Source organism: Collinsella sp. SGI.180, from assembly GCF_050313455.1.
Taxonomy (GTDB): domain Bacteria; phylum Actinomycetota; class Coriobacteriia; order Coriobacteriales; family Coriobacteriaceae; genus Collinsella.
The window spans coordinates 1-57,671 of sequence record NZ_JBNPLL010000011.1; the positions used below are offsets into that span (position 1 = coordinate 1).

General features: G+C 59.5%; 46 protein-coding genes and 1 tRNA gene (1 of these 47 running past the window's edge). 12 read left to right on the forward strand and 35 right to left on the reverse strand.

Translation table 11 applies throughout. The annotated features are described in order from the left end of the window. Positions 1 to 38: 38 nt before the first annotated feature. The 8 genes from ACQRAP_RS05605 to bilR all read right to left on the reverse strand — a co-directional run bounded on the left by ACQRAP_RS05605 (position 39) and on the right by bilR (position 15,901). Positions 39 to 6,374 carry a Spy0128 family protein gene (locus ACQRAP_RS05605; RefSeq protein WP_427795102.1) on the reverse strand — a complete coding sequence of 2,112 codons (6,336 nt, stop codon included), beginning with the start codon at positions 6,372 to 6,374 and terminating at the stop codon, positions 39 to 41. Positions 6,375 to 7,093: 719 nt separating this feature from the next. Beyond that, on the reverse strand, positions 7,094 to 7,435 hold the full coding sequence (locus ACQRAP_RS05610) for a 4Fe-4S dicluster domain-containing protein (protein ID WP_427795103.1): 342 nt from the start codon (positions 7,433 to 7,435) through the stop codon (positions 7,094 to 7,096). Positions 7,436 to 7,442: 7 nt separating this feature from the next. Then, complete coding sequence (locus ACQRAP_RS05615; protein ID WP_154516627.1) at positions 7,443 to 8,531, reverse strand: nickel-dependent hydrogenase large subunit; 1,089 nt, start codon at positions 8,529 to 8,531, stop codon at positions 7,443 to 7,445. A gap of 5 nt (positions 8,532 to 8,536) precedes the next feature. After that, positions 8,537 to 9,247 carry an NADH-quinone oxidoreductase subunit C gene (locus ACQRAP_RS05620; protein WP_427795104.1) on the reverse strand — a complete coding sequence of 237 codons (711 nt, stop codon included), beginning with the start codon at positions 9,245 to 9,247 and terminating at the stop codon, positions 8,537 to 8,539. Continuing rightward, on the reverse strand, positions 9,247 to 9,840 hold the full coding sequence (locus tag ACQRAP_RS05625) for an NADH-quinone oxidoreductase subunit B family protein (protein WP_154516632.1): 594 nt from the start codon (positions 9,838 to 9,840) through the stop codon (positions 9,247 to 9,249). The genes ACQRAP_RS05620 and ACQRAP_RS05625 overlap by 1 nt, the downstream gene beginning before the upstream one ends. A 12-nt stretch (positions 9,841 to 9,852) precedes the next feature. After that, positions 9,853 to 12,735, reverse strand: coding sequence for a proton-conducting transporter membrane subunit (locus ACQRAP_RS05630; RefSeq protein ID WP_427795105.1), 2,883 nt, complete (start codon positions 12,733 to 12,735; stop codon positions 9,853 to 9,855). Positions 12,736 to 13,020: 285 nt separating this feature from the next. After that, complete coding sequence (locus tag ACQRAP_RS05635; protein WP_427795129.1) at positions 13,021 to 13,416, reverse strand: helix-turn-helix domain-containing protein; 396 nt, start codon at positions 13,414 to 13,416, stop codon at positions 13,021 to 13,023. Positions 13,417 to 13,870: 454 nt separating this feature from the next. After that, on the reverse strand, positions 13,871 to 15,901 hold the full coding sequence (gene bilR, locus ACQRAP_RS05640; RefSeq protein ID WP_427795106.1) for a bilirubin reductase, long form: 2,031 nt from the start codon (positions 15,899 to 15,901) through the stop codon (positions 13,871 to 13,873). Between the two features lie 738 nt (positions 15,902 to 16,639). Between bilR and ACQRAP_RS05645 the strand changes: the two genes are divergently transcribed. The 3 genes from ACQRAP_RS05645 (at position 16,640) to ACQRAP_RS05655 (ending at position 20,680) form a co-directional block, all read left to right on the forward strand. Then, positions 16,640 to 17,314 (forward strand): hypothetical protein, encoded by a 675-nt coding sequence (locus tag ACQRAP_RS05645; RefSeq protein ID WP_427795107.1) that lies wholly within the window; start codon positions 16,640 to 16,642, stop codon positions 17,312 to 17,314. Between the two features lie 480 nt (positions 17,315 to 17,794). Then, a complete protein-coding gene (locus ACQRAP_RS05650) occupies positions 17,795 to 18,748 on the forward strand; it encodes a helix-turn-helix domain-containing protein (RefSeq protein WP_427795108.1) in 954 nt (317 codons plus the stop codon). Positions 18,749 to 19,015: 267 nt separating this feature from the next. Further along, entirely contained in the window at positions 19,016 to 20,680 is a 1,665-nt protein-coding gene (locus ACQRAP_RS05655) for a C45 family autoproteolytic acyltransferase/hydolase (RefSeq protein WP_427795109.1), read from the forward strand. Positions 20,681 to 21,370: 690 nt separating this feature from the next. Here the strand turns inward: ACQRAP_RS05655 and ACQRAP_RS05660 are convergent. Then, positions 21,371 to 21,447 (reverse strand) — tRNA-Met (locus tag ACQRAP_RS05660). A gap of 197 nt (positions 21,448 to 21,644) precedes the next feature. Here ACQRAP_RS05660 and ACQRAP_RS05665 point away from each other — a divergent pair. Continuing rightward, positions 21,645 to 22,418 (forward strand): type III pantothenate kinase, encoded by a 774-nt coding sequence (locus tag ACQRAP_RS05665; RefSeq protein WP_427795110.1) that lies wholly within the window; start codon positions 21,645 to 21,647, stop codon positions 22,416 to 22,418. Positions 22,419 to 22,622: 204 nt separating this feature from the next. Here ACQRAP_RS05665 and ACQRAP_RS05670 read toward each other — a convergent pair whose 3' ends face one another. The 6 genes from ACQRAP_RS05670 to ACQRAP_RS05695 all read right to left on the reverse strand — a co-directional run bounded on the left by ACQRAP_RS05670 (position 22,623) and on the right by ACQRAP_RS05695 (position 29,367). Further along, on the reverse strand, positions 22,623 to 23,132 hold the full coding sequence (locus tag ACQRAP_RS05670) for an ATP-grasp domain-containing protein (RefSeq protein WP_427795111.1): 510 nt from the start codon (positions 23,130 to 23,132) through the stop codon (positions 22,623 to 22,625). Positions 23,133 to 23,364: 232 nt separating this feature from the next. Next, a complete protein-coding gene (locus ACQRAP_RS05675; protein WP_427795112.1) occupies positions 23,365 to 24,471 on the reverse strand; it encodes a serpin family protein in 1,107 nt (368 codons plus the stop codon). A gap of 159 nt (positions 24,472 to 24,630) precedes the next feature. Further along, a complete protein-coding gene (locus ACQRAP_RS05680; RefSeq protein WP_427795114.1) occupies positions 24,631 to 25,827 on the reverse strand; it encodes an ATP-binding protein in 1,197 nt (398 codons plus the stop codon). 263 nt (positions 25,828 to 26,090) lie between these two features. Next, the gene (locus ACQRAP_RS05685; protein ID WP_427747602.1) at positions 26,091 to 26,792 is read right to left on the reverse strand and encodes a hypothetical protein; all 702 of its coding nucleotides are present in this window, start codon (positions 26,790 to 26,792) and stop codon (positions 26,091 to 26,093) included. Then, positions 26,793 to 28,520, reverse strand: a complete 1,728-nt coding sequence (folP, locus tag ACQRAP_RS05690; RefSeq protein WP_427795115.1) for a dihydropteroate synthase — start codon at positions 28,518 to 28,520, stop codon at positions 26,793 to 26,795. It abuts the gene before it with no gap. Between the two features lie 94 nt (positions 28,521 to 28,614). Next, a complete protein-coding gene (locus ACQRAP_RS05695) occupies positions 28,615 to 29,367 on the reverse strand; it encodes an NAD-dependent protein deacylase (RefSeq protein WP_427795116.1) in 753 nt (250 codons plus the stop codon). Positions 29,368 to 29,503: 136 nt separating this feature from the next. Here ACQRAP_RS05695 and ACQRAP_RS05700 point away from each other — a divergent pair, with 136 nt between their 5' ends. Continuing rightward, positions 29,504 to 30,322, forward strand: a complete 819-nt coding sequence (locus ACQRAP_RS05700; RefSeq protein WP_427795117.1) for an exodeoxyribonuclease III — start codon at positions 29,504 to 29,506, stop codon at positions 30,320 to 30,322. 535 nt (positions 30,323 to 30,857) lie between these two features. On the opposite strand, the gene ACQRAP_RS05705 is transcribed toward ACQRAP_RS05700, so the two are convergent. The 3 genes from ACQRAP_RS05705 to ACQRAP_RS05715 are packed head-to-tail and all read right to left on the reverse strand — an operon-like array spanning position 30,858 to position 34,205. Then, the gene (locus tag ACQRAP_RS05705) at positions 30,858 to 31,571 is read right to left on the reverse strand and encodes a DUF6580 family putative transport protein (RefSeq protein ID WP_427795118.1); all 714 of its coding nucleotides are present in this window, start codon (positions 31,569 to 31,571) and stop codon (positions 30,858 to 30,860) included. Positions 31,572 to 31,575: 4 nt separating this feature from the next. Then, a complete protein-coding gene (locus ACQRAP_RS05710) occupies positions 31,576 to 33,195 on the reverse strand; it encodes an ABC transporter ATP-binding protein (protein ID WP_427795119.1) in 1,620 nt (539 codons plus the stop codon). A 23-nt stretch (positions 33,196 to 33,218) separates the two neighbouring features. Further along, on the reverse strand, positions 33,219 to 34,205 hold the full coding sequence (locus tag ACQRAP_RS05715) for an energy-coupling factor transporter transmembrane component T family protein (RefSeq protein ID WP_427795120.1): 987 nt from the start codon (positions 34,203 to 34,205) through the stop codon (positions 33,219 to 33,221). A 96-nt stretch (positions 34,206 to 34,301) separates the two neighbouring features. Here ACQRAP_RS05715 and glmU point away from each other — a divergent pair, with 96 nt between their 5' ends. The 6 genes from glmU to gltA all read left to right on the forward strand — a co-directional run bounded on the left by glmU (position 34,302) and on the right by gltA (position 42,055). Next, positions 34,302 to 35,714 (forward strand): bifunctional UDP-N-acetylglucosamine diphosphorylase/glucosamine-1-phosphate N-acetyltransferase GlmU, encoded by a 1,413-nt coding sequence (glmU, locus tag ACQRAP_RS05720; protein ID WP_427795121.1) that lies wholly within the window; start codon positions 34,302 to 34,304, stop codon positions 35,712 to 35,714. 193 nt (positions 35,715 to 35,907) lie between these two features. Then, positions 35,908 to 36,894, forward strand: coding sequence for a ribose-phosphate diphosphokinase (locus ACQRAP_RS05725; protein ID WP_154516678.1), 987 nt, complete (start codon positions 35,908 to 35,910; stop codon positions 36,892 to 36,894). 747 nt (positions 36,895 to 37,641) lie between these two features. Continuing rightward, positions 37,642 to 38,478, forward strand: coding sequence for a hypothetical protein (locus ACQRAP_RS05730; protein ID WP_427795122.1), 837 nt, complete (start codon positions 37,642 to 37,644; stop codon positions 38,476 to 38,478). A gap of 348 nt (positions 38,479 to 38,826) precedes the next feature. Beyond that, entirely contained in the window at positions 38,827 to 39,456 is a 630-nt protein-coding gene (gene pth, locus ACQRAP_RS05735; protein ID WP_427717993.1) for an aminoacyl-tRNA hydrolase, read from the forward strand. A gap of 359 nt (positions 39,457 to 39,815) precedes the next feature. Then, the gene (locus tag ACQRAP_RS05740) at positions 39,816 to 40,655 is read left to right on the forward strand and encodes a sulfide/dihydroorotate dehydrogenase-like FAD/NAD-binding protein (protein WP_006235793.1); all 840 of its coding nucleotides are present in this window, start codon (positions 39,816 to 39,818) and stop codon (positions 40,653 to 40,655) included. Then, a complete protein-coding gene (gltA, locus tag ACQRAP_RS05745; RefSeq protein WP_117647774.1) occupies positions 40,646 to 42,055 on the forward strand; it encodes an NADPH-dependent glutamate synthase in 1,410 nt (469 codons plus the stop codon). Before ACQRAP_RS05740 ends, gltA begins: the two co-directional genes overlap by 10 nt. A 127-nt stretch (positions 42,056 to 42,182) precedes the next feature. On the opposite strand, the gene ACQRAP_RS05750 is transcribed toward gltA, so the two are convergent. The 13 genes from ACQRAP_RS05750 to purF form a co-directional block, all read right to left on the reverse strand. Continuing rightward, entirely contained in the window at positions 42,183 to 42,806 is a 624-nt protein-coding gene (locus tag ACQRAP_RS05750; RefSeq protein ID WP_427717988.1) for an AAA family ATPase, read from the reverse strand. A 173-nt stretch (positions 42,807 to 42,979) separates the two neighbouring features. Continuing rightward, complete coding sequence (locus tag ACQRAP_RS05755) at positions 42,980 to 43,618, reverse strand: amino acid ABC transporter permease (RefSeq protein WP_427747595.1); 639 nt, start codon at positions 43,616 to 43,618, stop codon at positions 42,980 to 42,982. Between the two features lie 3 nt (positions 43,619 to 43,621). Further along, positions 43,622 to 44,368 carry an amino acid ABC transporter permease gene (locus ACQRAP_RS05760; protein WP_427747594.1) on the reverse strand — a complete coding sequence of 249 codons (747 nt, stop codon included), beginning with the start codon at positions 44,366 to 44,368 and terminating at the stop codon, positions 43,622 to 43,624. A 25-nt stretch (positions 44,369 to 44,393) separates the two neighbouring features. Further along, a complete protein-coding gene (locus ACQRAP_RS05765; protein WP_427747593.1) occupies positions 44,394 to 45,269 on the reverse strand; it encodes a transporter substrate-binding domain-containing protein in 876 nt (291 codons plus the stop codon). A gap of 8 nt (positions 45,270 to 45,277) precedes the next feature. Further along, entirely contained in the window at positions 45,278 to 46,009 is a 732-nt protein-coding gene (locus ACQRAP_RS05770; protein WP_055251548.1) for an amino acid ABC transporter ATP-binding protein, read from the reverse strand. Between the two features lie 368 nt (positions 46,010 to 46,377). Beyond that, positions 46,378 to 46,821 (reverse strand): GatB/YqeY domain-containing protein, encoded by a 444-nt coding sequence (locus tag ACQRAP_RS05775; RefSeq protein WP_427795123.1) that lies wholly within the window; start codon positions 46,819 to 46,821, stop codon positions 46,378 to 46,380. 54 nt (positions 46,822 to 46,875) lie between these two features. Continuing rightward, a complete protein-coding gene (locus tag ACQRAP_RS05780) occupies positions 46,876 to 48,099 on the reverse strand; it encodes a peptidylprolyl isomerase (protein ID WP_427747591.1) in 1,224 nt (407 codons plus the stop codon). Positions 48,100 to 48,278: 179 nt separating this feature from the next. Continuing rightward, a complete protein-coding gene (locus ACQRAP_RS05785; RefSeq protein ID WP_427747590.1) occupies positions 48,279 to 48,746 on the reverse strand; it encodes a PTS sugar transporter subunit IIA in 468 nt (155 codons plus the stop codon). Positions 48,747 to 48,811: 65 nt separating this feature from the next. After that, on the reverse strand, positions 48,812 to 49,279 hold the full coding sequence (locus ACQRAP_RS05790; RefSeq protein ID WP_427747589.1) for a PIN domain-containing protein: 468 nt from the start codon (positions 49,277 to 49,279) through the stop codon (positions 48,812 to 48,814). Then, positions 49,276 to 49,620 carry a type II toxin-antitoxin system RelB/DinJ family antitoxin gene (locus ACQRAP_RS05795; RefSeq protein WP_427747588.1) on the reverse strand — a complete coding sequence of 115 codons (345 nt, stop codon included), beginning with the start codon at positions 49,618 to 49,620 and terminating at the stop codon, positions 49,276 to 49,278. The genes ACQRAP_RS05790 and ACQRAP_RS05795 overlap by 4 nt, the downstream gene beginning before the upstream one ends. Before the next feature lie 234 nt (positions 49,621 to 49,854). Continuing rightward, positions 49,855 to 50,562, reverse strand: a complete 708-nt coding sequence (gene purN / locus ACQRAP_RS05800) for a phosphoribosylglycinamide formyltransferase (RefSeq protein ID WP_427747587.1) — start codon at positions 50,560 to 50,562, stop codon at positions 49,855 to 49,857. Continuing rightward, positions 50,552 to 51,655: a phosphoribosylformylglycinamidine cyclo-ligase gene (purM, locus tag ACQRAP_RS05805; RefSeq protein ID WP_427795125.1), complete on the reverse strand. Its 1,104-nt coding sequence runs from the start codon at positions 51,653 to 51,655 to the stop codon at positions 50,552 to 50,554. Before purM ends, purN begins: the two co-directional genes overlap by 11 nt. Before the next feature lie 156 nt (positions 51,656 to 51,811). Beyond that, the gene (gene purF / locus ACQRAP_RS05810) at positions 51,812 to 53,482 is read right to left on the reverse strand and encodes an amidophosphoribosyltransferase (RefSeq protein WP_427717962.1); all 1,671 of its coding nucleotides are present in this window, start codon (positions 53,480 to 53,482) and stop codon (positions 51,812 to 51,814) included. 297 nt (positions 53,483 to 53,779) lie between these two features. On the opposite strand from purF, the gene ACQRAP_RS05815 reads away from it, so the two are divergent. Then, complete coding sequence (locus ACQRAP_RS05815) at positions 53,780 to 55,009, forward strand: putative ABC transporter permease (protein WP_427747585.1); 1,230 nt, start codon at positions 53,780 to 53,782, stop codon at positions 55,007 to 55,009. A 106-nt stretch (positions 55,010 to 55,115) separates the two neighbouring features. Here ACQRAP_RS05815 and ACQRAP_RS05820 read toward each other — a convergent pair whose 3' ends face one another. The 4 genes from ACQRAP_RS05820 to carB form a co-directional block, all read right to left on the reverse strand. Continuing rightward, positions 55,116 to 55,532: a molybdenum cofactor biosynthesis protein MoaE gene (locus ACQRAP_RS05820; RefSeq protein ID WP_427747584.1), complete on the reverse strand. Its 417-nt coding sequence runs from the start codon at positions 55,530 to 55,532 to the stop codon at positions 55,116 to 55,118. A gap of 143 nt (positions 55,533 to 55,675) precedes the next feature. Then, the gene (locus tag ACQRAP_RS05825; protein WP_427728842.1) at positions 55,676 to 56,680 is read right to left on the reverse strand and encodes a class B sortase; all 1,005 of its coding nucleotides are present in this window, start codon (positions 56,678 to 56,680) and stop codon (positions 55,676 to 55,678) included. Between the two features lie 36 nt (positions 56,681 to 56,716). Next, positions 56,717 to 57,181, reverse strand: a complete 465-nt coding sequence (purE, locus tag ACQRAP_RS05830; RefSeq protein ID WP_154516732.1) for a 5-(carboxyamino)imidazole ribonucleotide mutase — start codon at positions 57,179 to 57,181, stop codon at positions 56,717 to 56,719. A gap of 485 nt (positions 57,182 to 57,666) precedes the next feature. Beyond that, positions 57,667 to 57,671 carry the 3' portion of a carbamoyl-phosphate synthase large subunit gene (gene carB / locus ACQRAP_RS05835; RefSeq protein WP_427795126.1) on the reverse strand. It continues 3,310 nt past the right edge of the window, so the window shows 5 of its 3,315 coding nt (coding positions 3,311–3,315); the start codon falls outside the window, past its right edge; its stop codon occupies positions 57,667 to 57,669.

The window sequence follows — 57,671 nt, forward strand, 5'->3', positions numbered from 1 at the left end:
CGCCCGGGGCCTTTTGGCCCCGGGCGCCGCCAGCGTGTCTAGCGTTTACGGATACCCCAGACCAGGGCTCCGACGCCGGCCATGGCGATAACAGACGCCATGAGCAGTGCGGCGGTCTGCTGGTCACCCGTGGTGGGCAGGAAACCCTTGACCGTCTTGACGATGTTCGTCACGGTCTTGGGCGTGCCGGGATCGGGCGTCGGCACGGGCGTCTCGGGCTTCTTGTACGTGTTGTTGAACACGATGCCCTCGACGCTCTTGTCGCCCTTGGTAAAGGCGACATTCGCCTTGAGGTTGCCCTCGCCGTCATCGGCCACGTTGACGGTCGCGGTAAAGACGGACTTGTCATAGGTCATACCGGCCTCGTCGCCCTTGACCTCGCTGATGGTGTAGACGTACGTACCGGGCTCGTCGTACTCGAACTTGTCGAAGTTGATCTTGCCGTCGGCATCGTTGGTGACCGTAGACTCAATGTCCTCGCCAACGAGCTTAAAGCTAAACTCGTCCTTCTTGAGCTCGCGTCCCTCGAGCACCTTGATGGCACCGATGGAGACCTGCGTGGGCATGGCATGATACTTGTTGGTAAAGCCAGCCGACTCAGTAGTTCCCTCGAGCTTGTGCGTCGCGGTCAGCGTGCCGTCGCCGTTGTCGGAGACGGTGGTCACGACGGTGTAGGTCGTGCCGTCATAGGTGACGCCCTTGTACAGGCCGAGCGCGTTGGGGCAAGCCTCGCGCAGCATGTACGTGTGCGCGCCAGGTGCCTCGTAGCGGATCGGGCTCAGCGCGACGGTGCCATTGGCGTCGTTGGTGCCGGTCGCGACAACCACGCCGTCCTCGAGCAGCTCAAACGTGAACTCGCCTGCTGCAAGGTCGCGTCCGGTCAGACGCTTGACCGTCTTGACCTGATCGGTCACCACAGAATCGGTAGGCGTCACGCTGTAGGTGTTGGTGAACGTGAAGGCAGCGCCGTCGTCACCCTCGCGCACGACCTTCAGATGTCCGTCACCGTCGTCAGTCACGGTGTAGGAAACCTTACGCATGGCGTTGGCGTCGTTGGTCACGCCAGGGGCGCTACCGGACTCGGTCACCGTGTAGGTAAAGGTGTGCGAGCGCGGGGCGGTGGGGGCTGCGGGCTCGGACTCGCCGCCGGACTCGTCGGCATTGGCATCAGCGTCGACGTCGGCCTCTTCAGCCTCTGCCTCGTCGGCCTCGGCTTCGTCAGCTTCGTCTGCCTCGGCCTTATCGGTCGCATCATCCGTCACGCCCAAGGCGCGGTTGAGGTCCTCGAGCGTAAAGTGGATCTTGCCAAAGTCCACGTTGCCGGCCGCGTCGTTGGTTGCGGCCGTGCGCTCGGGCATCGGGGCGCCCGCCTCATCGGCGGTCACGGTAAAGGTGAACTTACCCGTGATATCGGCCGGGGTCAGGCCCTCGGCAGCCTGGAGCTTCTTGGCGCCGGCAAGTGCGGCATCGACGGCCTCGGCGCCATAGACGTTCTCGAACACGGGCTCGGTGCCACCGTAGTCAGGCTTCGCCGTCAGAGTGCCGTCGCCGTTGTCGACGACGATGACCTTAAAGCTAAAGCTCGACTTCGCGGCAGTAATACCCTTTGCTGCGAGCGGGGACGTGTACTCAAACGCCGTGTAGTTGATAGTCCACGCAAGCTTGGCATCCGCGTCGGTGCGGATGGCGCGTTTGGCGTTTACCAGGTCGGCAAGCATCTCGGTCGTGTAATGCAGCGTGCCAAAGCTCACCTGGCCGTTAACGTTCCACGCCGTAGTGCCGTTGATGGCTTCCGTCTCACCTGCATAGGCAATACCGAAGCAGAACTCGCCGTCGGCCATCGGACGACCGGTCAGGGTCTTGGTTGCGACAACCTGAGCAGCGGTGCCCGGGTTATCGGTCGATGCGTGGTAGCTGTTGGCGAACGGGACCACGGCGCTCTCGACCTTGTTCTCGCCGCTCTTGTGGACCGTCGCATGCGTGCCCTCGGGTCCGCCGGAAACGATCGTCGTAGCGGTGAGCGTACCAGCGCCATCGTCGGCGATAGCGATCGTCACGGTGCGCACGGCCTCGTCGTAGGTGTAACCGGGCTGGCCATCGTTCTTCTCGGCAACGGTGTATGTAAAGGTCTTGCCCGCGTCAGCCTGCGTAAACTTGACCTCATGGCCAGCCAGGATGTCGATCAGGCCAACCGTTGCCTCTGCCGTTGCAGGGGACTTGTACACGTTGGCGCCCTCGTGCAGGCCGAGCGCGATGGCCGAAGCCTCGTCGGCAGGCGTCACGGTAAAGGTGAACTGACCCTCGGTCATGGGACGTCCGGAGAGGGTCTTGCTGAGCTTGAGGCCGCCGGCCGCGGTGTAGTTGAGCTCAGTGCGGTACGTGTTGGTAAAGCTTCCGTTTTCCGTGGTGACGTTGGCGGTCAGGGTGCCGTCGCCGTTCTCGGTCACGGTCACTTCGGCGGTTGCGACATGCGCGTCATACGTCATACCGGCCGCGCTGCCCGCGTTCTCGCGGATCTCGTACTTGTAGGTTCCGGCAGCCGTGTAGTGGATCTTGCCGAACTTGATGGCGGCGATGCCTTCGTTGTCAGCATCCTGCTTGGTCACGGTTACGGTTGCCGGGTCGGGCAGTGGGGTGCCCTCGGGGGCCGTGATGGTAAAGCTGAACTTGTCTGCATCCGTCCAGTCGCGACCGTCGATGGCCTTGCTCAGGCCAAAGTCGAGCTCTGTGTCGAGCGGGGTCACGCTGTAAGCGTTCTCGAAAGTTGCAGCCTTGACGTCGTCCTTCAGGACATGCTCGGCCTTGAGGGTACCGTCGCCGTTGTCAGTGATGGTGGTCTCAACGGTGTACTTGGCGCCGCTGTACGTGACGCCCTTGCTGGTGGTTCCGCCGTTGACCTCGCGCAGTGTGTAGGTGTGCTTGCCGGACTTGTCGTACTTCACGGCGTTCATCGTGATCTTGCCTTCGGCATTGTTGGTGCCGGTGGCGACGACCTTGGCGTCCTCGCCCTCGCCCTCGACGAGCTCGAATCTAAACTCGCCAGCCTTGAGGCCGCGGCCGTCCAGGACCTTGGTCGCGGTGATCTGGTCGGTGACGCTTTTCTCGACGGGCGTCACGCTATAGGTATTGGTGAACGTAAATGCCGCATCGCCGTCCGGCTTGCGGGACACCCTCAGAGTACCCTCGCCGTCATCAGTCACGGTGAAGGAAACCGTACGCGAAGTCTCGGCGTCGTTGGTCACGCCAGCGACCTCACCGGACTCGGTCACGGTGTAGGTAAAGGTGTGCTCGCGCTTCTCGGGCTTCTCGCCCAGAGCCTTGTTAAGGTCGTCGAGCGTAAAGGTGATCTTGCCAAAGTCGACCTTGCCCTTGGCATCATTGGTCACGCTCGCGTTCGCGGGCATGGGTGCGCCCTCTTCACCGGTCACGGTAAAGGTGAACTTGCCGGCAATGTCAGCCGGGGTCAAGCCATCAGGAACCTGCAGATTCTTCTTGCCCACAAGCGATGCCTCGACAGGCGCGGCAGTGTAGGTGTTCACAAACTCGTTGCCGGCATCGCCGTAGACAGCCGTCGCCGTCAGGGTACCATCACCGTTGTCGACAACGGTTACACATGCGTCAATTGCCGACACGGTGGCGCTCACGCCCGCAGGCAGCTTTCCGGTCTGCTCGGCAGCAATGTAGCGAATGGTCCACGTGGGCTTGTCGGAGCTAGCATCAACCGACGCCTTGCCCTCCTCGACCAGCTTGGCAAGCGACTCGGTCGTGTACGTCAGCGGCCCGAACTCAACCTTGCCACTCTTGTTGGTTGCATCCAGCAGAACCTCGTCGTGCCCCGCATAGCTCAGCGCAAACTTAAATTCGTCATCGGCCATCGGGCGCCCCGTGAGCGTCTTGGTTGCCTCAAGAGTCAGCGGGGTTTCCGTCTTGGCGCTATAGGTGTTCTTGAACTCGGTCTTGCCCGAGATCTTTTCAACGTCAGCCTTAAGCCCACCCGTGGCCTTAACCGCCACGGTCACCTTGAACGTGGCAACGTTCTCGCTGTAGGTGATGCCACCGGCGCCGCCCTTGACCTCGCGGACCTCATAGGTGTACTCGCCCGGCTTGTTGCAGGTGATCTCGCCGAAGTCGATAGCTGCCTTGCCATTGTCGTCCAGGTCGTCATTGGTCACGGTCGCGGTCGCGTGTGCGGGCATCGGGGCGTCATTCTCAGACGTTGCGGAGAGTTCAAACTTAAACTCGTCCGCATCCGTCCAGCTGCGGCCCTCGAGCACCTTGGTCAGGCCAAAGCTGGCCTTGGTATCCACCGTTGTCGGCGTCACGTTAAAGCTGATCTTGCCGTTGTTGCCCAGGTAGGAATTGACATGCGTCGCGGTCGCCTTGGCGGACACGTTGTTCCACTTGGGGTTAAGAACGTCGGTCGCGGTACCAGTGTTGTTGCCGCCCACACTCTCCTTGGTGGTGTGGAGCTCGTCGATAAAGGCTAGGCGCGCGGTTCCCACGCTAAACGAAAGGCTGCCGTCCTCGTCAGAAACAATAGCGCCGTCAAACTTCGCAGCGTCGCCGCCGATAAACTCGATGACGGCAGAGGCGGGCTTGGCCTTGCCGTTTTCGCCCTGCTCCTCAAACTCATCCTTGTAGTAATAGGTGCCGGTATCTGCCAGCGAATTCTTTGCAGGCTGCGTGCAGTCCTTGTCCGTGTAAATTGGGGTCTGTTTCTGGAAGTAGTAGTAGCGGTTGGTGTCGGCCGGCTCAAAGGTCGCAACCGTATTGCCCAACGCGCCGGTCTCCCACTTGTTCGCGTAGAAGTTCACGGTCTTGGTGCCATCGTCGGCAACGGTCGTATTCTTTTCGATGTAAGCCTTGAGCCCCGTGACCTCCTCAGGCGTAAATAGGTTGTCGAGCGCAACACTCTTCACGCTCGAAGCATACTTCACCTGGATGGGCTTAACGTTGTCGACCGAAAGCTTGCCGTCTACGGTCTTAAAGTGACTCAGCGGAATCAACGACGCAGGAATGTTAACCGTTACGATATCGCCCTTCTGGGGATTGTCATCACCGGCACGCTGCACGGTAATGAGCAGGTCTTTTGCCTTGCCGGTGAACTCGTAGGTGTCGGTATTGGTTTCTTTATTGACCGTCTTGCTCGCCTTGGTAAACGGCGTGCCGTTAATGACGACTTCGGTAAATCCATCAACCTGCATAAAGTCGCCCAGCTCGTCGGTAAACGTGATGTAGCCGGACTTGGTCTCGTCGTAGCCCTTATGGATTTCGGTCGGATAAGGCGCCTCCGATGTGATGGCCTGCGAGATGTCGTCGAAGACCTTCTTGAGCTCTTCGGCATTGGTCGCCGACTTGTAGTAGTCGAAGTTTTCCGCACGCGTTCCGTGAGAATTCCATTTCGTGGCATTGGGGTAGTTGCTCGAAACGGCCTGCATGAACTTGTTCTCTTGGCTTGTCTTCGAATCCTGGACGCTGGCTTTGGGATCCGCGCCATCAAAGATGCCGATAGTATAAACGGTAGCCTTGCTGTCCTTCATGCTCTTGGCGGCCGTTACGGCAGCGTTAGCGACATCCGGATTGAACTCGCTGAAGCTTGTCGGCGTGCCGTCGGTAAAGAACACAACAATCTTCTTGGCGTCCACGCGACCAGAAGTGATGCCCTCTGCCAGCTGCAGGCCATTGTCGGCGCGCGTTGCACCAGCGGGTGTAATCTGGGCAATCCTATCCTTAAGAGCTTTCACGTTGCCGCCGGAGCAATCGGTCAGGCCTTTCATTACCTGCGTGTAATTGTAGGTGTGTTCTCCGTCACGATACGTCCCGTTGCCGATATTGTCGGACTTCTTGCCCGCGAACTTAACGATTGCAACCTTATGCTGCCTATCCACGCCCTCGATACCCTCGTTTTGTTTGGCAATGGTGTCGATGAAGCTGCTGGCAGCGCTCTCCAGTGCATCGATACGCTTGGTGGAATCTCCACCGCCCATCTCACCATCCATCGAGCCAGAGGCATCCAGCACCATCACGATGTCGAGCGGCGTAGTAACCGTCACGGTTGAATTGGACGTCGAGGACATGGCCGAAAGCGTAGTCAGAAAATCCGACTCCTCGTTTTTCTCGGTTGCCTTGACCGTCTTGTCGGTCCAGATTCGGCCGACGTGTTGGGTCGATACTTTATTGCCGCTATGGCCAGCCGCCCAGATTTCCCAGCGGCCGCTGGTATCGGGATCGACGACCTTTCCGGTCATTGTCGGTCCATCCATTCCGGTGCTGGACCTGGCGTTGGCCTCGGGCAGCATGGCAAATGCCGCAGCCGGCAATACCAGCACTACGGCCAGCATCACCGCCAAGAGACCCCTCGTGTACTTACCCATCGCGTCTCCCTTCTCGCAGACTCAGGCCTTGCATCAGCCTCAAGTTACGGAATGAGACACAATTTGAGCAGGTGACACACGTTCCAGATTCGGTTTTGAGCGTGAGACAAATGTCTCACCATAGTTGAGACACGAGCGTTTTCGCAGGAAAACGGGTGCGACTCAAGATGGACGGGGCAAAAGAACCCGTTTTCCTCCGTCCTCGGGGGATCAATTGGTGGTGCTCGCCACGAAACTGGCCTATCTACTATGTTTAACCCGATGCCCCTGACCACAACCGCGTTTCATGAAAAACCGCAGGCGTTCTACCTGCGGTTTCGTTTTCGCGCTTTTTGGCATGGTTGAGGGTAGCGGCTTAAACGTAGTAGATGGGCCCATTTCGTGGCAGACGGGTCGCGCGGCAGCCCTCGCAAGGCCAAAATGATCCGTTTTCCTTCGTCCGCGGGAGATCAAGCGCTGTTACTGATATGGTGGCATTTCAAAACTATGCCAGATTACGGAGCTAAAGTCGGGGCCCTCATCCATACCCTCTATTTTTGAAAAAAGCGAGCTGTCTACCTGCGGTTTTATCTTCGTGGTTTTCGATATGGTTGGGGATTCGCAATTCAGCCCCGTAATCCGGCATAGTTTTTGTTCGCAGAGGCTTAGCCGCGCGTTCACGCGCGGGGCCGGCGGGGCATTTTTGCCCCACCGGCCCCTATTCCAGCTCTATTCCAGTGCTACTCCGGCTTGGTTTCTACCGTGGGAGTCTTGTTCGCCGCAACCGGAGTACGGGCGGTGTCCATAGTCAGGCAGTGCTTGGGGCAGCTCTCGATGCACTCGCCACACACCACGCAGGCGTACGGGTCGATCGACCAGGTACCACCCTTGCGATCGACCGCAAGCGCGCCCGCCGGGCAGCGACGCGCGCACATACCGCAGCAGATGCACACGTCCATATCGTTGACGATATGCCCGCGCAGGCGCTCGGGCGCCGCCAGCTCCTCCTGCGGATAGCACACCGTGACCGGCTGCTTGACCATAGAGCCCAAGGCCGTCTTGGCAAATGTCATCAAACTCATGCCGCGCCTACCTTTCCGTGCAACTAATGCAGGGGTCGATGGTCAGGATAATCATGGGCACGTTGGCAATGAGCACGCCCTGCAGTGCATGCGTCAGGCCCGCCAGGTTTTGCGACGTCGGCGTGCGCACGCGGAAACGGTCCAAATTCTTGGTGCCGTTACCGCGCACATAGTAGTACGCCTCGCCGCGCGGTTGCTCAATCACAACCTCGCCGCGTGCGCCATCGGCCGGCGTAAGCTTGGTGCGCCCGCCGATGCCGTCGTGCGGAATCTTGCCCACAAGCTCCTTAATGATGTCCATGGCCTGCGTGACCTCGGCACAGCGCACCTGGCAGCGGGCATAGCAGTCGCCATCGGTGGCAACGATGGGCTCAAACGCAGCCAGGTCCGCATAGGCACCGTCGCCAAACATGCGCACGTCGTAGTCCACGCCCGAGGCGCGCCCAAACGGACCGACCATCGACAGGTCCAGCGCGTCTTTCTTGCTGATCACGCCCACGCCATGCAGGCGCTCGCCGCAGCTGTTGTCGTCCAAAAACGTATGCACCAGGGCCTCGTAGTCGGGGCGCATGGCATCGAGCGTCTGGACAATGCCCGCCAGCTCGGAGTCCTCAATGTCATGCTTAAGGCCGCCGATCTCGTTAATCGACAGAATCACGCGACCGCCACACGTGCTCTCAAAGATCTTGAGAATCTGCTCGCGCAGGGTCCACGAACGATAGAACAGCGCCTCGAAGCCAAAGGCATCGGCGAGCAGGCCCAGCCACAGCAGGTGCGAGTGAATGCGCGAAAGCTCGTGCAAAATGGTACGGATATACTGCACGCGGCCGGGCACCTCGATATCGAGCATGCGCTCGCAGGCGCTGGCATAGCCGCAGCTGTGACCCACGGCGCAAATGCCGCAGATGCGCTCGGCGATGTAGCCAAACTGGTGCATGTCACGCTTTTCGGTGAGCTTCTCGAGTCCGCGGTGCACAAAGCCGATCTGCGGAATTGCCTCGATAACGCGGTCGTCCTCGAGCACCAGGTCCAGGTGAAGCGGCTCGGGCAGCACCGGGTGCTGCGGGCCAAACGGAATAACGGAGCGATGTGCCATGGACCTTACGCCTCCTTTTTTTGCTTATCGCGGGCGGCTTTGGCGGCAAGCGCCGCGCGAACCTTGGCCGCTTTCTCGGGATCCATGGCGGCGAGCTTTGCCTCCATCTCGGCAGCCTTGAGCGCGGCCTTGGCGGCAGCCTCGTCATGCTGAGCATCGGAGCCGGCAGCCGCAGCGGGCTGAGCGACGGCAGCGCCCGCAGCATCGCCAGCGCCCTCCCCCGCAGCGGCCGCGGCAGCGGCGGCCTTCTCGGCCGCAGCCTTGCGCGCCTTGGCCTCGGCAGCGGCACGGACCTTCATGGCCTTCTCGCGCGCAGCCTTAACCTCGGGCGTGATGACGCTCATGGGCTCGGCAGTCGAGACCTGGTAGAAAAAGCCCTTAAAGTCAATCTGCATGTCGGTAATGGCAAGCCCAAACAGGTCGTGTGCCTCATTTTCAAACGGGAACACCGCAGGGTAGTACGAGCTGATGGACGGAATCTCCTGGTACTGGTCGATGCCCTCAACCACCAGGTTCTCAATCGCATAGCTGCCGTCCTGCGCGATCTGCTCCTGGGCAGCACGAACGTTGATGAACGTATAGACCAAGCGATACGTGCCGTCGTCCACATTGCGCTCGGCGTGCATCTGCACAAAGCGGGCACCGGCACCCTTGAGCGCCTGGACATGCGACAGCAGCGCATCGAGCTCGACGGTGGTATAGATTGCCTTTTGCATTACTCGGCCCCCCTTGCAGCGGCGGACGCGGCGGGCGTCCCAGCAGGTGCGTCGCCAGCGGCGGGCGCGTCGCCGGCCTCAGCCGGGGCCACAAATCCGTCCTCGCCCAGCTCAACACCACCATCCCAGGTAGCGGCACCGCCCACGGTAAGCGGGTCGCCGCCGGCGCGCATCACGGCCTCCTTCTGGTCCAGGATGCCGCACGCCTCCACGATGGCGTCGATCACCGTCTCGGGGCGAATGGCGCATCCGGGCGCGTACACGTCCACGGGAATTGCGCGGTCCACGCCACCGATCACGTTGTACGCATCGCGGAACACGCCGCCCGAGCACGCGCAGATGCCGCACGCCACCACGCACTTGGGCTCGAGCATCTGGTTGTAGATCTGGCGCACGACGGGCAAGTTCTGGGCGTTGACCGACCCCGTCACCAAAAAGATGTCCGCATGTTTGGGGTTGCCGGTGTTGACTACGCCAAAGCGCTCCGCATCGAACAGCGGCGTGAGCGAGGCCAGCACCTCGATATCGCATCCGTTGCAGCTCGAGCCGTCGTAATGAATAACCCACGGCGAGCGCGACATTTTATGATCCATGGATGCCGCCTCCTAAATAAACACGTCGACGAGGATGGGCATAAGGTTGAGCAGGCCAAACACCAGCGCCACACCCCAGCCGAGCTTAAAGCAGCTGCGCCAGGTGCTACGGGCGAAGGTGTTATCGATCAGTACCTCGACAAAATACGTCATGACCATAACGACCAGGGCGACCAACCAGCTCACCGGGTTGTCCCAAACAAAGAACATGCCCACCCACATCAAAAACAGCACGGTCTCGCACCAGTGCATAAGGGTCATCTTGGCCAGCGTGCCGCCGCTCATCTCGGTGGCGACGCCCTGGACGATCTCCTGATGCGCGTGATGCGAGTACGAAAGATCGAACGGCGACTTGCGCAGTTTGATGGTAAGAACCGCGAGCAGTGCGAGGAAGATGGGCGCGCTGTACACGATGATGGGGGCCGACTGCCCCGTCACGGCGATGGAATCGAAGCTGTCGGTGGCAAGGTACAGGCCCACACTCATCAGCAAAACGGCGGGCTCGTAACTCATGACCTGCAGCAGCTCGCGGTCGGCTCCGACCTGGGCAAACGGGCTTTGCGTCGAGGCGGACGCCAGCACCACAAAGATCGCAGCGAGGGTAACCATAAAGGCGCATAACAGTGTGTTGGAACCCGACACAAAGATGCCGCCGCCCACCACGGTAAAGATGAGCGCGCACGCCATGTAGGTATCGTCCACGGTGTTTACGCTGGCAGGGGCTTTGCGCAGGAGCTTGGCTACATCGTAGAACGGTTGCAGCAGACGCGGTCCCACGCGGCCCTGCATGCGGGCGGACAGCTTGCGGTCGATGCCGTCGATCAGGCCACCAACCAAAGGCGCCAGCAGGGCAAACGCCACTGTGCCTATAAAGATGCCCACGACGCCCGAGCCTTCGAAATACTTGCCGCGCAGCACCGAGGGCTCGCCCACGGCGAGCGTATCGGGACCAATCCATACGCAGCATAGCAGCGCGAACAGGATGATGCTGCAGCACACGATGCTGCCCGCGGGGCCAATGCGATTCTCGCCAAGGGCGTCCTCCAGGTACCAATTGCGCTTTTCGGCCTTCACCTCGTGTCCCATCGAGCCGCGGAAATGACGGTAATTGTCGGTTCCCACACCCGAAAGATATACGTTTACGTGCGGTTTGTCGCTCACGCGGAATGAAGTCAGCAGCACCACGGCGATAAAAGCCACGATAACCACCATTAGATACATGGCATCCTTGCCAATAACATACGGCACGCGGCCAAACACCATGGCCAAGTAAGGCGACACCAGACCGCTCGAGATAATCGGGAACGCTACACAGCACAGAATCAGCAGCGCGGCGATAGTGTTGAGCGCTATCCATTCGGTCTTATGGACATTGCCCTCCACGTTTTCGGCCGTAGAATCCACGCCCGAGAGCTTGGCGAGCCACTTGCCCCAGAAGAAGAACGTCGCGGCCGAGCCAAAGGCCAGCACCATGATCATGAGCACATTGCCGGTCTGCGCAAACGCCACCAGGGCGCCCCACTTAGACACGAGCATGCCAAACGGCGCCACGAACATGCCCATGATGCCCAGCATCATCAGGCGCGTCAGGTGCGGCATGCGACTGAACATGCCGTCCATGTCCTCGATATTGCGGCTGCCGATATGATGCTCGGCCGTGCCCACGCACAGGAACAGCAGCGACTTTGCCACCGTATGGAACAAGATCAAGAAGATGGCGGCCCACACGGCCTCGGGCGCGCCGACACCCAGGCAGGCACTGATGAGGCCCAGGTTGGAAATGGTGGAGTACGCGAGCACACGCTTGGCATTGCTCTGCGAGACGGCCATGAGGGCGGCGAGCAAAAACGTGATGGCGCCCACGCTCGTGACCATAAAGCCGGTCACGGGATAGGTGGCGTACAGCGGGCTCAGCTTGACCATCAAAAACACGCCGGCCTTGACCATGGTGGACGAGTGCAGCAGGGCGCTCGTGGGCGTGGGGGCGACCATGGCGCCGAGCAGCCAGGTGTGGAACGGCATCTGTGCGGCCTTGGTAAGCGCGGCGATCGACAGCAAGACGACCGGCAGCACCAGCAGCGCGGATTGCGCGGTTCCGGCGCCGGAAAGCTTGATCATGCCCGAGATGGTCAGCGGTACGCCGTTGACGTGCAGGAACATAAGGCCCGCCAAAAACGCGATGCCGCCCAGCATGTTGAGGATGATCTGGGTAAAGGCGTTTTTGATGGCCTCGGGCGTGCGCGTATAGCCAATCATAAGAAACGAGCACACGGTGGTGATTTCCCAGCCGCAGAACAGCCACTCCAGGTTGTCGCTCGTCACGATGACGAACATGGCCGAAAGGAACAGGAACATAAGCGCCAGGAACTGCGGGCGTCGGTCGGGCGCGGTCTGCCCACGCAGCGCGGCCTCGTGCTCATCGTTCGCCTGGAAGTCCCTCATGTAGCCCAGGGCATACACGCAGATCAGGCTGCCGACAATGCCAACGGCGAGCACCATGATCACGCTCATATAGTCCAGGTAGAGCGGCGTGGCGGTGACGACCTCGGCCGTGGGCAGCGTCATGGCAGCGAAGGCAACCGAACCCACCAGCTGCACCACGCCGAGCACGCCGGTAAACGCGTTCCTATATTTGAACGCGTTGTACAGGATGACGGCGCACAGAATTACGTCGATGACGGAGCTGATGATCGAGAGCACATGCGAGGTGCCGGGGGCAACCTCAAAGCCCTGCGGACCCGTGCCAAAAAATAAGACGGCAACTACAACGGTCACCGCCATAATAATGCCGGAGCCTACAAGCCCTACCGCATCGCGGGCTCGGTCACTGCGCGCGAGCAGCATGCCCATCGCCGGTACCAGCGGAAACAGGGTAAGGAAATACAGTAGCGTCATACCATCACTCCCCCATGCAAAAACGCTGCAATTATTTAACGTTATAGCTCAAATTGGGGGTTCAGGCGGCCGGTTTTCGGTCAACTGGGGGTTTTAGGCGTATGGGGTAAGGGCATGTCCGCTTTGGAGCAGAGAGGCGACGCTCCCCCTATCGTAGCGGCGGGCGCACGGGCCACTGCGCGCGGTTTATTGACCACTTTGAAGGATGTCCCGATAGACTCGCGGCGGTCCAAAAAGTTGGCGCGGCAAGAAAAATGCGCCCCTGCGGACGCACCATCCCGTTCGCTATTCCGCCTTTTTAACGCGCGGTTTACGACCCCGCGGCTTATCGACCAAGGCGGCCTCGCCACCGTCGCGATACTGTCGGCACCAAGCTTTAACCGAAGACTCGTTGGGGATCTTGTGCTTGACCATGACCTCACGCACCGTCAGACCATGTTCCAAGCGGTCCTTAACCACGGCAAGCTTAACGTCAAACGAATATGTGTGGTGATGAGAGCCCGCATTGAGAACGGCGTCGGCGCCGCCCACGGCATACGCACGGGCCCACTGACGGGCTGTGGCCTGGGGGATGCCAAGCTCTGCGGCGAGCGCGCGATGGCCGACCCCTTCTTGGAGGATCTCGACAGCACGCTGCCTAATCTCGGGCGCATGCGTGCGAGTCCTTGTTGTTTCTGACATACCTGCCACTTCTACTTCTTAGCCTTAAACGTTAAATTGCTTTCTTACGCGCAAGTTAGATAGTAGCATTTTACTGTTTGCTCAAAGCAGTTAATTAAAATAGACGCGGCGCTATCTGGGAATTTGACACCAATTTACGACATTTCTTTATTGATTATTTACGCTGGTAACTAGCTCGCAGCTAATCGTCATTCGCTTGCCAGCAAAATTGGCATCTCTTTATATCCTTTGGAATAGAGGATATGATTATTAACCCCTCCTCCAATAATTTTGAGCAGCCTGCAAGGCAGTAGACGCCTCACTCCCCATGATTAGCGCGCATTGCCGTCCACCGGGGCAAAACAAAAAGGGCGGGACCTGCTGCGCTTGCAGGCCCCGCCCCGATTGACACCCGATGGGACGCGGCCGGGCGAGACAGATCCGTGCTACCGCCCCGCCTGGCCGCGATGTTCAACTACAGCTCGTTGGCCGCGTGATATGCCGTGCGAATGGCGTTCGCAATGTCGGCGGTGCGCTCGCCCGAGCAGTCGCCCACACAGGTCACGGGCACCGTAACGCCATCCAAGTCAAACGCGTTGGCCTTGGAACCGACGGCCATCACCACGTAATCGCAGGCGATCTTCACCGGCTCCTCGGCGCCGTCATCGGCAGTGCGAATGGCCTCCACGCCCTCGTCGGTAATGGCGGTCAGACGGGTCTTCACGTGCTGCTCCACGTTGTGCTCTGCAAAGTCGCTCATAATCAGCGGCAGAATGGTCTCGGACTCGCCCGCGGCAATCTTGTCGAGCATCTCCACGATCGCCACTTCGCAACCGTGCTGCAGCAGGTACTCGGCAGTCTCGGTGCCCACCAGGCCACCGCCAATGACGGCGACGCGGCCCGTAAGCTCCACCTTGCCGGCCAGCACGTCCCAGCTCGAGACGACCTTCTTAGAATCGGCACCCGGAACGGGGATGACCACGTCGTGCGCGCCCACAGCCACAATCGCGGCGTCGGCGGCGTTGAGGTCCTCAGTGGTAGCGGCATGGTTGAGCTCAACCTTCACGCCCAGGCCGGGCAGAATCTTCTCGTAATACTCGACCGAGCGCATGATCTCGTCCTTGCGCGGAGGCGCGGCCGCCAGCACAATCTGGCCGCCCAGATGATCGCTCGCCTCGTAGACGGTCACGTCGTAGCCGCGCTTGACCGCCACGCGCGCGGCCTCCAGACCGGCAATACCGCCGCCCACAACGGCGATCTTCTTGTCGCCCACGCCCGGCTTAATCGCGATGGTGGCCTCGTCGCCGTTCTCGGCATTGAGCACACACGAGATGTACTTGCGGTTTTGAATCGCATCGACGCAGCCCTTGTTGCAGTTGAGGCACTCGCGGATGGGTTCGCCCGTGGCGGCCTTCAGCGCAATGTCGGGGTCGCACATGAGCGAGCGGCCATAGGCGACGATATCGGCTGCGCCGTCTTCCAGGATCTTCTCGCCAGCCTCGACCGAGACAACACGGCCCACAGTCGCCACCGGCACGGAGACCAGGGCCTTGACGCGCTCGGCCACGGGCAGCGTCCAGTTGTAGGGCATGGCGCCCATGGACGGAATGGTATCGCCCATATTGCCGGTGTGGTTGGCCTGTGCAACCTGGATCATATCGATGCCCGCGCCCTCGAGCAGCTTGGCGAACTCGCAGGCCTCGTCGGGCTGCAGGCCGCCCTTGCCACGCGGCGTGCCATCGGGGTTCTCCATGATCACGGGGAGCTTATACTCCACCATCAGCTGCGGCGCGGCTTCCTTGATGGCAGCGACGACCTCCAGCGCGTAGCGAACGCGGTTCTCAAACGAGCCACCGTACTCGTCGGTTCGCTTGTTGAGGATCGCGGAGCACAGCGAACCCACCAGGCGGTCGCCGTGGACCTCGATGGCGTCGATGCCGGCCTGCTGCGCGCGAGCAGCCGAGGCGGCGATGGCCTCCTTGATCTGGGCGAGCTGCTCTACGCTCGCCTCGTTCACAAAGTGCTGCATGTCGTGGTGCAACTTGGCATATGCCTGCTTGCGGATCTCGTTGGACTCGGCCATCTTGGCGGCAAAGGTCTCCTCGTCGCCGGTGGCCTTGGCCTCCTGCGCGGCTTTGGCTGCAGCCATGGAGCCCATGACCATGCGGCCGACACCGGGCACGTCGTACTCGGGGTGGAACAGCTGCAGCGCGACCTTGGCACCGTGCTTGTGGACGGCGTCGGCCAGTGCCTTAAACGTGGGGATCTGGGCGTCGGTCGCCAGCTTGGGCGTGGGGCTTGCGGTCATGACGGGAGCGACGTCGCCGATGACGATGTAGCCCACGCCGCCACGGGCCAGGCGCTCGTAAAAAGCCAGGCTGCGCTCGCCGATGGAACCGTCGCGCTCCTCATAGCCGGTGGTCAGCGGCGGGAACATAATGCGGTTCTTGAGCTCAAGGGGGCCAACCGTAATGGGCTGGAGCAGCTTGGACGCAGGTGCGGTCATGGACATTCCTCTCTTGTAGACGCGGCGGCGATGGTGCCGCGTAGTTGTTTAGAGGATATGGCATGGGGGTACAGCGGCACAACGAAAATCGGCGGATAGCAGGCAGCGGCAGGCGGATGGGGCGGGGCGGCCCGTCGGTTTGTCTCAATCTGTAACAGCTACCCAGCAAAACCGGGTCTTACTGTTACAGATCGAGATATTTCTCTCGACCCATCCTCAACAATCTCAATCTGTAACAGCTAGACCCGCTTTTGACCCCTACCTGTTACAGATCAAGACAAACGGAAGCGTTCCGTCGGAAAATCTCGATCTGTAACACCTACAGGCCAAAAACGACCCCAGATGTTACAGATCGAGACGAACAAACTCGGTCCGACCAAACATCTCAATCTGTAACATCTAGACCGACTTTTGGCCTCCACCTGTTACAGATCAAGACAAACGGCAACTGTCCGTCCGAATATCTCAATCTGTAACAACAACTCGGCAAAATCCGTCCCTCGTGTTACAGATCGAGACAAACGGAGCCCCGCTCGCCGGAAATCTCAATCTGTAACATCTACAGACCAAAATCGGACCCACCTGTTACAGATCGAGACAAACCCCAGCAGCAACACCGTCCCCGTTCGAGGAAACGACCGCCACACTCACCTTTTTAAACAACCTAATACTGCGCAGCCTGCGATAATAATTTGGTCACGCGTCGACTACGGCGAAGACGCGGCAGAGGGGACACCCATGCAACCGAGTACCACCGATAGGTCCACCGCAAAGCAAGCGCTGCTCGAGGCGCTCTTGAGCGACGCGGGGCTCAAGAACCTCACGCAAACAGCCTCTACCGTTATGGGCAACCCGGTGCTCGTCGTCGATCCCGTCTACCGCTATGCCGCCCGCGGTGGCTTTGAGCTCGACGATGCCGACGACCCCCCCTTTGCAGCCATCACCCGCGCCGAGCTCTCCGAAGGCGATATGCTGCAGGACGAAGCCGTGCGCTACATCATCGAACGCGATCTAGACGAGAAGATTGCCCGCTCGACAGGCCCGCTCACACGCTATAACGACATGTTCTGCCTCAACACCATGACCGGTGCGATCAAGGTTCACGGCACGTGTCTGGGCCGGGCGATGATGATCGAGCGCAATCTCATGCGAATCCTCCTTTATAGGGCTCTCGGACGAGCCCGGGTTTCATGCGAATTGCATGCGTATCGACAGCCATACTTTCGCTCGAAAACAGGCTCAAAACCATGTGCAGGAGCACCGATGTTTGCCCATAGCGACCATGGGCTTTGTGCGGATGAACCATGCGTTTGGGCAACGCTTTCGAGCGCATGGTCCTGGCGCCATACGCACAAAGGGGGGCGGTGTGCCTTATGGCACCCGCCCCTGATAATCGAGTTTTCTTATGTTTAGTCCTATAAACAGTCCAATATCTTTAGGCAAGATTACCCCGACGACGCTCATCCTGCCTGGAAGGCCAGACTCCACCCGCCCGCTCGATGGGATGAGTCCGCGCATCACCTGGACTCTCTACGCCTCCAATGGATCGGTAGCCTCTTACGAACACTTTCAAAAGTATGACAAGAGAAAGAAAAGTCCGTAGATTATGCATCTTTAGATTCGTGAAAAAGCGCATCGTGCCCGTCAGCGGCGACACACCGGCCTTCGGGACGCCTGAAAGCTACTGGGCACGGCGGCGATGTTCATAGCGAATGATGCGGACGCTGCAACTGGTATTATATGACGTACTATTGAAAGGATGTTGAAGAGGTTGCGGGAAAAGACTTGCTTACTAGAAGCAGAGCAAGGAGATCCAGAAGACGGATTGCGGATAAATGATATGAATTAAATAGGGCACTGCGCGCTATAGAAGGAAAAGGGTGGTGGGTCCTGATGCTGGTCCTGTCTGCTGTTTTAAGTTTATTAATAAAATCTGGCTGTGTAATCTGTGCAGCCCTTTATTTAATCCTCTATATCGGAGGTCAAAAGAAGGAATATCTGTATATCGCTCTGTTTATGTTAAGCCAGTACTTGATTGAGCTAATAGTTCGAGGATACGAAATTAGTTCGCCCCTTTATTATTACTTTCATAATTTTTTTTCGGTGCCCGTAGTAATCAAGTCGCTATTATATTTCGCCTGCGCCTTTCTCATATGTCATTTATTCAAGGGGGCTGTTGGAGGGTCAAAAACGTGGATATTGACATTGGTGGAAGCGCCATTGTTCATCTGGCTCATTATGTTCCCTTTGTTAAAGGTGCGTACAGGATTCTTGTATATTTGTTATTTATTGCCATTCCAACTTCTGGTTATCGTACTAGCCTTTATCGGTAGCAGGTCCTTTGGCAAAACAGTGCATAAGAGCATGTTTTTAAGGTTAGATATGTTCTTGCGACTGGTTGGAATCCTGGGATTAATGACTGTCTTTGAGGATATTCTTACGGGGTTACATTATGGGCTAAATAATGATGTTGCAAGCCTAGTAACTAGCGGCGCGATTCGAAGCCGCAATTTTGGCGAAAGCGTCTCCCAGATAGTTGTTGCCGCATATCTTATTGTTGTTGCGGCGCGTTTTTTTGTTGACAAGATCACAGTGAAACCGATTAGCTATGAAGCCATGACAGGAGAGCTTTCGGAAGAAATCATAGACGCCTATGCGACATCTATTGGCCTTAGTCTCAGAGAGCGAGAGATTCTGGGATTCTTGCTCAAGGAGAAAAGCACACAGGAGATATCCGAACTGTTGTTTATTTCGACTGGCACCGTCAAATCTCATACACATAACATTTACCAGAAGGCCGATGTTAGCAACAGGATGCAGTTGCTGCAGAAAATCAGATGTTCATAACGTTGATTACGTTGATTACGTTGGGCTAATCAATATGAATCCCACTTCCTTTTGTTTATACAGCTTAGCGCTTTATGAACCCTGGTTCATAAAGCGCTAAACCAGGGTATAGGCTAAGATTGAACATATTTATCGAGACCAGTTCATGTGAAAGCGGATCGGAAAATTACATAATTTTGTCATTAGGTTGTCGGCAACGAGGGGCCTCTGCTTTAGCCATCAAGTTATCGGCAACACGGAACCTCTGAAAGAGAAGGTGACAAGATTATGAGAAGAAAGATAGCCTGCGTATTGTGTTGCGCCAGCCTATGTTTAAGCATGGTGGCAGGCCCAGGATGTTCTGCAAACAATACGCAAGGTGGGTCATCAGACGGCACGCTGGCAAATGCCGGATCAACTTCTGAAAACGAAGAGTTTGACGGGAAGTTCGATGCAACCGTCAACGCAGGAAATGCGCAAGAAGTTGTGTATGTAAATGGCTCCTGGTTTGACATGGGAAAGCAGTATGGCTTACAGCAAAAGGATCAGTTAGAAAGTAACTGGACAGCTGTAATGGCTTCAATTTATGCAGAGGCAGACGATGCCGCATATAACGAAGCCATGGGTAAGATTCTGAAACATTATGAAGAGGATGATCCATCTGTATTTAATTTCTTGTCGGGAGTAGCTGAGGGGGCAGGAGTCTCAAAGGAAGATGCAGTAGTTGCAGTTATGGGCTCATCTGTTCTTAACTATGACCTCATGATGCATTTTGATCCAGAGAGCTCAAATGATCCAGAGCGTTCAAAAACATGTATGAATGTATCTGCTTGGGGAAGTATGACTCAGGATGGTCATCATCTTGGAGCCGCTAATCTTGATGCAGTCAGCACAACACCCGCCGCAATGTTCTCGAGCATGGTTTCTTATCCGAAACATGGCAATGCAGTCATTGCATCAGGTGGATTGCAGGGAAATGCGTTCATGAACTCTAAGGGCCTTATTATTACCTATGCCGGAGGACCTACGGCATCGCCAAGCGATGATGCTAAGACAATCGATAGGGAAGGCACCTTCCTCGATACTTTGTTTGCTTATTGGTACACAGCCACAAAGTGCGATACGGCAGACGAAGCAGTCAAAATGCTCACGAAAACTGAGTGGATTCACACGGGTAACATCAACGTTTCCGACAACAAGGGAAATGCGTATCTCATCGAGCAAAAAGATAATGCATATGTAGTGCGCAAAGCCGGTGACTACGGTGAGACGGACTATCTAATTGCAGCGAATCATTTCAAGGATGAGCTCTGGATGAATGATTCATATGAGGCATATCCGGATAGCGTGCCAAGAGCCAATACTCTAGAAAAGGTTATGCAAGACGAGAGCGGCAGCGTTACCCCACTCACGCTCGCGAACGGACTCGGAAGCATTCGTTACTATGACGAGGGCAAATGGAGTGAGGAAAATTGGGACTTCGGTGGTTTCTATCAGTTCCACTCTCCAGAAGGCGATGACATAGAATTCAAGACGATTTTCAGGACAATTTTTGATGCAACTGATCAGGAAATGTATGTCTTGAGAGGTCATGACGAGAAATTCCGTTCAGACGTTCCCTATGGTACAGCTAATTACTACAGGCTTACTCTCGGAAAGAACATGCAGGCCACTAATAAGAGCGCAGAAGTCGACGCGCGTATTGCGGTAAGAAATGCAGGAGCTGAATTGTATAAGAAGGGCTCAGTGGATGACGAGTCCATGGAGTATTACAATAAGGCTGCTGAGGCGGTGCACACGGGATGCAATTACACCACTATGGCTGATTGCGCCAATGCGAAAGGCGATAAGGAGCAGGCTGCGATTATGTATGGCCTTGCTACTTCGCAGTTTGCCAATGCTCAGCGATACGCACAGGCATCTTATACTACTGAAAATGTAATTATTCAATAATCTTGCGTAACGCTCAGCTCGTCATTTAAAGAAAGCGGAAGTGATCTCGAACCCTCCCTAAAGATAACGCTCGAGATCACTTCCAAGATGTACCATCATGCCGATCATCTCGGCATGATGGTATTTTTCGTTTATTCGCACTGCCAGGCTTTGTTAGTGTCGGAAAAATTTAGCCAAATATAGTCGGCCGAGATTGACCAATCCCGGCCGACCCATTTTGGCCAACACGCCCGCATCTATGACTTTCCTATCGCATTCCTACATCCCCTCGGGCTGGATCCCCCTCACCTTCACCGCCTGGGGGACGGCCTCCACCGAGTACGTGTCGAGCCCCCTGCCGCGGTAGCTCGGGCCCCGCATCACGAACACCGACGCCTTTTCGAGCAGCCTGTCGAGGGCGGCGTGTTGGCGCCACCAGCGTAGTGGCGGCGGGGAGGCACGGTGGCCATTATTCGGTGACCGGGATTGGTCAAAATCGGTTGACTATTAGCGGCTAAAATCGCCCGGCGCTAACAGCTTTCCTGCGCCTGACCCGGAGTTTTGATCGCGGAGGCCGGATTCGAACCAACGACCTCCAAGGCGCAGAGATTGACACGGGGGATCAAAATGCCCGCGCAGCAACTAGCCGCCGTGCTATTTATCCAAAGAAAAACAGCTCAGAGAACAATGCCTCTGAGCTGCTAAAAGTCTTGGTCGCGGGGGCAGGATTTGAACCTACGACCTCCGGGTTATGAGCCCGGCGAGCTACCAGACTGCTCCACCCCGCAATGTCTGGGCGCCTCATGTGCGCAAGAAAGAATACTACTCGGGAGTTCGGTGGACGGCAAGGAAATTCTCGTAGAGCATAATTCCTTCATATTTAAAACCCCTCAGCCCATATCACCGTAAACGAATCGCAGCCGAGCGCCGTCGACAGCACGTATACAATGGTGCGCGTCCTTTTATGCCGAAACCGGGAGTAGACATGCTGCTCGCTATCGATATGGGAAACACGCAGACGGCCATGGGCCTGTTTGACGGAGACGAGCTGGTGCAGTCGTGGCGCATGCCCACCGACCGCTCCTATACCGCAGATGAGATCCATGTGCGCCTGATGGGTTTTTTTAAGATGTACGGCCTTTCGCTCGACGCGGTCGACGCTATCGCCTTTGCGGGCGTGGTGCCGCAGCTCTCGCGCGAATGGCATGCCGTGGCCAACCGCATTGCCTCAGACGCCATCGTCATTGGGCCGCAGACGGCCGCCGTGACCAAGCTGCGCGCGGCGCGTCCCCAGGCCGTTGGTGCCGACCGCGTTGCCAACGCCGTTGCGGCCGAGACCTTCTACGGCGCACCGGCGATCGTGGTGGACTTTGGCACCGCAACCAATATCGACGTCATCGATGAGGACGGTTATTACATTGGCGGAGCGATCGCGCCGGGCATCCGCATCTCCATGGATGCGCTTGCCGCCCGCGCCGCCAAGCTCGCCAGCGTGCCGCTCGAGGCGCCCGAGCACGCCATCGGCCGCGATACCGAGGAGTGCATCAAGGTCGGCGCCGTGGTGGGCACTGCCGCTATGGCCGAAGGCCTGGTCGCGCGCATGAAGCGCGAGCTGGGCCGCGAGGATGCCACCGTTATCGCCACGGGAGGCCTCGCCGGCATCGTCGCCGATTCGACCGATGCCTTCGACGTGGTCGATGGACAGCTCACCATTAAGGGTATCTGCGAAATCTACCGCCGCATGCAGGAGCTGGGGTAAGACGGGGACCGGAGCCAAGCGTGAGCACTGTCTTATCCCCTCAGTTTCTCTGACGCACGGACTAGGTGACTCTAGTTCTCCAACCCTTCCGTGAGCCAGTTCAAGGGACTACGTTTCATCAAAACAGAAAGACCGACACAAATGCGACAGCGTCGCTTTCGTTTCGCGACGCCGCCCCCTAGGCAAACACGGCGTAGTGTTGCACTAGGTCCGAATGCCAGACGCACAAGCCCGGCCTCCGTCCGCATCCCGCCTTTCGAGGGCATCCGCAAGCACTTGATAGTAGATAACCGGATCCTGCGCCGCAGCGAGGCCCGACACCTGCCCGTCGCCGGTCTCCACCACAATCCAGGTTCCATCCACTCGCCCCGCAAAGTCCACGGTGTAGTAGGGGCTCCCAAGATTTGAGCACGCCAGTACAAGCTCCTCGGGCGGCTTCGCAACATTGGTCGGCTGATTTGAATTCCGGCATACGTTGAGGAGATTCCCGTCGAGATAGAAAGCTCTCCATTCATTCGTTGCACCACCGTAGCGGGCCAGATCAACGTACTCTTTGCAGACAATACCGACCGTGAAAAGGTCCCCGCGGAGCTTGACGAACTCTTTAACAATCCCGTCCATGCGCTCCTGGCTCACGGGAGTGTGAAAGCTAACGGGAAACCTCGTCCCTTTGACCGACTTTGCATAGTCCTTGACCATAAACTCCGTGAACATGCGGTTGATTACCACCGCATCAGCCCGATGGCCTAGAAAAGCAGAGCGCAAGCTCTCCACGCTCCTCGAACAGTTCCAGATCGAAAAGCCCCACGTCAAGACGCCCCTCAGCACACGCAGACTCATATTCGATACGCATCAACCCATCTGGAACTATCTTTTCAAAATAGTCAGCTGGAAAGAGTACGTTGGCGACCCTTGGCATAGCAGCCCCCCTTCGCAAATCTCAACCTCACCTTTCTTGCACGTCCACCGACGGCAGCGCGACGCTTGCCACAAAGAGCGGTACGCCGGTGCGAGACACGAGCGCTGCATAGAAAGGCCTGTCAAGCGTTATCTTGCGCGGCTCTGGCGGGTTCTCCGGCGGAAGGCCCGCGACAGCGACCATCACCGTGTACGCGCCGGCCTCTACGCCGTTCTCATCGACAGCGAACTTCGCGCCATGGACAATCTGCGTTGGAGTCCCCTCTACCCCCACCATAGGTGTAAGCTCCATCGCAGTTGCCGTAGAGACGCCGGCGGCCTTTAGCAGCGAGCAGACGTCCGAGAGCGTCGACTCGCATTCAAAGCGAGGAATCCCCAGGTCGACGGGCTCCCATTCTCCCTCGCCTTGAGACAGACGCTCGAATAGCCCAAGCGCGTCATCAACATGATCATCCTCGCCGCTCGGAAGAACAAAACACACGCCGGCATCGGAGCTGAGCGGCAACAAGAAGGCAACCCTGCCGTTCTCGACGATCACCGCGCAATCGCGCTTGCCACGCATAAACGCTGCTTGAACATCGCCGCTCTTTGCATGGAAGGTCTCAACTTTGGTCGATTCACCATCAAACGGATCCGCCCATGCATCCTTCATGTAAAGCGCACTCACAAGACAGGCAAGAGCCACTGGTGATAACTCGATGCTTGGCGACAGCAGGCCGTGAGTTTGTTCGGCTATCCAATCGGTCACCCGTTGGCTAACGCGCGGATCGGCCAAGTCATCGATTGACACATGCACGCTGCATTTGTCGCACTCGTGCAGAAACGCCTCCGATGGGCTCGCGGACCTGGAAAGCCAAGCTGCCGTTGCCGAGCTCGCATCATAACCGTCATAGCCCCAGTTCCGCTCCAGCTCGATGCCGAAGGGATCACGCTCGCTAAACATGTCGCCATCGCCCAGGAGCATGTCGAGCTCCCGACTTGTGGCGCCCGAGGCACCCTTTCGTACAATCGTCAACAAGCTCGCGACGCACGCAGGCGACCAAACCCCGTTCTTGCCTTGAGCGAGTATTTTCTCGGATAGGGATTTTGCAACCCTCCATGCCTGTGGACACGCCGAATTTGCTTTGTCAGTCATAGTCTGCTCCCATCGTTAGGATATAAACTATTATTTCGCACGGCGCGGACACAAATCTCGCACCGGAAAGGCAGCCCAATGGTTTTCTAAGAGGCTCAAAGCCTTTCTATTCCTCAAAAACGAAAATTTTTCAGTTTTGAGGAATAGGCTCGATGCACGCTACGCCTCGCCGCACAGCCACCTCGCCAGGTCCACGATCTGCACTCCGTCGCGATCCGTGGCCTCGTGATGCGTGCGGGCGAGAATCATCTTGGGATACGCATCGCCAATGCTCAGCAGTGGCGAAATCTCGCGTTCAAATGTCTTATCCGAGCTGATGTCGTCGCTCACCTGAATGTAGAGCTTCTCGCTTCGCTTGATTGCTACAAAGTCAATTTCCTTTTTATAGAGTACGCCGACGTATACCTCATATCCGCGGCGCAGCAGCTCGATGGCCACTATGTTCTCGTATACGCGCCCCCAATCCATATCACGTGTACCGAGCAGCGCGTATTTGAACGCGTGGTCCGCCAGGTAATACTTCTCGCCGCTCTTAAGGTATTTCTTGCCGCGAATGTCGTATCGGCGAACTTTATAGAAGGCAAACGCATCGCACAGGTACCCCATGTACGCACCGACCGTCTTGTTCGTAATCTTTAGTCCATCCGCATTTAATGCATCGGTAATGTTGCGTGCCGACGTAATGTTGGAAACGTTGTCCATCATGTAATCGGCAATGCGCAGCAGCGCCGATTCGTTTCTCACGTTATGCCGTTGCACGATATCTCTCACAATGAGCGTCTTAAAGACGTTGGAGAGATATTGATAGCGCTGCTCCTGCAGTGGATAAGGGTAAGAGCCAGACATACCGCCGGTTCTCGCATACCCATCGAAGCCACGGTCGACCTCGCCCTCGTCGCCATAGAGACGATACTCCTCAAACGAGAATGGGAAAACCTCGATCTCGAACGTGCGCCCCGTAAAGAGCGTCGACAGATCGCTCGACAGCAAAAAGGCATTCGATCCGGTAATGAAGATGTCATAATGCTCGGATGCGTGAAGGCTGTTGATCGCACGCTCAAAACCTTCGCACATCTGAACCTCATCGATAAGCAGAAAGTTTTGTTTGCCGGGCACCCGATGATCTTTTACATAAGCGAGCAACGCGTGATACTCGAGCAGGTTCTCGAACTCATCGAGGTTGTAGTTGATATGGATGACATTCGAATTAGGCAGATTTGCCTCCACGTAATCGCGGAGGGCCTCGAGCAATTTTGATTTACCGCTGCGGCGGATGCCCGTGATGACCTTGATATCCGGCACGCCAATAAGACTCGTCAACGTGTCCATATATGACGCTCTATTGATGAGTTTCATCGGGGCCTCCTCGCGGTCTTTTATCTCTATTCCTCAAAAACGAAAAATTTTCAGTTTTGAGGAATAGGCTCTATAGCGAATATACCTCGCGAAAGGCCGAGCTGCCTTAATCCTATTCCTCAAAAACGAAAAATTTTCAGTTTTGAGGAATAGGGCCGCGATGCCACCCTGTAGTCGCGCAAAGACCCTCCCCGGCAGAGGCAGTTCACTCTGCCGGGGAGGGTCTTGTTGTCATCGTTGTCTTTGAGCGCGGGCATCTCGTGTTACAGCCCGCGAATCCGTACGGCCTCGGGCGGAAACTCCTGCTCGCCGGCATCGGTCTTGATGGTCGCGCGACCCCAGATGTCCAGGCCCGCAAACACACCGACCGCAAGCGGCAAGCCGTTGGGCGACACCGCCGCAACCTGGCGGCCCAGCAGCGGCACCATGTCGAAGTACTCGCCCAGCACGGGAGCCAGCGGGCCGGCGGCGCCCTGCGGCGTGTTGGCGACAACCGCCCAGGCGTCCACGCGGGCCAGCACGGCGGTAGTCAGCGCTTCGACCAGCGCTTCGTCAGCCACGTCCACACCGAGCTCGCCCAGCGCCGCGCGCTCAATATCCACCGTCACGGCACCGAACATACCCGCAGCACCGGCGCCACCGTTGACGGCGACGCGTGCAAACGACGTCTCAAACGCGGGCGCGCCGCACACAATATCGCTCGGCCACTGAATGCCCACCTTACCGGCAAGACCCAGCCCCGGCGTCGATGCCGTTCCCGCGAGCGCGTCCATCATGCCCATCGCCGCCACAAACGGCAGGCCATGGAAGGCGTGCATATTCACATCCGGGCGCACGACCAGCGAAAACGTCAACGACGCCTCGCCCACGCTCCAAGCGCACCAGCCCGCGGACACGCCTTCGCGGCCCGCGTCACGTGCCGCGTCGAGCTCGGTACCGGCGGCAACAGCATTCATCTCGATCATCTACATACGCCCCAATTCGCCCACGATATGGCCCACGCGATCCCCGGGCTCCTTGACCTCGACGCCGTTGTAGCGGAAGAACCGCGCCGGGTCGTGCATCAGGTCCTCGAGCGGCACCAGTACAAAGTCGCGTTCGCCAATGAGCGGATGCGGCAGGCGCAGCTTTTTGCCGCCATGGGTCTCGCCATCCATCCACAGCAGGTCCAGGTCGATGGTGCGCGGGCCGTTGACCTTGGCCTTCTTGGATCGGTCGCGCCCCAGCTCGGCCTCGATCTTCATAAGCTCGTCGAGCAGCACCAGCGGCGCCAGCTCGGTCTTGATCTCGATGACGGCGTTGGCAAACGCGTCCTGGCGCGTCTCGTAGGCCGGCTCGCTCTCGTAGATGCGCGAGCAGTTGGACACACAGGTGAGCGGAATCTCGGCGATCATGTCGCGCGCGGCGCGGATGTTGTCGCAACGATGCCCCAGGTTGGAGCCCACAGCCACAAACGCGCGACGCGGCTGCGGCTTGGCAACAGCCCAGTAGCCGTTCAGGAACTGCGCAAAGCCGGTGACATCGTGCACGCGCACGATGTTGGCACCGGCCTGGATAGCGCCCAGGCACACGCCAAATGTGGCGGCATCGCGCTCGGCGGCCTCGGTCACGCCCGAGACGGCGCCCACAAAGCGCTTGCGCGACACGGCGCACATGAGCGGATAGCCCAGCGACGCCATCTTGGCGGTCTCGCGCTGGATGACGATGTCTTCGTTGGCCGTCTTGCCAAAACCCGGACCCGGATCGATGCAGATACGGTCGCGTGACACGCCGGCGTGGATGAGCGCGCGTGCCTGATCGGACAGAAAGCCCATGACGCGGCGCATGATGGGCGCCGAATCGGGCAGGGTAAAGCGGCGAAGCTGCGAGGTGGGCACATAAGCCTCCTCGCGGCGGGCGCTGCGGCGCATCATGGCGGCCAAGTGATCGCTGGGCTCCGGCGCGGGCTCAGGGGTCGCGGCGGCCTCGGCGGCAGGGGCAGCCTGCTCGGCGGCCGGCGTCTCCTGCTTCTGCTCGCCCGTTGGCTCGGGCGCTGGCTCCGGATCGCCAAACGGCAGCGAGGGCTGCACCACGCCACCCGGCAGTTTGGCCTCCGTCTTGGGCTCGCCCAGCAGCTTGCCACGACGGCGGCGGGCGGGCTTCTCGGCCTCGCGCGCGGCCTCGGCAGCCGCCTCGCGCGCCTTCTCGGCAACAAACGCCGCGGCAGAGGTATCGAGCTGCACCGTTGCATGCGTGCGAGCGGGCGCGGCGACCTCGCCGGCGTGCATCACGATGACGCCGCAGGTGCTCGTCGCGACAAACTCGACCATCTTGGGGTCGGTGAATCCCGTCACGTCGTTGACGATCGAGGCGCCGCAGCGCACGGCCGCCTTGGCAACCGCCACGTGACGCGTGTCGATCGAGACGATGGCGCCCTCTTTGGCCAACGCACGCACAACGGGCAGCACGCGGCGAGCCTCCTCGTCGGGGTTGACCGGGGTAAAACCGGGGCGCGTGGACTCGCCGCCCACGTCGATGATGTCGGCGCCGGCGTCGAGCATCGCCAGGCCGTACTCGATGGCGGCATCCGGGTCGAAATGCTCCCCGCCGTCGCTAAACGAATCGGGCGTCACGTTGAGGACGCCCATGATGCGCGGACGGTCAAAGCTGAGCTCGTACTTTCCGCACCGCCATGTCTTGCTGTCGTTCGCCATGAACATCCTCCTAAAATGCCCGCGCCGCCACGCTCGGGCGCAGGCGGCGGGGTCGCTTTGCAATTAGTCTTTCTATTGTATCCGCGCGCGCGGGCTAGAACGCAAACGCGGCAGCGATGTCGCAAGAAATCAGCAGGTCGGCATTTGCATCCTGATCGGTGGGAGCAAGATTGCATATGGCCAGCGTATCGCCGGTAAAGTATCGCGTAAGGCCCGCCGCCGGATACACCACGAGCGAGGTCCCGCCCACAATGAGGGCATCGGCCGCGGCAATGGCGACAACGGCGTCGGTCAGCACATGCTCGTCGAGCGGCTCCTCGTAGAGCACCACATCGGGCTTAATGCGCCCGCCGCACGCGGGGCACACGGGCACACCCGCGGCGTCCTCGTGCCCGCGGGCGCAAATCCACTCGGCGCTATAGACCGCGCCGCACGACTGGCAAATGTTGCGATGGACCGATCCGTGCAGCTCGAACACGCGCTGCGAGCCCGCCATCTGATGCAGACCGTCGATATTTTGCGTCACAACGGCATTTAGTTTGCCGGCGCGCTCCAGCTCGGCCAGCTTGGTGTGGCAGCGGTTGGGCTTGGCGCCAAGTGAGATCATCTTGGTGCGGTAGAAGTCGAAGAACTCGGCCGGATGCGCCTCGTAAAAGCTATGCGAGAGCATGGTCTCGGGAGGGTAGGCAAACTGTTGGTGATATAGGCCGTCCACGCTGCGGAAATCGGGGATGCCACTCGCCGTGGAAACACCCGCGCCGCCAAAGAAGACCACGCGCTTGTGGGTACCAAACAGCTCCGCCAGTGCGGCGGAGGCCCGCTTGGGATCCGATATCGCCTGCGTCATATGAGTCCTCCGTCCTTGTTGGTCGGGCAGCGTCGGGCGACATCCCAGCATGCGGCCTTTGGGTCAGCACGCGCGGCGCCCACCACCGCCCCTGTTGCGCTAATCTTAAGCCTGCCAACCCCGTCGAAAGGACACCATGCTTCAGACTTACACTTTCGCCTCGTGGAACGTCAACGGTCTGCGCGCCGTGCTCAAAAAGGACCCGAGCTTTATCCAGATCGCACAGGAGCTCAATGTCGATATCCTGGCGCTGCAAGAGACCAAGCTGCAGGAGGGCCAGGCCGATATCGACCTGCCCGGTTATCACCAAACCTGGAGCTACGCCGAGCGTAAAGGCTATTCGGGCACTGCGGTCTTTAGCCGCCAGGAACCGCTGCGCGTGCTGCGCGCCGATGCGCTGCTGCCTTACGCCGGCGAGGGCGCGGCAGCCGAGCTCGTGGCGCAGGCCGCGACCGAGGGCCGCGTCTGCGCGCTCGAGTTCGACAAGTTTTGGTTTGTGGACGTCTATACGCCCAACGCCCAAAATGAGCTCGCGCGCATCGATGTGCGCATGGCCTGGGACGATGCCTATCGCGGCTTTTTGGCGGGACTCGAGCGCGAGACCGGCAAGCCCGTGGTGACCTGCGGCGACTTTAACGTCGCGCACGAGGAGATCGACCTTAAGAACCCCAAGTCCAACCGCGGCAACGCAGGCTTTTCGGACGAGGAGCGCGGTAAGTTTACCGAGCTGCTCGACGCCGGGTTTACCGATACCTGGCGCGCGGCAAATCCCGACGTCGAGGGCGTCTACAGCTGGTGGAGCTACCGCTTTAATGCCCGCAAGAACAACGCGGGCTGGCGCATCGATTACTTCCTGGTGAGCGACGCCATCGCCGGCAACGTGCGCGACACCGGCATCCGCGGCGACATCTTTGGCAGCGACCACTGCCCCGTCACCCTCACCCTAGAGCTCTAGCACCAGCCGACCCCTCGGGGACGAAGCAAAACGGATCATTTTCACCTCGCGAGGGAATCCACGCGGCACACCCGCCACGAAACTGCCCCATCTACTACGTTTAAGCCACTACCCTCAACCACGGCGAACAACGCAAAAAGAAAACCGCAGGTAGAAAGCCTGCGGTTTTTCATAAAACGCGGTCATGGTCGAGGGTATCAAGCTAAACGTAGTAGATGGGCCAGTTTCGTGGCAAGCGCCGTCAACTGATTCCCTGGGGACGTCTGGGGACGGAAGAAAACGGATCGATTTGGCTCTCTGAGGGCCACGACGCCCCTCATATCAGCCGGCCATTTTAAAACTATGCCGGTTTACGGGGCTGAATCGCAAATCCCCAACCAAACGCAATTCAAGCAAAATAAAACCGCAGGTAGACGGCTCGTCTATTTTCGAAAAAAGCCGGTATGGTCTGCCTGTGCCAATCTAGCCCCGTAAACCGGCATAGTTTTAAAATGGCACTTCAACAGTATTGATTCTCGCCCCGGCGCAACCGCCACTACAGCCCGTATTTCACGACGACACGGTTAATGCGACGACACCAAGGTTTGTAGAGAGCGGCCAAGAACACGCAGGTCGCAAGGCCGTGTGTGATATCGAACGGTACCGCCGTGGCAAGACGCGCCACGGCGCCCGCCCACGTGAGCGGTTGCACAAAACCGATGATGTCGTAGGCGTTAATCACGGCGCCATAGAGCAGGCCCGACGCAAAGCCGTACGCCATCAGCGGCGGCATGCGCACGGTTCCATCGGCACGGTCGAACGCACCCGCATGCGCCAGCGCACCGCCAACGTATCCCACGAGCCCCCAGGCATACATCTGCCACGGTGTCCACATGCCCTGCCCAAAAAAGAAATTGCTGGTCAGCGCCGCCAGCGCGCCAACCATAAAACCATTGCGGCGACCAAGCGTCGTCCCGGCGATAATGGCGATGGCGCTCACCGGTTTAAAGTCGGGAATGGGGCCAAACAAGATACGCCCCGCCGCGGCCAACGCCGCCAGAACCAGCGAGGGCATAATCTGGCGCAAACCCGGACGAGATGCCTCGTAACCCGCAAAGAACAGCGCGAGCACCAGCGCCACCACGACAAGCATGGCAAGCGCTGCCTGCTCAATGCCCGCCAACAATGCTGCGGCCATTACAGCCGGCACCGCCAGCAGCAGCGGGATTTCCAGTTTTGCGAGTAGGCGCAAGACGCGATAATTCGCCATCCCATCACGCCCTATAAAACACATTGTCGGCAAAAAAGTCGGCGGGCGGCTCCATGCAGGCAATCTCACCGTCGAACATCATGGCAATGTCATCGGCAACCTGCTCGGCAAAATCCAGATCGTGCGTTGCCATGATGACGGTACCGCCAGCCTCCGCATGGTCGCGCAGGGCGCGGGCGATGATGCGACGGCTGGCCAAGTCCAGACCCTTGGTGGGCTCATCGAGCAATAGCAGCTCGGGGCCGATCAACAGCAGCTTTGCCAACGCAAGCAGCTGGCGCTGCCCGCCCGAAAGATCGTACGGATGGCGCCCATCCAAGCCGGACAATCCCAGACTCGTCGCGCGCTCTCGCGCCATAGCCTCGTCATATCCGCAGGTCGAAGCCCATTCCATCAGCTCCTCGAGCACCGTCTCAGCAACCAGCAGCGCCTTGGGATTCTGAGGCAGCAGTGCCGCCGAGGCCGCCCCGCGCTCCATATGCCCACGCTGTAACTTGACCGTCTTGGCCAGCACCGAAAGCATTGTCGACTTACCGCAGCCGTTACCGCCCACAACAGCATGCACCGCGCCTGCCGAAAACGACGCATCGAGCCCGCGCAGCACCCAGCCGGACGCTCGATCGTAGCGAAACCAGCCCCCTGCCAGGGTGGTAGCCGACCCAGCGTGCATTTTTGGGAGTATTCGGCATCCACCGGCGCACGACGGCGCCCCCGAGTCGTCTTGCGACAGGATTTGCGCCTCAAATTCAGCCGATTTGTCCGATTTCGGTCTTTTTTTTGCGCCCGGAGCGCCCACGCGCGGGTCCAAATAGCCCGGCCGGCCACTGGCGCTGCTGAAAACTCCGTTTTTTGCACGCCGCGAGCCACCCCACCCTGGCACCTCGCCAGAAAACAGCTCTTCGCGATGCCCCAAGGAGGCGATGTCAGCGACCTCGCATACGCGCCCGCCCTCAATCCGATACGCGCACGTCGCGTATTCAAGCATCGGGCGCGGCTGGTGCGTTGCCACAACAACCGTGCAGCCCAGCTCGCGATTCACGCGAAACAGCGCATGCAGAAAATTTTTCTCGGCAACGGGATCCAGTTGGGACGTGGGCTCGTCGAGCAGCAGCACGCGAGGGCGCAACGCCAGCACGGCTGCCAGCGACAGCAGCTGCTTGCGTCCGCCCGAAAGCGTATCGGTATCGCGGTGGAGCCAATCCTCCACCCCAAAGAAATAACTGGTCTCGGCCACGCGACGACGCATCTCGTCGCGCGACATGCCTAAGTTTTCCAGGCCAAACGCCATCTCGTGCCACACGGTTTCGCACACAATCTGGTTCTCGGGGTCCTGAAACACATAGCCCACGCGCTCCGCGGACGCGCGAACGTCCATGTCGGCAACGCTTTCGCCCAGCATGCGCAGCTCGCCGGAGCATTCGCCCGCCGGCGAAATCTCGGGCTTGAGCAACGAGAGTAATGTCGACTTGCCCGACCCGGTACCACCGACAAGCAACGCAAACGTCCCTTGGGGAACACGCCAATCGAGCTCCTCGAATACCGGCACTTCGGCCCCGGGGTAGGCGAAGCGCAGGCCCCGCACTTCAATCGCCGGTATATCCGAGCCGCACACCGCGTCCGCCATGATGCTCCCGTCCAACCGAGCCATCAGCCAAACCTCTTCTCGTCAATCGCATGCAGCACGCAGGGCAGCGCCATCCAGGTCGCGTATACAACATAGCCAGGCCACAGCGCCGGCACCGAAAGCTGCGGGTAAAACGAATACTGCATCGTCGCGGTCCACGCCACTGCCGCCGTGGCCACGCCAAACAGCGCAAGCCCAACCAGCGCGGCAACGTCGCCGCGCGCCAGCCGATACCGCGCGTACGTCGTGCGACGCGCCGCGGCGCCCCACCCACGGGAGCGCATGGCGTCCGCACGCTCCAGCGAATCTTCCATGCCCCAGCCCATCAACACGCTCGATGCCCGTAGGCGCGAACGCACGGGGTCGGCCGGCGCGCGGCCCGGCACATCAATCGCATCCTGCACCGCCAGCACCGTGCGACCGCGACGCAAAAACTGCGGGATAAGCCGCATACACATCGAGATCATGAGCGCGATCACCGGCGCGGTGTTACCCAAAAGCGCAAGCACCCTGTCGTAGCTAAGCATGGACGCCGCGGCCTCAAACCACAGCACGCTCGCCACAAACAGCCCGCCCATGCACAGGCCGTATACCATGCTCTCCAGATACACCGCACGCATGCCAATACGGAACAGTTCCGTCGAGCCCGAAGCGCTAAATAACGGGTTGAGCACCGCGATAATCAAAATCACCGGCAGCTGCCAGCGAAGCGCCCCCAACGTGCGTGCGACGCCGCGCGTCGCAAACCCATACGCCAGCCCGCCCGCAAGCGACAGCGCAAGCAGCACCGGTTGCATCGAGAACATGGTGAGCCCCAGCGTCAGCACCATGTAGAGCGCCGGCACCGCCGGATGCGACATCGAGAATGCCGCGACGGGTTCGTTGCCCGATTCCTCTCGCATGATATCCACGGACACCCCATCCCCTCGCTCAAGCGCCAACGCCGCAGTGCCGCCGCCATGCACAACCAGCGCAAACGTCACGCCGGCGGCACCGACATCGGCCGCCATGCGCCAATCGTTACGCGCTCATCATATGCCTGCGGTATCATATTGCGCCGTGTATCGTTTCCAAACACACGTCTCTATAACGTAACAGGAGATCACATGGACGCAACCGCAATTATCCTCGCCGCCGGCGAGGGCACCCGCATGAAGTCGAACCACTGCAAGGTTTCGCACAAGATCCTGGGCAAGCCCATGGTCCAGTGGATCGTCGACGCCACCATCAAGGCCGGCTGCAGCCGCGTCGTGGTCGTCATCGGCAGCCACGCCGACGAGATGCGCGCCCTTATCGACGGCGCCTACGCCAACAGCACCACCAAGGTCGAGTGCGTCGAACAGACCGAGCGCCTGGGCACCGGCCACGCCGTAAAGGTCGCGCTCGAGGCATGCGGCATCATGCAAGGCCCCGTCATCGTGCTCAACGGCGACCTGCCGCTCATCACCGCCGACACCGTCGCCAAGTTCGCGAAGACCGTCGCCGGCGGCGAGCTCGCCTGCACCGTCATGACCATGACCCCGCCCGATCCCTTTGGCTACGGCCGCATCAAGCTGGGCGCCGACGGTCAGATCGAGCGCATCATCGAGCAGAAGGACTGCACGCCCGAGCAGGCCGCCACGCTGCTCGAGTGCAACGCCGGCTGCTACGCCTTCGACGGCGCGCAGCTCGCAGCCCACATCAGCGAGATCGGCAACGACAACGCGCAGTCCGAGTACTACCTGCCCGACATGCTCGAGATTCTCAAGGGCCACGACCAGGCAGTCTCCATCTTCCACTGCGACGACTACCGCGACGGCCTGGGCGTCAACAGCCGCATCCAGCTCGCGCAACTCACCGCTATCGCGCGCGACCGCATCAACGAGCACTGGATGGCCGAGGGCGTTACCTTCATCGACCCCACGCAGGCCTGGATCGGCCCCGACGCCGTCATCGGCCGCGACACCGTCGTGTGGCCGCAGACGCACCTGATCGGCCACGTCACCGTGGGCGAGGAGTGCCAGCTCGGCCCCAACAGCCGCCTCACCGACACCACCGTTGGCAGCGGCTGCACCATCGATGAGACCATCGCCATCGAGGCTGTCATCGAGAACGGCGTCGACTGCGGCCCGCGCGCCTACCTGCGCCCGGGCACCCACATGCTCGATGGCTCCAAGGCCGGCACACACGTGGAGATCAAGAAGTCCACGATCGGCGAGGGCTCCAAGGTACCGCACCTGTCCTACATCGGCGACACCACCATGGGTTCCGGCGTCAACGTGGGCGCGGGCTCCATCACCTGCAACTACGACGGCGTGCACAAGCACAAGACCGTCATCGGCAAGGATGCCTTCATCGGTTCCGATACCATGATGGTCGCGCCCGCCCAGATCGGCGACGGCGCGCTCGTGGCCGCCGGCTCCGTCATCACCGAGCCGGTCCCGGCTGACGCACTCGGCCTGGGCCGCGCCCGTCAGCTAAATATTGAGGGCTGGGCCGCCGATTATCGCCGCCGTCTGCACGAGGACGACGAGGTATAACGTTTTACCAAACATCTAAGGAGCTGTTCCCATGGGGATGGCTCCTTTTTCTATGCTGACCTGCGCGACCGGATGAGTGGTCGGTTCGTGTCCGTTGACGGTAAAGACGTTATCAAGACCCGATAAACCCCGCCGCGCGGTTACAATGCAACAAGGCATCTATATGGCATTCGATATATAAAGGAGAAGGGTAATGCCGATTAATGATCCCGAGAAGTCGGAGAATATGCGCAAGTCCATCCGCGTGTATTCCGGTTCCTCCAACCGTCCCCTCGCTCAGAAGATCGCTGAGTACCTTGGGGTCGAGCTTTCGGGCCTTACGCTAAAGCAGTTCGCCAACGGTGAGATTTACGCCCGCTACGACGAGACCGTCCGCGGCGCCGACGTCTTCCTGATTCAGTCCGTGGCCGGCGGCAACGTCAACGACATGCTCATGGAGCTGCTCATCGCCACCGACGCTGCCAAGCGCGCATCCGCCCGCTCCATCACCGCCGTCATCACCCACTACGGCTATGCCCGCCAGGACCGCAAGGCCGGCCCGCGCGAGCCCATCACCGCCCGCCTCGTCGCCAACCTGCTCGAGCGCGCTGGCGTCAACCGCATCATCACCCTCGACCTGCATCAGGGCCAGATTCAGGGTTTCTTCGATATCCCGGTTAACCACCTATCTGCACTGCCGCTGTTTGGCCAGTACTACAACGACATGCACTTCGACACCGACAACCTGGTCGTCGTCTCCCCCGACGTGGGTCGCGCCAAAGCTGCCAAGAAGCTCTCCGACATGCTCGGCTGCAGCCTCGCCATCGCCCACAAGGGCCGTCCGCGCCACAACGCCGCCGAGGTCATGGGCATCATCGGTGACATCAAGGGCAAGACCTGCATCATCAATGACGACATGATCGACACCGCTGGCACCCTGTGCGCCAACGTCAAGGAGCTCAAGGCCATGGGTGCCGGCGACATCTACGTGTGCGCCACCCACGGCATCTTCTCGGGCCCGGCCATCGAGCGCCTGAACGACGCCCCCATCGTCGAGTGCCTCGTCACCGATGCCATCCCCGTCGAGGTTGGCGGCAAGATCAAGACCATCTCGGTCGCCGAGGAGTTCGCCGAGGCCATCTCTGCCGTTTACCACGAGGAGCCCGTCTCCACGCTCGTCGGCGGCGACTTCGCGCTGTAATCCAGCGCGCATCGCATCATCTTTGGTGTTTTTGAAGGGTCGGAGGCTCGCTTCCGACCCTTTTTTCTGCCCCTCGACAACCCGCCTTGGACAGTTAGTTCAGATTTGTATTAATTTGGGCATTCGTTTGGGCCATTTAATGCGTCGAAAGCTCTCTTGCCGGCATAATTCCACTCGATTCCTCCATCTATGGATCTCCTCACCATGCCATTGGCCCCATTTTGCCCACCGAGTCCTTAAACAACGGCAATACGCCCCGGTCGCCTTGTACAAATCTGAACTAACTGTCCAGCACCCATCTCAGTAGATGCCTCCAAGGCCAACCCATCACTCCATTCTCCACTTTTCCAAGGCATTCCGTATGATGTCGTTACCGCCCGCGGCGCGCGACGCCCCTTTGAGCGAAAAGAACGGCACGGCCATATCATTTCGCCAACGGCTTAGTACCTTATAGCTATGACAACCGTAATTTCACACCTCTCCGCCCTCCGCGCAATTCGCCGCGCTCGACGGGCGTACTCCGCCCTTCCCTGGGACGCCATCGATGACGAACAACAGACACAAGCCCTCGCAGGTTGCGTTCCGAACAAGGACGCCATAGACTTTGCGGCCCTTGCAATACTTGACGCCTGGAGCGAAGACGACTCCGAGCGTCTAGACCTCTTTGTTGCGAGCGGCAGCAACAGACGACCCGACGGACGGCTCCTCCAGCACACCATCACCGCCCCTCTCCCCCAGGGCGCGATCATGCACATCGAAGCCGACATCTACGCAACGTCTCCCGCCATGACGGCCATGCTTTGTTCCAAAAATGAATCGGTTGCCAAAACCTTGATGCTTCTCATGGAACTGCTCGGGACCTACTCACTTCCGCCCGAAGCAACTTACCCCATCGCCTACGACGACACGTGGCCCGAGGCCAACAGCTTCGAAACGATGGACGATCTCGATTGCCAGGGCGACCAACCGACACCCGAAAAGCAAGCCGAAACCCGCTACGAACAGGCGCACTACAAATGCGAGCCCGCCACAACCATCGAAGAGCTCGAGGCAGTCGCACGGTTTGCCAAAAGTAGTTCCTACGCCTCGTTTCGCACAGCTATCAAACTTGCCCGGGCCGGATCCGCATCCCCAGCGGAATCATTGATGTTCGCTGTCCTGGGCGCACCCATGCGCTTTGGCGGATTCGGGTGTTGCAGCCTGCCCATGGGAGGCCTGCTGCTCAACTATCGAATCGATTTCGACACCCTTGCGGTCAACATGTCCTCGGGCATCCCCTACGCCATCTGCGACTTATATTGCCCAGCCGCCGGAGTCGACAACGAATACAACGGAATTGGACATGAGCTTCAAAACGCTCGCATCCACGATGGCAATCGCAACAATGGCCTTAAGGCCATGGGTATCCACGTCCTGGTTATCAATCGTGACCAAATGAAGGACCTTGTTGCACTCGAAGCCTTCGCCCAGACGATGCATCGACTTGCGGGAGTTCGATTCCGCTACCGCATCAAGGGTTATCGCAAGCGTCAGGCCACCTGGCTCAACACCCTGCGGGCCGGAATCGGCCTCGCGCCGGTCTAAAAGACTTTTACCCAGTGTTACCGAGCATGGCTGGACAGTTAGTTCAGATTTGTATAAACAGACGGCTAATGTCGAGGTGGTTTGCCGCCATCCCGGCGCCAATCACCTCATTTGAAGACTCAAAAGATCTGAAATAGCACAAATTATGCTCCCCAAAGCGCCGTGACAGTTCCGTGGCCCCGATTTTGGCAGTCAAAGATCTCTTGGTTTATACAAATCTGAACTAACTGTCCATCCCGGCTTCTGACGACTGTCCAAACGCCCTCATGCGGCCTCAATCACCCTCCATTTGACAGCAGCAACGGGGTCGCTCACCATAGCAGGCGACAAATCGATGAAAGGAAGCACATGGCAGCTGCACAGCCGCTTAAGATTCGCATGGTTGCCGGACTTGGCAACCCTGGCGATGAGTATGCCGAGACCCGCCACAACGCAGGCTTTAAGGCGATCGACGAGCTGGCGCGTCAGGCCGGCGTCACGTACTGGAAAAACCAGGCCGGCGCCGAGGTCGCGCTCATCAACATCAACGATCCAGAGGAAGAGGGCGGCAAGCGCCAGATTGTGCTGGTCAAGCCGCAGTCGTACATGAACACCTCGGGCGGCCCCATCTCCAAGCTTTGCCGCGAGTACAAAATCAAGGCCGAGGAGTTACTCGTAATCCACGATGAGCTCGACATTCCCGCCGGCGACGTGCGCGTCAAGGTAGGTGGCGGCCACGCCGGCCACAACGGCCTGCGTTCCATCATCGACAAGATGGGCAGCCGCGACTTTAGCCGCATCCGCACCGGCATCGGCAACCCTCCCGGCAAGATGGCTGTCGCCGACTACGTGCTCAAGCAGCTGCGCGCCCGCGAGGCCGAGGACTTCCAGGACACCTGCGCCCGCGCCGCCGACGCCGCCGGCCTGGCGATTGTGCACGGCGTAATCTATGCCCGCGACCACGTCAACGGCTCCGCCTCTGCCAACGGCAAGCACTAAAACCTACCAAAAAGGGATGTTTATTTTGGCAGGTTTTATATGCGAAAACGCCGCAGCGACCGCATCGCAATAAACCCTGTGCCGCCATACATACCCAACACCCCAAAAGGGGCCGGCCTCACCGATATGCAAGGCCGGCCCCTTTTGTCGTTTTATCTGATAAAACCCGCCAAAATAAACCTGTCTCTTTGTGCTAGATCACTTTTCCCGCCTGCCAAAGATACACGTAAGCAACATGTCCATGAGGGTATAATTTACACCGTATGTCTGCACAACGCCTGTGCGCGTACGGTTTTATTCGGGCTGCCGTCCATTTCCGTGGAGGCACGGTTCGGTTGCCCTAACAAGAGAGGGGTTCTATGTATAAGATCCTGGAGAAGACGCAGTTCTCGGAGAAGGTGTTCAAGTTCCGCATCGAGGCGCCTGCAATCGCCAAGCATGCGCACGCTGGACAGTTCCTCATGGTTCGCGCCAACGAGACGGGCGAGCGTGTCCCGTTTACCCTGGCCGGCTGGAACGGTGACGAGGGCTGGGTCGAGTTCATCTTCATGGTGATCGGCAAGACCACCGAGATGCTTTCCACCTACGAGGCCGGCGAGTCGCTGCGCGACGTCGTGGGCCCGCTGGGCGTTCCCACCGAGATGGCCGAGGGGCCCTGCGCCGTCATTGGCGGCGGCGTCGGCCTGGCAATTGCCTTCCCGGTCGCCAAGCACCTGGTCGAGACCGGCCACGAGGTGCACGCCATCATGGGCGCTCGCACCAAGGACCTCCTGCTCATGGAGGACCAGTTCCGCGAGCTCCTCGACGAGGACCACATCCACATCACCACCGACGACGGTTCCTACGGCGAGCAGGGCGTTGTCACCGCTCCGCTGGAGCGCCTGCTGCAGGACAAGGCCGTGAGCCAGGTCTTCTGCGTCGGCCCCGTTCCGATGATGAAGTTCTCGACCCTCACCGCCCAGAAGTACGACACCCCCATCACCGCGTCGCTCAACCCCATCATGGTTGACGGCACCGGTATGTGCGGCTGCTGCCGCGTCGAGGTGGGCGGCGTGACCAAGTTTGCCTGCGTCGACGGCCCCGACTTCGATGCCACCCTGGTCGACTGGGATGACCTTCGTGCCCGCCAGGCCGCTTACCGTTCCGAAGAGGGCGAGTCCCTCAAGGCCTATGAGGAAAAGAGCTGCGCATGCCACTAGTTAACGGTCGTTTCGTTGCCGATATGAAGTCGCCCCGCACCCCCGATAACGAGGAGCCGGCCGCCGAGCGCGCCTGCGACTTCCGCCCCGTCGACAAGGGCTTCACCGAGGAGATGGCGCTGGCCGAGGCCGAGCGCTGCCTCAACTGCAAGAAGCCGTTCTGTGTTGAGGGCTGCCCCGTCAACATCAACATCCCCCGCTTTATCGAGCAGATCCGCGAGAAGGACTTTGGCGGCGCCCTCGATACCATCCGCGAGGACTCCATGCTTCCCGCCATCTGCGGTCGCGTCTGCCCGCAGGAGAACCAGTGCGAGGGCAAGTGCATCCGTGGTAAGAAGTCCGAGCCCGTGGCCATCGGCCAGCTCGAGCGCTTCCTGGGTGACCGCCCCGAGCTCGCCTCCACGCCCAAGATGGCTCCCAAGAACGGCAAGAAAGTCGCCGTCGTCGGCTCCGGCCCGTCCGGCATCACCTGCGCCGGCGAGCTCGCCCGCAACGGCTTTGACGTTACCGTCTTTGAGGCCTTCTTCACCGGCGGCGGCGTGCTGGTCTACGGCATCCCCGAGTTCCGTCTGCCCAAGGCGGTCGTCAAGCGCGAGATTGACGGCCTTGAGGACATGGGCGTCAAGTTTGAGTACAACTCCGTCGTGGGCAACATGGCCACGGCCGAGGAGCTGTTCGAGCAGGGCTTCGACGCCATCTACGTGGCGACCGGCGCTGGCCTGCCCAAGTTCCTCAACGTCCCCGGCGAGAACCTGCCCAACGTCTTCTTCGCTAACGAGTACCTCACCCGCGTGAACCTGATGAAGGCCAACAAGTTCCCCGAGTACGACACCCCCACCAAGCACGGCAAGAACGTCGTCGTCTTTGGCGGCGGCAACGTGGCTATGGACGCTGTCCGTACCGCCAAGCGCCTGGGCGCCGAGCACGCCATCATCGCCTACCGTCGTACCGAGGACGAGATGCCCTGCCGTCGCGCTGAGCTGCACCATGCTAAGGCCGAGGGCGTCGAGGTTCTGCCGCTCGTCTCCCCGCTCGAGTTTGTCGCTGGCGAGGACGGCTCCGTGTGCGCCGTCAAGGTCCAGAAGATGGAGCTCGGCGAGCCCGACGAGTCCGGCCGTCGTCGCCCGGTGCCCATCGAGGGCGCCATCGAGGAGATCCCCTGCGACGTCGCGATCTCGGCTATCGGTACCAACGCCAACCCCTTCGCTGCCAAGATCGGCGGCAAGATGGAGCTCAACAAGTGGGGCTACATCGTCGCCGACGAGGAGACCGGCCAGACCACCGATCCCCGCATCTGGGCCGGCGGCGACATCGTCACCGGTGCCGCTACGGTCATTCTGGCGATGGGCGCCGGCAAGAAGGCCGCCGCTTCGATCACCAAGAGCCTGCTGGGTGAGTAATCGCCTGCAGCGCTAGCCACCAAACGGCAAAGTCCCCGTCGGGCACACGCCCGGCGGGGACTTTTTCTATGCCAGCCGCCCAATCACCATAAAGGTGCCTGTCCCCTTTGTGATGGCTTTTGGTCGGCTAGCCTTCGAGCTGCGCCACCTTGTAGCGGTAGGCAGCGGCTATGACGTCTTTGCAGCCCTCGCGGCCCAGCTTGGCGCGGTTGACGACGATATCCTTGCCGCTCGTCATCTTCCACTTTCCGGCGCTGTAGCGCTTATAGAACGCCTCGCGTGCCTTCTGCTGCTGCTTGACCAGCTTGGCGCCCTTCTTTTTGTTGAGCCCACGCTTCTTGCGCACGATCTCGACGCGGTCCTCAAAGGGTGCGGTCACCAACACGGCAATGTGATTAGGGTTGTTACGCAGCAGGTAATCGGACAGGCGACCCTCGATAATGCAGCTCTCGGTCTCACCCAGGTCCAAAATCACCTGACTCATCTTTTGGAACAACTTGTCCGAGTACGAACGTGCATCGTAGCGGTCGGGCAGAAATGCCATGTTCTCCACGGCCAGACGCTCGTCGTAGGCGGCCATCTTATCGAGCGACTCACCCGCGCGCATCGACGCACGCACCAGCAGCTCGTTGTCGTACAGCGGAATCCCCAGCTCATTGGCAAGCATGCGGCCAATCTCGTGGCCCTCGGCGCCAAAGTCGCGCGCAATGGTAATGACCACAGGATTCTTCTTGTTCTCCAGATCGCTCATCGCGATTCCTTTCTCTATGTGACAAAGGGACAGTCCCTTTGTCACATTCATTTTGCCCCCACCTTCGTCCTGGTTTCCCAAGTGCGACAGATTGCCCCGAAAGAGGAGCGCCGCGTACTAAATGTACGCAAGCGACGATTGAGGGGCAAGGTGCCGTGCTTGGGGAAACGGGACTATGCGGCCACAATGCGATGTTGATATGCCCTCACCAGCAGCGAGATACCAAAGTTGAGCACAAAGTACATCGCAAACACCAGGCCGTAGAGCATAAGCACCTGCGACAGGTCGATCGCGTGGGCCATCACGACGTTTGCCGTGTACATGAGCTCGGCCACGTTAATGCCCGAAAGATACGAGCTGTCCTTGATGACGGTCGTGCACTGGCTAAACAGCGCCGGAATGATCGTCTTAAACGTCTGCGGCAGAATGATGTAGCGCATGGTGGCAAAGAAGCCAAAGCCCTGGCTCTGCGCCGCCTCAAACTGGCCGCGCGGAATCGAGTTGAGGCCGCCGCGCACAATCTCGGCCATAACGGCGCTGGTAAACAGCGTAAAGGCGATGGTCGAAATCACAATGTCCAAACCCTGCACCGTAAAGTAGATAAACAGGATCCACAGCAAGTTTGGCGTGCAACGGAACAGCTCGATATAGGCGCTCACCAAAATACGGAATGGACGGGGCGCGTAGCTTTTAACGAGCGCCAGCACCGTGCCAAAGATGAGCGAGAAAAAGATCGACAGCGCCGAGATCTCGATCGTCTTAACAAAGCCGCTCCAGATGTAGAGCAGGTTGGTCGCGTTGAAGATTTCCATGCGCTAGGCCTCCTCTACGTTGTCGAGCCCCAGCTCGGCCAGGCTCACGCCGCGCGGACGCTCCTTGGAGCGGCGCTCGAGCCACTGCACCAGCATGGCGAGCGGGAAGCAGATGATGAAGTACATAAGGCAGCAGACGATGTATCCCTGCAGGTAACCGTACAGACTCACAAAGTTGTCGGAACGGTACATAAGGTCGCCGCCGGCCACAAGCGCCAGCACCGACGTGTTCTTGACCAGGTTGAGCGCCTGGTTACACAGCGGCGGCAGAATGATCTTGAACGTCTGGGGCAGCACGATGTAGCAGTATGCCTGCGCACGGGTGAAGCCCTGGCTCTGGGCCGCCTCCATCTGGCCACGCGGAACGGCCTCGATACCGGTGCGGATGACCTCCGAAATGTAGGCAGCGTGATACAGGCCCACGCCCAAGAAGCCCAGCACAAACGGCGCGATACGCACCGGCTGGTCGGCACCGGTTATGGCCTGCAAAAACTGCGGACCGGCCATGTACATAAAGAGCACCTGCACGGGCAGCGGGGTGTTCTGGTAAAACTCCACGTACACGCGGCTTATGGCGCGCAGAACGCGAGAACGAGTGGTAGAGAACACGCCAAGCAGCGTGCCCAGCACCAGCGACAGCAGCAGGCCGGCAACGACCACCTGCAGCGTCACGCCAAAGCCCTCCCAGAAGGGCCCCATGTTTTGGAATGTCGTCGACCAGCGGTCGGCGTCAAACAATCCTTCGAGCATTTGATTCCTTCCTTGGACGATGCGCCTATACAAGACCCCAGGTCTTAACCTCTTGGTCGAGCCAGCCGTCGGCCAGGCGATCGCATATCACCTGATCGACCACGGCCGAAAGATCACAGCCCTTCTTGGTCGCCACGCCGTAGCCCTGCTCGCCAAACTTGACCTCGGGTTGCAGCAGCTCAACGGTCTCGTTCATGTAACCGGCCAGCGTGGAGCGGTCCATGGCAAAGACGTCGATATTGCCGGCATCGAGCGAACTCTTAATGATGGGGTAGCCGCTAAAGGCCCTAAACTCGGGCTTGCAGCTAAAGCCGTTGTCCTTGATCATCTGCTCGATCAGGCCCTGCGTGGTTGCACCCTGGCTCACGCCAATGACTTTGCCGTCCAGGTCCTCAATCGAGGTAAAGCCCGAACGCTTCTTGACCATGAGTCCCACGTAGTCGGTGCGGTACGGCGTCGAGAAATCCCAGCTCTTCTTGCGCTCGTCGGTGATGGTGTAGGTCGCCGCGACCACGTCGAGCTGGCCGTTATCGATCAGCGGGCCGCGCGTCTTGGGCGTTACGTCAGTAAACTCGACAAGCTCATGGGCACGGGCCTCCTTGTAGCTCACGCCAAAGACGGCAGCGGCGATCTGGTAGCACAAATCGACCTCCATGCCCTCAAAGCGGCCCTTGGCGGTGTCGTAATAGCCGTAGCCGGGAACGTCCTTCTTAACGCCGGCATTCAGATGGCCACGCGACTTGATGGCCGCAAGCTTAGACCCCTTGTCGGAGTCCTCACCGCCGGTGGAGTTGCCGCAACCGGTAAGCGCGGTCCCCGTCAGCGCGAGCATACCGGCGCCCGCCAGCTGCAAAAAGTGGCGGCGCGACACGGCCGCCCTCGTCATATCCGTCATGTCCATCACCGCGCCTAGTGCAGAATCTTGGACAGAAACTCGCGGCAGCGCGGGTTCTCGGGGTTATCGAAGAAGTGCTCGGGTGTGCCCTCCTCCAGGATGCGGCCGTCCTCCATAAAGATGACGCGGTCGGCCACCTGGCGCGCAAAGCCCATCTCGTGCGTCACGCAGATCATGGTGATATCCTCCTGCGCGAGCTCAATCATAACGTCCAGGACTTCCTGGACCATCTCGGGGTCGAGCGCCGAGGTCGGCTCGTCAAACAGGATGATGGGCTGCTTGGTGCACAGGGCACGGGCAATGGCGATGCGCTGCTGCTGACCGCCCGAGAGGTTCTGCGGATACTCGCCGGCCTTATGCGCCATGCCGACGCGCTTGAGCGCGGCGATGGCGATCTCGGTCGCCTCCTCCTTACTCTTCTTTTGCAGCTTGATGGGCGCGAGCGTCAGGTTGCCCAGCACCGTCATGTTGGGATATAGGTTGAACTGCTGAAACACCATGGAGCTGTACTTGCGAGCCATCTCCAGGTGATTCTTTTTGGTGAGCGGCGTACCGTCGATGATGACCTCGCCCGACGTGGGCTCCTCCAGATAATCGACGCAACGGATGAGCGTGGACTTGCCCGAGCCGGAAGGCCCGATCATTACGAGCTTCTCGCCGCGCTTGACGGTGAGGTTGATATCTTTGAGCACATGCAGGTCGCCAAAGTACTTGTTGAGATGCTTGATCTCGATCATGTCTGCCATGAATATCCCTTCCCTGTGCTTACACGAATTGCTCTATTTTACGGAAAGAACCACGTTTCCGCAGCCCACACTGCATTCCCGTAAAGAACCCGCAACCTTTAACCCACTCATTGGGGACAGACTTAAATGAGTACCCAGCCCACCAAAAAGGGGCGCGACCATGACGGCCACGCCCCTCAAGACCCGAAAATAATACAACCGCCCTTGTTGAGCATAAGTCAGCGAAAACCCGTACACGCGAGCAAGGTGACGTGAAATGAAAGGGCGCAGACCTCATGGTCGCGCCCTTGAAATTGAACGTCAGATTGCCGCGTGTACGGGTTTGCAGCGTCGAGCCGTTACGCGGTTTGGTAAAACCGCGTAACAAATTACGCGAGTTTGCCGCCGACGATCTTTGCCGCGGCCGGTTTATCGAAGTTGCCGCCGGTGGCCTTGCCGAGCGCCCCCATAACCTGGCCCATCTGCTTCTTGGACGTGGCGCCCAGCTCGGCGATGACCTGCTCAATCAGAGCCTCGAGCTCCTCGCCCGAAACCTGGGCGGGCAGCAGGCTCTCCAGAATCTTGACCTGCTCGGTCAGGTTGTCGGTACGGTCTTGATCGGTACCGGCCTTGATGGACATCTCCAACGTCTCGCTTGTCTGCTTAATCAGACGCTTGATCATGCTGTTGACGTCTTCCTCGGTCACGTCGCGGCGCTCGTTGACCTCGATGTTCTTAACCTCGGCCTTGACCTGGCGAATGATAGACAGGCGAACCTTGTCCTTGGCCTTCATGGCGGCAATCATTTCCTGCTGCAGCTCTTCGTTGGTCATCTGCAAATCCTCCTCAATAGTGTGGGCGGCACTCGCACGAGCACCGCCCCTTGATTACTCAGTCGTCGACGAATCGTCGGTCGAGCTCTTGGTGACGCCCTTCAGGCTTACGTTATAGGGCACGTCCTTGGGCATGGGGTTGACGGTAATGTCGGCATCCTTCGTGTACTTCTCCAGCCACTCGTTGTATGCCGTGCCCGATGCCTGGGTCTTCACCACATTGGAAACGTACTTCTTAATAGCCTTGGGCACCTGATTGATGTCATCGACCTGGCCATCGACATGGAAGTAGTCGGTGCACTTGATGATGTGGTAGCCATACGTCGACTCGACCACATCGCTCATATCGCCCTTGTTAAGGCCCTCGAGCGCCGTCTGGTAGCTGTCGACAAAGGTGGTGAGCTTATCCCAGCCCACGTCACCCTTCTTCTCCTTGGAACCGGTGTCGTCGGAATACTGCTTCACGGCATCCTCAAAGCTCAGCTCGCCGGAGTTGATCTTATCCAGGCACTCCTGCGCCTTGGCCTTGGCGGCGGCCTTGTCCTCGTCGGAAGCGTCGGAATCAACCTTGATCAGGATGTTCGACGAGCGGCGGGCATCGTTGTAGTTAGACAGGTTCTCGTTAATGTAATCGACAATCTCGCTGTCCTTGGGCTTGCTGGTGGGAGCAACGGTATCCTTAAGCTTCTGCTGCGCCAGGCTCTCCTTGAGCGAGTCCTTGTAGGTGTCCTCGGTATAGCCGTAGGTCTTAAGGGTCTCCTTAAAGGTCTTGGCGCCGCCCGCGCTCTTGCAGGCGTCCTTCCAAGCCTTCTCTACTTCCTCGTCCGAAACCGTCACGCCGTTCTCCTTCTGCGCCTGCTGGAGCAGAATCTGCTGCGTATAGGAATCGATGAGCTGTTTGCGGTACTTCTTGGGCGTCAGGTCGTTGTCAACCAGATACTGCGCCCAATCCTCATCCTTGGTGTAGCCGTAGGACGTGCGCATGCTCATGATCTGCTTGGTTACGGTGTCCTCGGTGAGATTGGTTCCGTTGACGGTAGCAGCCACACCGCCGGTCAGTTTGTAACCCGAGTTATTGTTCTCGGTCTGCGACATCAAACCGGAGCACGCCATGGCCGAGACGGAAAGCAGCATTGCCAGCACGCCGATAACCACCAGAACGATCTTGACGGTCTTGGACACATAGGTCTTGCGCTGCTTCTTGCGAGAGCTGGAGGCGGCGCGGGCCTGCTGCTCGGGCGTCGGCGCGGCCTCGGAGTTCTTTTTCTTATTTGCCATAGTTGGCCTTTCGCATCACGAATCGAACAAACGTCATTGTGTCACAACGCAGCCCCGCGGCACACCTGGTGCATGGGAGACAGGTCAATCTGCACCATTTTGGTGCAAAGGGGACAGCTCCGACAGCTAGGGACGTTCCTTTTCTGCCGGCAGTTAGGGACAGTCCCCAAATGCCGGCCCTAGAAGTGGCGGCGGATGGCGTCGACCATGCCCTGGGACGAAGTCTGACCGAGCACGTCGGCTGCGGCGTCGGCATCCATAAAGATATTCATAAGCGCTTGCAGGGCCTCGACCTGGCCGCCCGGCTCGGCAATACCCAGATTGATGATGATCTGCGCCGGCACGGGGGCACCCATGCCCGCCATAGCATTGAACGTCACGGGCGCGGAGGGCTTCACCACCGCGATATAGGGCTTAGCCACAAACCCCGGATCGGTATGCGGAATGGCAATATTGGCCGCCGGCATGGCGAGGCCCGTGGGATAGATGTCCTCGCGCGTACGGACGGCATCGAGCCAACCGGACGCAATGTAGCCGTGCGGAGCAAGCTCGCCCTCGAGTCGCGCAAACACCTCATCCGGCGTCGCGCACTCCCAATCAAAAAACACCAGCTCAGGCGCGAATAGCATCTCGGCGTTATCCGCCATACCGTCCTCCAAAGTTGCATGAGGTTCACAATGCCCCATATGATAGCGAAACCAGACAGGCAAGGTTAGCCGAGGATCCCAATCATCTCGAGTGCGCGGGCAGGCGTCAAGCACACCTCGGGCATCGCCTCCAGCATGCGCCGATCGCTCGTGACCACGTAGTCAACATCTGCCGTCTCGCCCGAAGCGATGATGAGGTTGTCTTCGAGATCCGGCATGCGCTTGCCAAGCATGCGCGCCATCTCGCACTCTGCCAACGAAAGCGGAGAGGCAGTTGCCACCTGCATCATATGCTCGATGCAGGCCCATGACGCCGAGGCAAACGAAACGTTAATCCCATTCGCATTCCGCCGAGCCAGACGCCGAGGCAGGATATAGAACACATCCTTTGCCGTCGTGGGCGTGTACAGAAGGTCAATCTTTCCCGCCTCGGCCAGTTCAACTAATCTCTTCGCTTCGTCGAACGCCCCCTCTTGCAGGTAATAATCGAGCCAAACGTTCGTATCTACCAAGAGATGCTTTGCCTCGATCATCGACAATTCGCCTCAATATCGGCAATCATCGTGTCATACATATCATCTCGTACGGCATCCCAATCTTCCGCAGATGATCCAACTGGCGCAAAATCCGAAGCATTTAACCCCAGCGATGAAAAAGCTAGGCCACACCCCTGCTCAGCCAGGCTCTCCGCGCGGGGCGCCTCGCGCTTATCCGTCACCATAAATCCCGGCAACGCTTGATGCTCGACAAGATAGGCCCAAAGCGCACGAACGGCATCGCTCGGCCCCAATCCATTGCGTGTCAGGACCGCATCGCCACCAGCCTTGAGCATAGGATCGATTCGTGTGTTGAGCTGCACCGTTGCTGCACCCATAGCGGCTCCTTTCTACTTGCTAGCAGTATAGCAAACATAAAAGGCCACGCAAAAGGGCCCCGCCCACACACGGACGAGGCCCTATCGGATTTCTTGGAATGGGAATGGTGCCCGTCACGTTATCCAAAGCCCAAAATCAAAGAGGTATTAAGCTGATTGGGGCACATGTGATTCCATATGCCCCAATCAGCTTTTTTGATAGTTTACGTCGCAAGGAAAACCAAGCGAATCCTTTTACGCACGATGGCGCGCCGGATCAATTGCAACCTTACCGCTCTCCAACACGTGGACGCGGCCGTCAGCGAGCATCTGCACGACTTCGGGATACAGCACGTGCTCGATCGCATGGATGTGCTCCTCGAGTGTGTCGACATCCCAGCCTTCCTCAACGGCCAGCGCGCGCTGGGCAATGATGGGGCCGTTGTCGTAGACCTCGTTGGCAAAATGCACGGTCACACCGGTCACCTTGACGCCGCGCGTAAAGGCATCGTCGATCGCATGCGCACCGGTAAAGCTCGGCAGCAGCGCCGGATGCAGATTGACAACGCGGTTGGGGAACGCCGCCAGCAGCGGCGTATGCACCATGCGCATGTAGCCAGCCATGACCACATACTCGCAGCCGCGCTCGAGAAGCTCGTGCGCAATAATCTCGTCGGCGGCGATAGGGTCGGCGTAGACATCCTTGGAGAGCGTCAGCGTCTGGATACCCGCACGCTCTGCACGCTGCAGGCCCTTGGCCGAAGGACGGCTCGACACCACGAGCTCGATCGAAGCATTGAGCTTGCCGGCGGCGATCAGGTCGATCAGCGCCTGTAGGTTGGTGCCCGAACCGCTGATGAGCACGCCGATCTTGAGCGGCTCGGTGGTATCGGTGCCGGTCGGACGGGTATAGGGCGCAAAACCCAAGCCCTCGGCGGCAGTCATCTGCTCGTTAGCGCTCATCGGAGTACACGACCTTACCGGAGCCCTCGACGCATTCGCCCACGCGGAGCGGCTTCTCGCCCAGCGCGACCAGGGCATCGGTTACCGCGGCCTCATCTTCGGGAGCGACAATCAGGCACAGGCCGACGCCCATGTTGAAGGTCTTGCATGCCTCGTTGGGCGTAAGCTCGGCCTGGCGCGAAACATAGGTGATGACGGGCGGAACGTCCCAGCCCATCTCGGCGCCATTACGGGTGACCACGGCGTCGACGTCGTCGGCCAGCGCACGGTTAAGGTTCTCGGTAATGCCGCCGCCGGTGATATGGGCGATGGCGTGCACCGGAGCGCCGCCGCGGAGCAGCTCAAGAATCGGCTTGACGTAGATGCGCGTGGGGGCCAGCAGAGCGTCTGCCAGTGATGCGCCGCCGAGCTCCTCGAGCGGACGGCTCAGCTCCTCGGCCTTAGCGGCGGCCTCGGGCGTACCAGGCTTGATGCCGTCAACGCCGATGACCTTACGCACGAGCGAGTAGCCGTTGGAGTGCACGCCGGTGGAGGGAAGGCCCAGAATCACGTCGCCGGGGCGGACGTTGGCGGGGTCGAGCATCTTGGGACGGTCGACGACACCCACGGTAAAGCCGGCGAGGTCGTAGTCGGCGGGAGCCATGACGCCCGGGTGCTCGGCCATCTCGCCGCCCACGAGCGCGCAGCCCGCGAGCTTGCAGCCGTCTGCCACGCCCTTGATGATCTTTGCCATGTGCTCGGCCTCGATGTGGCCGATGGCAACATAGTCCAAAAAGAAGAGCGGCTCGGCGCCCGAAGCCAAAATGTCGTTGACGCACATGGCGACCAGGTCCTGGCCCACCGTCTCGTGACGGTCCATGATCTGGGCGAGGACGAGTTTGGTGCCCACGCCGTCGGTACCGCTGATCAGGATCGGGTCTTCCATATCCTTAAGCGCGGCGGCCGAGAACAGGCCGCCAAAGCCACCGATGCCGCCGATAACCTCGGGACGGTTGGTATCCTTAACCATTTGCTTAATAGCGTCGACGGCGCGGCCGCCCTCGGCGGTATCGACGCCGGCATCCTCATACGTCACATGCTTGCTGTCGCTCATCTGAGCCTTCCTCTCCCACTACTGTTTGACACACAGACGCCAAACAGTGCCCATAGTTGCCCTCAAGTTGGCGCACACGGTAACAACACGCGCCGCCAAATCAACAAAACAGCAGGTAAAACCTACCAAAATAAACCTGTCCCTAAATGGCAGGTTCTAGGCCTCGCCGTGCTTCTCTTCCCAGCTGCGGTCATCGTATTTCTCGACCACGGCGTCATCGCCAAAGTGCAGCGGCTTATCCAGGTTGCGGGGCTTAAAGCCCTCCATAAACTTGTCGCGGCCAAAGCTCTCGGGAATCGCCACGGGATAACGGCCGGTAAAGCACGCATCGCAGTAGCCGCCCTTGGGCATGACCTTCAGCAGGCCCTCGACCGAAAGGAAGGCCAGCGAATCGGCGCCAATGTACTCGCAGATCTCATCGACCGTCTTGTTAGCGCTGATGAGCTGCGACTGCACGTCGGTATCGATGCCGTAGAAGCACGGCCAGATGACCTCGGGCGAGTTGATGCGGATGTGAATCTCCTTGGCGCCGGCGTTGCGCAGCATCTTGACGAGCTGCACCATGGTGGTGCCGCGTACGATGGAGTCGTCGATGACGACCAGGCGCTTGCCCTCGATATTGTCGCGCAGCGGATTGAGCTTCATGCGCACGCCCATGGCACGCAGCTCCTGCGTGGGCTCGATAAACGTACGGCCCACATAGCGATTCTTGATGAGGCCCTCGCCAAAGGGAATGCCGCTCTCGCGCGAATAACCCTCCGCAGGCGGCAGACCGGAGTCGGGCACGCCGATGACCAGGTCGGCATCGACGGGCTCCTCGTGTGCCAGCTGACGACCCATGTCGTAACGGCAGGCGTAGACGCTCTTGCCATTCATGATGGAGTCGGGGCGGGCAAAGTAGACCTGCTCAAAGATGCAGTTAGCGGGCTCTTCGGCAGCGGGCACACCCTGCTCGGATACCAGGCCCTCGGCACTGATGCGCAAGATCTCGCCGGGACGGACATCACGGACATACTCGGCGCCCACGATATCGAGTGCACATGTCTCGGAGGCAACGACCCAGCCGCCAGCGCGCGTGACATGAGCGGCAGCGTCGACCGTCGCGGCGTCGTCTTGCGACGGTAGCTGCGAAACGGATGCGGCGTCGGCCTGGTCCAGGCCCTCGTCCACGAGCTTGCCCAGCACCAGCGGACGAATGCCATGTGGGTCGCGGAAAGCGTAGAGTGCCTGCTCGTTGATGAGCGTCATGGCGTAGCCGCCGCGCACGAGCTCCATGGTCTTGCGAATGCCCTCGCGCAGGTGGCCCGTACGCTGGGTAAAGTAGCCAATGAGCTTGGTCGCGACCTCGGAATCCGAATTGGAGAGGAACGGCACGCCGAGCTCGATCAGCTGGCGGCGCAGCTCGTCAGTGTTAACCAGGGTGCCGTTGTGCGCAAGCGCGATGATGACGCTGTTGATGGTGGAAAGATGCGGCTGCGAGGCTTCCCAGCTCTTGGCGCCGGCGGTACCATAGCGCACGTGGCCCACAGCCAACTGGCCGGAGAGCGTCGACAGGTCGGCGTTGGAGAACACGCGATCGAGCAGTCCCAGGTCTTTGCGAACCATAACCGTGCCGCCATCGCCCACGGCGATTCCCGCCGATTCCTGGCCGCGATGCTGCAGCGCACGCAGACCAAAGTACGTCAGTCGAGCCACGTCGCGATCGGGTGCCCACACACCAAAGATGCCGCATTCCTCATGCAGCTGGTCGGAGTCCGGATCATACGTCGACATGGTCGTCACCCGTCCTGTAGCACGCTCGGCCGCGCGGATGGTTTCTTGAGACATGGCATCCCCTCAGAGCCTCGTTATTTGGCGTTACCTGCCCTATTATACGCACGGCAAGACAAGCACTCCCGCGCATGAACAGCGGTTTTTAAAAGCCCACCGAGCTTATAATCCGTTTTGCGGCCAAACATTTTATCGGGCAACCCGCCCTCGGGGCCAACGGTCCCGTATGTTTCCGTCGCGACGCGTCTCGCCCACCGTTAGGGCTTACATTGCTGCAATTGGGCCATTCGTCCTGTCTTTAAGCAGGTCGGCGGCGTATCCTTGTAACCTACAACAAAACGAGAAAGGTTCCGTATGGATCGAAACGAACTCGACCCCAGCGTCCCCAGCGCCACGGAGGTCAAGAAGATTCCCCTCATCATTAAGGTGTACGCCGTCCTGTGCATCCTGTCCGGCGTAGGCACGCTCCCTTCGGTCGGCGCTTTTATGTGGCAGGTCATCACCGCGCTCATCAACGGCAACGCCGCCGCCAAGCTCGGCGACAACACGCTCGTCGCGGTCGGCCTTATCGTCGCCGGCATCATGCTCTCGGCGGCGAGCGCGGTCATCTTGATCATCTTTGGCCTGGACCTCATCAAGAACCAGCGCCGCAACGCCGCGCGCCTGTCCTATATCCTTATCGCACTTACCGTCATTGAGCTTTTGGTCGACGTGATGCTCCAGGGTATCGGGCCGTTCTTGCTGCGCCCCGCCATCCAGCTCGGCATCCTCGTCGCGCTTTCGGCCACTGTTGACCCCACGCTTCGTCAGGAGCGCGAACTGCAGCGCCGCCTGCAGGAGATGCTCGATCGCGACGCCGCCGCCGAGGGCATGCTCGGCCGCGATGAGACCGGCGAGGGCTACATTAAGCTCAACTACTTCAACCTGTTCTGGGTATTCTTTGTCTGCTGCGTGCTCGGCCTGATCCTGGAGGACATCTGGCACATGACGGTCGACGATCCAGGCGTCTACCAGAACCGCGCCGGCATGCTATTTGGCCCCTTCAGCCCCATCTACGGATTTGGCGCCGTACTCATGACCATGGTGCTCAACCGCTTCTACAAAAAGAACCCCATCATTATCTTTTTGGTGAGCGCCCTGCTTGGCGCAAGCTTTGAGGTCTTTGTAGGCTGGTTTATGCAGACCTCGTTCGGTGTGGTCTCGTGGAGCTACTCGCATATGAAGCTCTTTGGCATGCCCGATCCGCTCGCCGTGCTTACGGGCGGTCGCACTTGCACGGGCTTCGCCTGCCTGTGGGGTCTGGGCGGACTCATCTGGATCAAGCTGCTGCTGCCCAGATTGCTCAAGCTCATTAACATGATTCCCTGGAAGAGTCGCTACTCAGCCACCGTCATCTTTACCATCATCATGCTGGTCGACGGCGTCATGACGCTGCAATCGCTCGACTACTGGTACCAGCGTGTCAACGGCACGGCCAGCGATATTCCCGTTGCGCAGTTCTACGGAAAGTACTTCGATAACGAGTATATGGAAAATCGCTTCCAGAGCATGACCATGAGCCCCAAGGACGCCACGCGCGTGTAGCGAGCGCCGGCACAAAACAGCCCCAACACACCAAAGCCCGCTGGCAGATCTACATGAACTGCCAGCGAGCTTTTGCTATAGACGTACACGGGTTGCCGGCTAGGCGTTACGCTTCGCGCTCGACCTCGCTCACGCACTCGTTCTTGATAGTGCCGACGAGCGCCTGCAGGGCATCGACCACATGCGGGCGAATGTCTCCGCCAATGAGCACGAGCATGATATCGTCGCCCACGGCAAGCTCGCCGCTCGCCAGCCATACGCGCACATAGCCGATACCCGGCATCGTGCGCGTCGCCTCGATGGCAGCCTGTACCTTGCTGGCGTCGTAGCCAAACACCATGCCGCCCACCTTGTGGTCCGGCGCCACGCCATCGGTCTCGACACCGCGCGCCTCGGACTTGGGTGTCGCACGCACCACGCCATTGTGCGTCAGGTACATGCCACACGCCGGCGCCGAAGCGTCGGCCTTGGCTTCGCGCAGCCACGCATCGACCGAAGGCATCAATTTGCCGTTCTCAAGCATCATTTCTCCTTTTTAGCGTCGTCGAGTAGCTAATTTGGGACGGGGCTCTTTTAGCTACCCCCGTCACCTAACCCAGCAAAATCATTCTGCATATCCGGGGTAGCTAAAAGAGCCCCGTCCCAAATTAGCTACTCTCGAACCGCTTATTCCTCGACCGGCGTGAGTACCATGACGGCGCGCGTATTGCTAAATGACAGTGAGCGACAAGTCACAAGCGTTACGACCTTAGTTGCCGAGGCAGCACGGTCGGTCGCATCGTTTGCCACGGCCGAGGCGCCATCGAGCATCTCGGACAGATAATTCGTCAGCCCGTCGTCGCCCTCAAAGTTGGTCGCGCGCGCCTTGGAGTACGTATCCTCAACCACCTTGGTCGCCAGCGGTCTCAGCTTATACGTGCCATCGCGCGTGATGTAGTACACGTACTCGATGCTGTCGAACGTCGCCTGGTCGGTGGTGTCCGAGATCACATTAAACATCGATCCGTCGTTCATATGGTGGCCGTAGATTGTCGTCTGCTGGTCCACCATGCCCGGCGCGACATCTTCGAAGTCCAAGAAAATCGCACCCGATGCATTGGACGTACCGTCAAACAGCGTGTTGAGGTATTTAGAGTTGTCCTTGGCCTGCACCACGGGATAGTTGATGTTGGTATCCGGCACATAAATCCATCCCACGATCTCGGGATTTGCCTTAGCAAGAGCGTCAAAATCGACAATCGGCACGCCGCTCGCATCCTTATCGCTCACGTACTGCTTCTCGATTTTCTGGTACGAATCGCTTGCCTGCTTATAGCCAATCTGAGCATTGATAAAGATGGCGGCAGCGGCGACAATCAGACCGATGCCCACGATGATGAGCAGAATGGGGATGATGGAGCGGCGCTTCTTACGCGGCGGCTCGGTGTAGCTGGACGGAGCGCCGCTCGGTTGCCTCGTCGACCGGGCCTGCTTCTTTGCCGTGCCATATGACGAGGGGCGAAACGCAGCCGGCGTATCCTGACGGCGATGGGACGTCGGCGTTACGGGGCGCGGCGCACGAGCCTGTTGAGGAGAGGATGCCCGACCCTGCTGCATGGAGCGGGCCGATCCCGACTTGGATGGATCGGGGATATGAGAAGCCGAGAAACGTTTTCCCTGATAGTCGGACATGACTCTCCCTATGATTACAACGGAACGGCAAGCCGCTTAGGCGTCAGCCATCTCCTGCTTCATCTTCTCGATAATTGCGCGATACTCGGGATCGCAAGCACCCAGAATCTGCGTGGCGTAGATGGCAGCGTTCTTGGCGCCGTTGATGGCAACGCATGCCACAGGCACGCCCGAAGGCATCTGCACCATCGACAGCAGCGAATCCATGCCGCCCAGATCACTCGTCTTCATAGGCACGCCGATAACCGGCAGCGGCGTAAAGGCAGCCACGACACCGCCCAGGTGCGCGGCCTTGCCGGCTGCGGCGATAATCACCTTGATGCCACGGTCGGCGGCAGTCGAAGCCCACTCGTGGACCTTCGCCGGCGTACGGTGCGCGCTGGCAATCACGAGCTCATAGGGCACACCGAGCGCCTCGAGCTCGGCGGTGCAGCCTTCCATAACGCCCAGATCGGACTTGGAACCCATGATGATCCCGACAACCGGCTTTTGATCTGCCATAAACAAAGACCTCCTGTTGAGAGCGGTGACGCGGCCAATCCGCGACCCTTAACTACTGAGAGTAGTATAGCTGCTCCCGTCCCTGCGGTCTGTTGGTGCTCTGCGGCGGCCCGGTGTTTTCATCTTCACTCCGATTGCTACGCAAAGTCGTTCAGCTAAATAACCCAGCCCGCCGCGGGGCACCCGGGGACCTACCGGATATTGCCATGACGTACGTTGGCTGATTTGGTTTGGAATGGGAGGTTGACGAGGCTGAAAGTCCCTCCTACATAACGTGGGCGCCGTCGTTCGAATGAACGACGGCGCCCACACTCAATTTTATTCAGCCCCAGTCATCGCGCAAAGCCCCTTCGACAGTACACGGTGCAGCCAAGTCACCACAGGCCGGGGCGGGAGGGGCCGAGTTTCCCCCTGAGCGACTCTGCTTGCAGCCGGAGCGAAAGGGGGAAATCTCGGCCCCTCCCGCCCCGGCCGGCCAGGTCACATTACA

Excerpts from the sequence above, each read along its gene's own strand:
- ACQRAP_RS05605 (WP_427795102.1), bottom strand. The coding sequence starts at position 6,374 with ATGGGTAAGTACACGAGGGGTCTCTTGGCGGTGATGCTGGCCGTAGTG.
- ACQRAP_RS05610 (WP_427795103.1), bottom strand. The coding sequence starts at position 7,435 with ATGAGTTTGATGACATTTGCCAAGACGGCCTTGGGCTCTATGGTCAAG.
- ACQRAP_RS05615 (WP_154516627.1), bottom strand. The coding sequence starts at position 8,531 with ATGGCACATCGCTCCGTTATTCCGTTTGGCCCGCAGCACCCGGTGCTG.
- ACQRAP_RS05620 (WP_427795104.1), bottom strand. The coding sequence starts at position 9,247 with ATGCAAAAGGCAATCTATACCACCGTCGAGCTCGATGCGCTGCTGTCG.
- ACQRAP_RS05625 (WP_154516632.1), bottom strand. The coding sequence starts at position 9,840 with ATGGATCATAAAATGTCGCGCTCGCCGTGGGTTATTCATTACGACGGC.
- ACQRAP_RS05630 (WP_427795105.1), bottom strand. The coding sequence starts at position 12,735 with ATGACGCTACTGTATTTCCTTACCCTGTTTCCGCTGGTACCGGCGATG.
- ACQRAP_RS05635 (WP_427795129.1), bottom strand. The coding sequence starts at position 13,416 with ATGTCAGAAACAACAAGGACTCGCACGCATGCGCCCGAGATTAGGCAG.
- bilR (WP_427795106.1), bottom strand. The coding sequence starts at position 15,901 with ATGACCGCACCTGCGTCCAAGCTGCTCCAGCCCATTACGGTTGGCCCC.
- ACQRAP_RS05645 (WP_427795107.1), top strand. The coding sequence starts at position 16,640 with ATGCAACCGAGTACCACCGATAGGTCCACCGCAAAGCAAGCGCTGCTC.
- ACQRAP_RS05650 (WP_427795108.1), top strand. The coding sequence starts at position 17,795 with ATGCTGGTCCTGTCTGCTGTTTTAAGTTTATTAATAAAATCTGGCTGT.
- ACQRAP_RS05655 (WP_427795109.1), top strand. The coding sequence starts at position 19,016 with ATGAGAAGAAAGATAGCCTGCGTATTGTGTTGCGCCAGCCTATGTTTA.
- ACQRAP_RS05665 (WP_427795110.1), top strand. The coding sequence starts at position 21,645 with ATGCTGCTCGCTATCGATATGGGAAACACGCAGACGGCCATGGGCCTG.
- ACQRAP_RS05670 (WP_427795111.1), bottom strand. The coding sequence starts at position 23,132 with ATGTTCACGGAGTTTATGGTCAAGGACTATGCAAAGTCGGTCAAAGGG.
- ACQRAP_RS05675 (WP_427795112.1), bottom strand. The coding sequence starts at position 24,471 with ATGACTGACAAAGCAAATTCGGCGTGTCCACAGGCATGGAGGGTTGCA.
- ACQRAP_RS05680 (WP_427795114.1), bottom strand. The coding sequence starts at position 25,827 with ATGAAACTCATCAATAGAGCGTCATATATGGACACGTTGACGAGTCTT.
- ACQRAP_RS05685 (WP_427747602.1), bottom strand. The coding sequence starts at position 26,792 with ATGATCGAGATGAATGCTGTTGCCGCCGGTACCGAGCTCGACGCGGCA.
- folP (WP_427795115.1), bottom strand. The coding sequence starts at position 28,520 with ATGGCGAACGACAGCAAGACATGGCGGTGCGGAAAGTACGAGCTCAGC.
- ACQRAP_RS05695 (WP_427795116.1), bottom strand. The coding sequence starts at position 29,367 with ATGACGCAGGCGATATCGGATCCCAAGCGGGCCTCCGCCGCACTGGCG.
- ACQRAP_RS05700 (WP_427795117.1), top strand. The coding sequence starts at position 29,504 with ATGCTTCAGACTTACACTTTCGCCTCGTGGAACGTCAACGGTCTGCGC.
- ACQRAP_RS05705 (WP_427795118.1), bottom strand. The coding sequence starts at position 31,571 with ATGGCGAATTATCGCGTCTTGCGCCTACTCGCAAAACTGGAAATCCCG.
- ACQRAP_RS05710 (WP_427795119.1), bottom strand. The coding sequence starts at position 33,195 with ATGGCGGACGCGGTGTGCGGCTCGGATATACCGGCGATTGAAGTGCGG.
- ACQRAP_RS05715 (WP_427795120.1), bottom strand. The coding sequence starts at position 34,205 with ATGGCGGCCGATGTCGGTGCCGCCGGCGTGACGTTTGCGCTGGTTGTG.
- glmU (WP_427795121.1), top strand. The coding sequence starts at position 34,302 with ATGGACGCAACCGCAATTATCCTCGCCGCCGGCGAGGGCACCCGCATG.
- ACQRAP_RS05725 (WP_154516678.1), top strand. The coding sequence starts at position 35,908 with ATGCCGATTAATGATCCCGAGAAGTCGGAGAATATGCGCAAGTCCATC.
- ACQRAP_RS05730 (WP_427795122.1), top strand. The coding sequence starts at position 37,642 with ATGCACATCGAAGCCGACATCTACGCAACGTCTCCCGCCATGACGGCC.
- pth (WP_427717993.1), top strand. The coding sequence starts at position 38,827 with ATGGCAGCTGCACAGCCGCTTAAGATTCGCATGGTTGCCGGACTTGGC.
- ACQRAP_RS05740 (WP_006235793.1), top strand. The coding sequence starts at position 39,816 with ATGTATAAGATCCTGGAGAAGACGCAGTTCTCGGAGAAGGTGTTCAAG.
- gltA (WP_117647774.1), top strand. The coding sequence starts at position 40,646 with ATGCCACTAGTTAACGGTCGTTTCGTTGCCGATATGAAGTCGCCCCGC.
- ACQRAP_RS05750 (WP_427717988.1), bottom strand. The coding sequence starts at position 42,806 with ATGAGCGATCTGGAGAACAAGAAGAATCCTGTGGTCATTACCATTGCG.
- ACQRAP_RS05755 (WP_427747595.1), bottom strand. The coding sequence starts at position 43,618 with ATGGAAATCTTCAACGCGACCAACCTGCTCTACATCTGGAGCGGCTTT.
- ACQRAP_RS05760 (WP_427747594.1), bottom strand. The coding sequence starts at position 44,368 with ATGCTCGAAGGATTGTTTGACGCCGACCGCTGGTCGACGACATTCCAA.
- ACQRAP_RS05765 (WP_427747593.1), bottom strand. The coding sequence starts at position 45,269 with ATGGACATGACGGATATGACGAGGGCGGCCGTGTCGCGCCGCCACTTT.
- ACQRAP_RS05770 (WP_055251548.1), bottom strand. The coding sequence starts at position 46,009 with ATGGCAGACATGATCGAGATCAAGCATCTCAACAAGTACTTTGGCGAC.
- ACQRAP_RS05775 (WP_427795123.1), bottom strand. The coding sequence starts at position 46,821 with ATGACCAACGAAGAGCTGCAGCAGGAAATGATTGCCGCCATGAAGGCC.
- ACQRAP_RS05780 (WP_427747591.1), bottom strand. The coding sequence starts at position 48,099 with ATGGCAAATAAGAAAAAGAACTCCGAGGCCGCGCCGACGCCCGAGCAG.
- ACQRAP_RS05785 (WP_427747590.1), bottom strand. The coding sequence starts at position 48,746 with ATGGCGGATAACGCCGAGATGCTATTCGCGCCTGAGCTGGTGTTTTTT.
- ACQRAP_RS05790 (WP_427747589.1), bottom strand. The coding sequence starts at position 49,279 with ATGATCGAGGCAAAGCATCTCTTGGTAGATACGAACGTTTGGCTCGAT.
- ACQRAP_RS05795 (WP_427747588.1), bottom strand. The coding sequence starts at position 49,620 with ATGGGTGCAGCAACGGTGCAGCTCAACACACGAATCGATCCTATGCTC.
- purN (WP_427747587.1), bottom strand. The coding sequence starts at position 50,562 with ATGAGCGCTAACGAGCAGATGACTGCCGCCGAGGGCTTGGGTTTTGCG.
- purM (WP_427795125.1), bottom strand. The coding sequence starts at position 51,655 with ATGAGCGACAGCAAGCATGTGACGTATGAGGATGCCGGCGTCGATACC.
- purF (WP_427717962.1), bottom strand. The coding sequence starts at position 53,482 with ATGTCTCAAGAAACCATCCGCGCGGCCGAGCGTGCTACAGGACGGGTG.
- ACQRAP_RS05815 (WP_427747585.1), top strand. The coding sequence starts at position 53,780 with ATGGATCGAAACGAACTCGACCCCAGCGTCCCCAGCGCCACGGAGGTC.
- ACQRAP_RS05820 (WP_427747584.1), bottom strand. The coding sequence starts at position 55,532 with ATGCTTGAGAACGGCAAATTGATGCCTTCGGTCGATGCGTGGCTGCGC.
- ACQRAP_RS05825 (WP_427728842.1), bottom strand. The coding sequence starts at position 56,680 with ATGTCCGACTATCAGGGAAAACGTTTCTCGGCTTCTCATATCCCCGAT.
- purE (WP_154516732.1), bottom strand. The coding sequence starts at position 57,181 with ATGGCAGATCAAAAGCCGGTTGTCGGGATCATCATGGGTTCCAAGTCC.